The 57,671-nt window shown below is 44.4% G+C and carries 52 protein-coding genes and 1 pseudogene (1 of these 53 running past the window's edge); 30 read left to right on the top strand and 23 right to left on the bottom strand.

The window, feature by feature from the left end:
• A protein-coding gene (locus tag AM228_RS11415) for a helix-turn-helix domain-containing protein (protein ID WP_054466237.1) crosses the window boundary here: on the top strand, positions 1 to 187 show its 3' portion. It extends 452 nt beyond the left edge of the window; only the last 187 of its 639 coding nucleotides appear in the window; the start codon falls outside the window, past its left edge; it ends in the stop codon at positions 185 to 187.
• Between the two features lie 73 nt (positions 188 to 260).
• On the opposite strand, the gene AM228_RS11410 is transcribed toward AM228_RS11415, so the two are convergent.
• The 3 genes from AM228_RS11410 to AM228_RS11400 all read right to left on the bottom strand — a co-directional run bounded on the left by AM228_RS11410 (position 261) and on the right by AM228_RS11400 (position 3,172).
• Positions 261 to 1,031: a DUF1350 family protein gene (locus AM228_RS11410; RefSeq protein WP_054466236.1), complete on the bottom strand. Its 771-nt coding sequence runs from the start codon at positions 1,029 to 1,031 to the stop codon at positions 261 to 263.
• 163 nt (positions 1,032 to 1,194) lie between these two features.
• On the bottom strand, positions 1,195 to 1,671 hold the full coding sequence (tadA, locus tag AM228_RS11405; RefSeq protein ID WP_054466235.1) for a tRNA adenosine(34) deaminase TadA: 477 nt from the start codon (positions 1,669 to 1,671) through the stop codon (positions 1,195 to 1,197).
• A gap of 160 nt (positions 1,672 to 1,831) precedes the next feature.
• A complete protein-coding gene (locus tag AM228_RS11400) occupies positions 1,832 to 3,172 on the bottom strand; it encodes a CCA tRNA nucleotidyltransferase (RefSeq protein WP_054466234.1) in 1,341 nt (446 codons plus the stop codon).
• Between the two features lie 102 nt (positions 3,173 to 3,274).
• Here AM228_RS11400 and AM228_RS11395 point away from each other — a divergent pair, with 102 nt between their 5' ends.
• Entirely contained in the window at positions 3,275 to 3,523 is a 249-nt protein-coding gene (locus AM228_RS11395) for a Ycf34 family protein (RefSeq protein ID WP_054466253.1), read from the top strand.
• Between the two features lie 121 nt (positions 3,524 to 3,644).
• Positions 3,645 to 4,426, top strand: a pseudogene (locus AM228_RS11390) (Uma2 family endonuclease).
• An 85-nt stretch (positions 4,427 to 4,511) separates the two neighbouring features.
• Here AM228_RS11390 and AM228_RS11385 read toward each other — a convergent pair.
• Complete coding sequence (locus AM228_RS11385; RefSeq protein ID WP_197285278.1) at positions 4,512 to 5,315, bottom strand: IS110 family transposase; 804 nt, start codon at positions 5,313 to 5,315, stop codon at positions 4,512 to 4,514.
• Positions 5,316 to 5,796: 481 nt separating this feature from the next.
• Positions 5,797 to 7,206 (bottom strand): NB-ARC domain-containing protein, encoded by a 1,410-nt coding sequence (locus AM228_RS11380; RefSeq protein WP_054466233.1) that lies wholly within the window; start codon positions 7,204 to 7,206, stop codon positions 5,797 to 5,799.
• 227 nt (positions 7,207 to 7,433) lie between these two features.
• Here AM228_RS11380 and AM228_RS11375 point away from each other — a divergent pair, with 227 nt between their 5' ends.
• The 3 genes from AM228_RS11375 to AM228_RS11365 all read left to right on the top strand — a co-directional run bounded on the left by AM228_RS11375 (position 7,434) and on the right by AM228_RS11365 (position 9,434).
• A complete protein-coding gene (locus AM228_RS11375) occupies positions 7,434 to 8,057 on the top strand; it encodes a hypothetical protein (RefSeq protein ID WP_156331704.1) in 624 nt (207 codons plus the stop codon).
• Complete coding sequence (locus AM228_RS11370; RefSeq protein WP_054466231.1) at positions 8,047 to 8,895, top strand: AAA family ATPase; 849 nt, start codon at positions 8,047 to 8,049, stop codon at positions 8,893 to 8,895. Before AM228_RS11375 ends, AM228_RS11370 begins: the two co-directional genes overlap by 11 nt.
• An 83-nt stretch (positions 8,896 to 8,978) precedes the next feature.
• Entirely contained in the window at positions 8,979 to 9,434 is a 456-nt protein-coding gene (locus AM228_RS11365) for a hypothetical protein (protein ID WP_156331703.1), read from the top strand.
• 291 nt (positions 9,435 to 9,725) lie between these two features.
• Here AM228_RS11365 and AM228_RS11360 read toward each other — a convergent pair whose 3' ends face one another.
• Positions 9,726 to 10,157, bottom strand: a complete 432-nt coding sequence (locus tag AM228_RS11360) for a low molecular weight phosphatase family protein (protein WP_054466229.1) — start codon at positions 10,155 to 10,157, stop codon at positions 9,726 to 9,728.
• A gap of 77 nt (positions 10,158 to 10,234) precedes the next feature.
• Between AM228_RS11360 and AM228_RS11355 the strand changes: the two genes are divergently transcribed.
• The 6 genes from AM228_RS11355 to AM228_RS11330 all read left to right on the top strand — a co-directional run bounded on the left by AM228_RS11355 (position 10,235) and on the right by AM228_RS11330 (position 16,387).
• Positions 10,235 to 12,664: an ATP-dependent helicase gene (locus tag AM228_RS11355; RefSeq protein WP_082348841.1), complete on the top strand. Its 2,430-nt coding sequence runs from the start codon at positions 10,235 to 10,237 to the stop codon at positions 12,662 to 12,664.
• Between the two features lie 135 nt (positions 12,665 to 12,799).
• Positions 12,800 to 12,997, top strand: a complete 198-nt coding sequence (gene rpmI / locus AM228_RS11350; RefSeq protein ID WP_054466228.1) for a 50S ribosomal protein L35 — start codon at positions 12,800 to 12,802, stop codon at positions 12,995 to 12,997.
• Positions 12,998 to 13,135: 138 nt separating this feature from the next.
• Positions 13,136 to 13,492, top strand: coding sequence for a 50S ribosomal protein L20 (rplT, locus tag AM228_RS11345; protein WP_054466227.1), 357 nt, complete (start codon positions 13,136 to 13,138; stop codon positions 13,490 to 13,492).
• Between the two features lie 22 nt (positions 13,493 to 13,514).
• Complete coding sequence (locus AM228_RS11340) at positions 13,515 to 14,549, top strand: transporter substrate-binding domain-containing protein (RefSeq protein ID WP_313890672.1); 1,035 nt, start codon at positions 13,515 to 13,517, stop codon at positions 14,547 to 14,549.
• Positions 14,550 to 14,748: 199 nt separating this feature from the next.
• Entirely contained in the window at positions 14,749 to 15,264 is a 516-nt protein-coding gene (locus AM228_RS11335) for a tetratricopeptide repeat protein (protein WP_054466226.1), read from the top strand.
• A gap of 331 nt (positions 15,265 to 15,595) precedes the next feature.
• Complete coding sequence (locus AM228_RS11330) at positions 15,596 to 16,387, top strand: HAD family hydrolase (protein ID WP_054466225.1); 792 nt, start codon at positions 15,596 to 15,598, stop codon at positions 16,385 to 16,387.
• Between the two features lie 124 nt (positions 16,388 to 16,511).
• Here the strand turns inward: AM228_RS11330 and mreD are convergent, their stop codons facing one another.
• The 3 genes from mreD to AM228_RS11315 form a co-directional block, all read right to left on the bottom strand.
• Positions 16,512 to 17,078, bottom strand: coding sequence for a rod shape-determining protein MreD (mreD, locus tag AM228_RS11325; RefSeq protein ID WP_054466224.1), 567 nt, complete (start codon positions 17,076 to 17,078; stop codon positions 16,512 to 16,514).
• The gene (gene mreC / locus AM228_RS11320) at positions 17,075 to 17,869 is read right to left on the bottom strand and encodes a rod shape-determining protein MreC (RefSeq protein ID WP_054466223.1); all 795 of its coding nucleotides are present in this window, start codon (positions 17,867 to 17,869) and stop codon (positions 17,075 to 17,077) included. The genes mreD and mreC overlap by 4 nt, the downstream gene beginning before the upstream one ends.
• Before the next feature lie 99 nt (positions 17,870 to 17,968).
• Entirely contained in the window at positions 17,969 to 18,976 is a 1,008-nt protein-coding gene (locus tag AM228_RS11315) for a rod shape-determining protein (protein WP_054466222.1), read from the bottom strand.
• Positions 18,977 to 19,207: 231 nt separating this feature from the next.
• Between AM228_RS11315 and AM228_RS11310 the strand changes: the two genes are divergently transcribed.
• The 3 genes from AM228_RS11310 to AM228_RS11300 all read left to right on the top strand — a co-directional run bounded on the left by AM228_RS11310 (position 19,208) and on the right by AM228_RS11300 (position 20,816).
• Positions 19,208 to 19,582 carry a single-stranded DNA-binding protein gene (locus AM228_RS11310; RefSeq protein WP_054466221.1) on the top strand — a complete coding sequence of 125 codons (375 nt, stop codon included), beginning with the start codon at positions 19,208 to 19,210 and terminating at the stop codon, positions 19,580 to 19,582.
• A gap of 60 nt (positions 19,583 to 19,642) precedes the next feature.
• A complete protein-coding gene (locus AM228_RS11305; RefSeq protein ID WP_054466220.1) occupies positions 19,643 to 20,074 on the top strand; it encodes an EVE domain-containing protein in 432 nt (143 codons plus the stop codon).
• 121 nt (positions 20,075 to 20,195) lie between these two features.
• Complete coding sequence (locus AM228_RS11300; RefSeq protein WP_054466219.1) at positions 20,196 to 20,816, top strand: SRPBCC family protein; 621 nt, start codon at positions 20,196 to 20,198, stop codon at positions 20,814 to 20,816.
• A 327-nt stretch (positions 20,817 to 21,143) separates the two neighbouring features.
• Here AM228_RS11300 and AM228_RS11295 read toward each other — a convergent pair whose 3' ends face one another.
• A complete protein-coding gene (locus AM228_RS11295) occupies positions 21,144 to 21,428 on the bottom strand; it encodes a DUF3288 family protein (RefSeq protein WP_054466218.1) in 285 nt (94 codons plus the stop codon).
• Positions 21,425 to 24,037: a tetratricopeptide repeat protein gene (locus tag AM228_RS11290; RefSeq protein WP_054466217.1), complete on the bottom strand. Its 2,613-nt coding sequence runs from the start codon at positions 24,035 to 24,037 to the stop codon at positions 21,425 to 21,427. The genes AM228_RS11295 and AM228_RS11290 overlap by 4 nt, the downstream gene beginning before the upstream one ends.
• A gap of 781 nt (positions 24,038 to 24,818) precedes the next feature.
• Here AM228_RS11290 and AM228_RS11280 point away from each other — a divergent pair.
• On the top strand, positions 24,819 to 26,855 hold the full coding sequence (locus AM228_RS11280; RefSeq protein WP_054466215.1) for a calcium-binding protein: 2,037 nt from the start codon (positions 24,819 to 24,821) through the stop codon (positions 26,853 to 26,855).
• A gap of 188 nt (positions 26,856 to 27,043) precedes the next feature.
• Here AM228_RS11280 and aspS read toward each other — a convergent pair whose 3' ends face one another.
• Both aspS and AM228_RS11270 read right to left on the bottom strand, forming a co-directional pair.
• The gene (gene aspS / locus AM228_RS11275; protein WP_054466214.1) at positions 27,044 to 28,831 is read right to left on the bottom strand and encodes an aspartate--tRNA ligase; all 1,788 of its coding nucleotides are present in this window, start codon (positions 28,829 to 28,831) and stop codon (positions 27,044 to 27,046) included.
• 217 nt (positions 28,832 to 29,048) lie between these two features.
• Complete coding sequence (locus AM228_RS11270; RefSeq protein ID WP_054466213.1) at positions 29,049 to 29,471, bottom strand: hypothetical protein; 423 nt, start codon at positions 29,469 to 29,471, stop codon at positions 29,049 to 29,051.
• Positions 29,472 to 29,561: 90 nt separating this feature from the next.
• On the opposite strand from AM228_RS11270, the gene AM228_RS32405 reads away from it, so the two are divergent.
• Both AM228_RS32405 and AM228_RS11260 read left to right on the top strand, forming a co-directional pair.
• The gene (locus AM228_RS32405; protein WP_156331702.1) at positions 29,562 to 29,876 is read left to right on the top strand and encodes a hypothetical protein; all 315 of its coding nucleotides are present in this window, start codon (positions 29,562 to 29,564) and stop codon (positions 29,874 to 29,876) included.
• The gene (locus tag AM228_RS11260) at positions 29,866 to 30,321 is read left to right on the top strand and encodes a Dps family protein (RefSeq protein WP_054466211.1); all 456 of its coding nucleotides are present in this window, start codon (positions 29,866 to 29,868) and stop codon (positions 30,319 to 30,321) included. Before AM228_RS32405 ends, AM228_RS11260 begins: the two co-directional genes overlap by 11 nt.
• A 603-nt stretch (positions 30,322 to 30,924) precedes the next feature.
• Here the strand turns inward: AM228_RS11260 and AM228_RS11255 are convergent.
• Positions 30,925 to 32,289, bottom strand: a complete 1,365-nt coding sequence (locus AM228_RS11255; RefSeq protein WP_054466210.1) for a TrpB-like pyridoxal phosphate-dependent enzyme — start codon at positions 32,287 to 32,289, stop codon at positions 30,925 to 30,927.
• Between the two features lie 872 nt (positions 32,290 to 33,161).
• On the opposite strand from AM228_RS11255, the gene AM228_RS11250 reads away from it, so the two are divergent.
• From AM228_RS11250 to AM228_RS11235, 4 genes are all read left to right on the top strand, one after another.
• Entirely contained in the window at positions 33,162 to 36,884 is a 3,723-nt protein-coding gene (locus tag AM228_RS11250) for a chemotaxis protein CheB (protein ID WP_054466209.1), read from the top strand.
• Positions 36,881 to 37,306, top strand: coding sequence for a response regulator (locus AM228_RS11245; RefSeq protein ID WP_054466208.1), 426 nt, complete (start codon positions 36,881 to 36,883; stop codon positions 37,304 to 37,306). The genes AM228_RS11250 and AM228_RS11245 overlap by 4 nt, the downstream gene beginning before the upstream one ends.
• Positions 37,307 to 37,694: 388 nt before the next feature.
• Positions 37,695 to 39,515, top strand: coding sequence for a M3 family oligoendopeptidase (locus AM228_RS11240; protein ID WP_054466250.1), 1,821 nt, complete (start codon positions 37,695 to 37,697; stop codon positions 39,513 to 39,515).
• Between the two features lie 277 nt (positions 39,516 to 39,792).
• Entirely contained in the window at positions 39,793 to 40,221 is a 429-nt protein-coding gene (locus tag AM228_RS11235) for an HHL1-like protein (protein WP_054466207.1), read from the top strand.
• A 170-nt stretch (positions 40,222 to 40,391) separates the two neighbouring features.
• On the opposite strand, the gene AM228_RS11230 is transcribed toward AM228_RS11235, so the two are convergent.
• The 4 genes from AM228_RS11230 to AM228_RS11215 form a co-directional block, all read right to left on the bottom strand.
• Positions 40,392 to 40,838, bottom strand: a complete 447-nt coding sequence (locus tag AM228_RS11230) for a thiol-disulfide oxidoreductase DCC family protein (RefSeq protein WP_054466206.1) — start codon at positions 40,836 to 40,838, stop codon at positions 40,392 to 40,394.
• 150 nt (positions 40,839 to 40,988) lie between these two features.
• Entirely contained in the window at positions 40,989 to 41,297 is a 309-nt protein-coding gene (gene grxC, locus AM228_RS11225; protein WP_054466249.1) for a glutaredoxin 3, read from the bottom strand.
• 239 nt (positions 41,298 to 41,536) lie between these two features.
• Complete coding sequence (locus tag AM228_RS11220) at positions 41,537 to 43,420, bottom strand: ShlB/FhaC/HecB family hemolysin secretion/activation protein (RefSeq protein WP_231636755.1); 1,884 nt, start codon at positions 43,418 to 43,420, stop codon at positions 41,537 to 41,539.
• 553 nt (positions 43,421 to 43,973) lie between these two features.
• Positions 43,974 to 45,506, bottom strand: coding sequence for an MBOAT family protein (locus tag AM228_RS11215; protein ID WP_054466205.1), 1,533 nt, complete (start codon positions 45,504 to 45,506; stop codon positions 43,974 to 43,976).
• A gap of 172 nt (positions 45,507 to 45,678) precedes the next feature.
• On the opposite strand from AM228_RS11215, the gene AM228_RS32400 reads away from it, so the two are divergent.
• Positions 45,679 to 45,861, top strand: coding sequence for a hypothetical protein (locus tag AM228_RS32400; RefSeq protein ID WP_156331701.1), 183 nt, complete (start codon positions 45,679 to 45,681; stop codon positions 45,859 to 45,861).
• Here the strand turns inward: AM228_RS32400 and AM228_RS11210 are convergent.
• The 4 genes from AM228_RS11210 to glyA form a co-directional block, all read right to left on the bottom strand.
• The gene (locus AM228_RS11210) at positions 45,835 to 48,630 is read right to left on the bottom strand and encodes a zinc-dependent metalloprotease (RefSeq protein WP_054466204.1); all 2,796 of its coding nucleotides are present in this window, start codon (positions 48,628 to 48,630) and stop codon (positions 45,835 to 45,837) included. The two genes, AM228_RS32400 and AM228_RS11210, sit on opposite strands and share 27 nt — an antisense overlap.
• Before the next feature lie 302 nt (positions 48,631 to 48,932).
• A complete protein-coding gene (locus AM228_RS35145) occupies positions 48,933 to 49,112 on the bottom strand; it encodes a hypothetical protein (protein WP_206756760.1) in 180 nt (59 codons plus the stop codon).
• Positions 49,113 to 49,425: 313 nt separating this feature from the next.
• Positions 49,426 to 50,469, bottom strand: a complete 1,044-nt coding sequence (locus tag AM228_RS11205; protein WP_054466203.1) for a glycosyltransferase family 4 protein — start codon at positions 50,467 to 50,469, stop codon at positions 49,426 to 49,428.
• A gap of 459 nt (positions 50,470 to 50,928) precedes the next feature.
• Positions 50,929 to 52,212, bottom strand: coding sequence for a serine hydroxymethyltransferase (glyA, locus tag AM228_RS11200; RefSeq protein ID WP_054466247.1), 1,284 nt, complete (start codon positions 52,210 to 52,212; stop codon positions 50,929 to 50,931).
• Positions 52,213 to 52,557: 345 nt separating this feature from the next.
• On the opposite strand from glyA, the gene AM228_RS11195 reads away from it, so the two are divergent.
• From AM228_RS11195 to AM228_RS11180, 4 genes are all read left to right on the top strand, one after another.
• Positions 52,558 to 52,755: a hypothetical protein gene (locus tag AM228_RS11195; protein ID WP_054466202.1), complete on the top strand. Its 198-nt coding sequence runs from the start codon at positions 52,558 to 52,560 to the stop codon at positions 52,753 to 52,755.
• Between the two features lie 392 nt (positions 52,756 to 53,147).
• Positions 53,148 to 53,660, top strand: a complete 513-nt coding sequence (locus tag AM228_RS11190; protein WP_054466201.1) for a Tic20 family protein — start codon at positions 53,148 to 53,150, stop codon at positions 53,658 to 53,660.
• 58 nt (positions 53,661 to 53,718) lie between these two features.
• The gene (locus AM228_RS11185) at positions 53,719 to 53,907 is read left to right on the top strand and encodes a hypothetical protein (RefSeq protein ID WP_054466200.1); all 189 of its coding nucleotides are present in this window, start codon (positions 53,719 to 53,721) and stop codon (positions 53,905 to 53,907) included.
• Positions 53,908 to 54,089: 182 nt separating this feature from the next.
• Positions 54,090 to 54,566, top strand: coding sequence for a Tic20 family protein (locus tag AM228_RS11180; RefSeq protein ID WP_054466199.1), 477 nt, complete (start codon positions 54,090 to 54,092; stop codon positions 54,564 to 54,566).
• A gap of 126 nt (positions 54,567 to 54,692) precedes the next feature.
• On the opposite strand, the gene AM228_RS11175 is transcribed toward AM228_RS11180, so the two are convergent.
• On the bottom strand, positions 54,693 to 55,478 hold the full coding sequence (locus AM228_RS11175; RefSeq protein WP_054466198.1) for a fumarylacetoacetate hydrolase family protein: 786 nt from the start codon (positions 55,476 to 55,478) through the stop codon (positions 54,693 to 54,695).
• A gap of 614 nt (positions 55,479 to 56,092) precedes the next feature.
• Here AM228_RS11175 and rpsF point away from each other — a divergent pair.
• From rpsF to rpmA, 3 genes are all read left to right on the top strand, one after another.
• Positions 56,093 to 56,422, top strand: a complete 330-nt coding sequence (gene rpsF / locus AM228_RS11170; protein WP_054466197.1) for a 30S ribosomal protein S6 — start codon at positions 56,093 to 56,095, stop codon at positions 56,420 to 56,422.
• A 252-nt stretch (positions 56,423 to 56,674) separates the two neighbouring features.
• On the top strand, positions 56,675 to 57,040 hold the full coding sequence (rplU, locus tag AM228_RS11165; protein WP_054466196.1) for a 50S ribosomal protein L21: 366 nt from the start codon (positions 56,675 to 56,677) through the stop codon (positions 57,038 to 57,040).
• A 206-nt stretch (positions 57,041 to 57,246) separates the two neighbouring features.
• Positions 57,247 to 57,516: a 50S ribosomal protein L27 gene (gene rpmA / locus AM228_RS11160; protein ID WP_054466195.1), complete on the top strand. Its 270-nt coding sequence runs from the start codon at positions 57,247 to 57,249 to the stop codon at positions 57,514 to 57,516.
• The last annotated feature ends 155 nt before the right edge of the window (positions 57,517 to 57,671 follow it).

Genomic DNA, 57,671 nt, shown 5'->3' with positions numbered 1-57,671 from the left:
CGTGGAAGAGTTGGTGAAACAATGGGGAGTAGAGGCGATCGCGGAGGTTGGTTCCCAGGTGGCTTACGATCCCCGCTGGCATCAACTCACCCAAGGAACGGCGGAACCGGGAGCAATGGTTACAGTAAAAAGTCCCGGTTATCGTCAAGGCGATCGACTGCTTTATCGCACAGAAGTTAGCCCATAGTTAGTCAATCAAAAGGGTTTTGAAAAGGGTTTTTACCTGGGAAAAATTTAGGAATTTATTGCTGATTTGCGATTTAGCTATTCACACCGAGAGGATTGAGCCAGCGGAAAATCTCTTGTTTAAGCAGATCCGGTTCTCGATGAATTTCTTGCTTCACCCATTGGGCGATCGCATCGATGGGCGAAAACTCTTTTCCCGGTTTCCATTGCACATTTTGACTCAACGGAGTCAGGTGATTTCCCGGCAGGATTTTCACCGTCACCATATTAGAAAATAGTTCTTGTAAAATAGGATTTAAACTGAGAGTTTGATCCAAATCATCCTGCTTAAACTTAATTAACAAATTCCTCCTAACTTGGTATTTACGAGCAATAATATCATTAGTTTGCTTGGGATTTGGGCTAAAGTCAAAATCAAAATCATCGGGTAAATTGTCCGCAAAAGGAATCGATCGCCGCGCCGGAAAATTATTAAAAGAAATCAGAATATTCCCCGCCCGTTCCACGGAAAATAAACTACCAATTAATAAATGTAGCTTGCAGCCCATACTATGCCCTAATCCGTAAACGGGCAAATAGCGATTCGGTAATTTTCCCGCCATTTGCAATTGTTCCACACACCACTCGAAGCTTTCCAAAACATTCCGGGCAATCTCGCGATGATCGAAAGTATTAATAAACGGTGTAGCGACGATCGCATAACCTTTTTTACTGGTGTCTTCTAATAAAGAACGATAGGTTAAATGGGGCGCTGCACCGATAAAAGCACCGCCAATAAAATGCACTATTCCCTTGGGACGAGAAGGAATATAAACCCAGTTACCAGAAAATTCTTGCCAGTCCATATTTGTTATTAGTTATTTGTTGGTTGTTGTTTGTTCGTGAAGAAAAAACCACAGAGACACAGAGGACACAGAGAACAAATTACCTTTGTGTCCTCTGTGCCTTTGTGGTTCAATTAATATGTCTAATATTACCACAAGTTAACTAAATTATCTCACAAATTTTTTACCGATTACGACGTTGGGCAAACCAAGATTGTAACTGTTGCCGACAAGGAGTTTCAAGAATGCCACCCAGCACCGATAATTTATGAAAAGAACAAGCACTATCTGGAATATTCGCTACAGTACGAATTGCCCCGGTTTTGGGGTCATCAGCGCCATAAACTAATAACTTTAAACGGGATTGCGTGATCGCACCTGCACACATGGGACAAGGTTCTAAAGTTACATATAAAGTACAATCATTCAGGTGCCAATTTTGTAACCGTTTCCCTGCTAATCGTAGAGCGATAATTTCTGCATGGGCGGTGGGGTCGTTATCTCGTTCTCTGCGGTTTTCTCCTTCAGCAATTAATTCATTTTGACTATTAATAATCACCGCTCCTACGGGAATTTCCGCTGCTTTTCCGGCATTTTCTGCCAGTTCTAAAGCACGATTCATCCATTTTTTATGGTTAATATAAATTGGATTTTCTAGCATACGGCTGTTTTCGATTGATTGAATAGACTACAGATATTGGTCGGTTTGGGGCTTGTAGGGGCGAAGCATTCCCGGAAAAAATTCCGGGAATGCTTCGCCATCACCCAAGCAAATAAAGGTGTAGGGTGTAGGGGCAGGTAATAGTGAACAATGACAACTATTAATTAACCTTTTCTTGCAATTTGGCAAAGGCGATCGCCTCTTCTGGAGTAGAGATTTGATCCGTGGCACGAGCCAGGGCAATTTCCGTCAGTAATTTGCCTATTTCTGGACTACTGGGTAGTTCTAAAGCTGCCATTAATTGTTGCCCTGTGACTAAAGGCGTGGGATGAGCAATTTGATTTTCGGGGTTAAGATATTTTTCTATCAATTGGTTCAAAACACCGGTTTCTTTAAAAAACAGGGTTTCTTCGGTTACTTCTATTTTTTCCGCTATTATTTTAACAGCCAATGCCGGAAACATTTCTTTGACTTCCTGAAAGATAAAATATTGCGATCGCACCAAATTAGTTTCAGAATCATGCTCTAAATTATGCCGATCAAGAGTTTGATATCGCTGCCAACTATGCAGCACTCGCGTCACAGCGCTAATTTCCGATCGACTAAACTTTAACCGGACTAATTGGCTTTCCGCTTGCTTCGGTTCAGGAGATACCAAAATCGCAAATTTAGCCACCGCTAAATAACCAGAACTTCGCCTACTTTTCGGCCAAGAAGCAAACAGTTGCCGTCCCAAATCTGGCCAAGTTTCTGCTAACTTAATCGCCGCTGCATCAATTCTTTCTAGCACAGCGAAACTTTCCTTCGTTGCATTGGGAAACCACATACCCAGTAACCCATCTTCCCACGCGGTAGTCAAGGGATTTGCCCCCTGGGGAGAATCCAGAATATAATTCAACTCTGTTCTAATTCGTTCCGCTGCCACCTGTTTCAGAAATGGTGCTAATTGACGGATGGCTTTTTGGGTTTCTGGATCGATGGTAAAACCCAATTGGGCTGCCTGACGATAAGCCCGCAATAACCGCAATGGATCATCTGCCAAATTAGTAGGAGAAACCATGCGAATGATGCCACTTTTAATATCTGCTTCACCATTAAAAGGGTCAACAAATTCACCAGTCCGGGGATGATAGGCGATCGCATTCATGGTATAGTCTCGTCGCCCTAAATCTGTAATTAAAGTAGACCCTTCCTGCTTGGCAAAATCTACAGTTGCATTCTGAAAAACCACCCTAGCAATCTTACGTTTCTCATCAAGTACCACAAAACCAGCCTTATATTCTTTGGCAATTTTACTGGCAATGCTCACCGCTTGACCGGGCAAAACAAAATCCAAATCAAGATAGCCTAATGCAGTGGACTGGATTTTCCCTTGCTGTTGCAGCAGGGCATTTCGCACCGCCCCTCCGACCAAATAAGCATCATTCGGCAACCATTCCAAACTAAATGGCCAAGTTTCCGGGGATAAAATAGCGATATTTTCAACATTTTTGCTGTTCATAGGTATTCGGGTAGGTATCTAGACTGAGGGACTAGACAAATTTAGGACTGTATAAGCTAGATTAACAAAAAGGTCGTGGAGTTTGTTATGGAGTTTGTCGAGATGTGTATTTGTATTAACTGCCATTATGTAGACCGCTGCATCACCTATCACGCGGTGGAAACCCAACACCAACAACCCCATTTAACTGATATTCCAGATTTTGATCCCATTGAACCATCGATTAATGTGAATATTCGCTCTCAAGCAGATGCGATCGAAATGGAATGGGATGTAGTGGGTTGTAACAGTTTTCAAGCAGAAATGGGTAAATGGGCTCGGTTGCGTCCGGGAGAAGCCATTCCCACATAACCGAGGGTCGGGGAAGGTAGGGACTGGGGGTAAAAACAATTCTCTCGTCCCGAAATCCCCTCTGATTTATCATTAAAATCATCAAAAAAATCATCAAAATTCTCAATGAGAGGATAAAATCATGGTTGTTCAAATCGAGGCAAAAACCAGTAAAAACACCAATATTATTTATCCCGATAGTGATGGAAAAACCATTACAGATAATACCAAACAATTTCGCTGGATTACAGTGATTTATTACAATCTAGAATGGCTATTTGCTCAGGATGAGAATGTATTTGTGGCGGGGGATTTGCTCTGGTATCCAGTGGAAGGAAATAATCAGCTACGTCAAGCCCCAGATGTGATGGTTGTATTTGGGGCGAAAAAAGGCGATCGCGTAAGCGGTGCGGAGCACTATCGCGGCTCTTATATGCAATGGAAAGAACAAGGAATTAGCCCGCAAGTAGTATTTGAAATTCTCTCTCCCGGTAATACCTTAACCGAAATGAATCGCAAACAGGTTTTTTATAACCGTTATGGGGTAGAAGAATACTATGTCTATGACCCGGATAAAAATGATTTAAGTGGATGGTTGAGAGGCGAACATGGACTAGATATTATTGAGACCATGACAGTCCTCGTTTAGGCATTCGCTTTGACTTATCCGAGGAGCAATTACAACTTTTCCGTCCTGATGGTACACCTTTTGTCAGCTATGGAGATATTTATCAACGGTTGGAAGTGGCACTAGAGGAGGTAGAACAAGAACGCCAAAATGCTGAACGAGAAAGCCAACGGGCTGAACGAGAAAGCCAACGGGCTGAACGAGAAAGCCAACGGGCTGAACGAGAAAGCCAACGGGCTGAAAGATTGGCTGAACGCTTGAAGGCAATGGGCATCGATCCAGAGGCGATTGATTGAAATCGGGGGATGAGAAACCGGATTTTTTGAGATATTAATTGGTGGGCAATGCCCACCCTACACCCGTAGATACTGTATTGATTTGTCAAGGGGTTGTGGATAAAAAGTTTGGGTCAAAGGGTTTTTGGGACTTTAAAATCCCGAATACCTGATGTAATAACTTCCGCATTACCGCCCCAATTACTTGCATCTTGGCCTTACCGCGCTCAAGCAATCGATCGCTGAAAACTTTGAGTAAGGGATTGTGTCGCATAGCCACAATCGCTGGCCAATACAAGGCATTACGCAACCGGGCGTTACCCATGCGCGACAGCCGTGGCTTACCATGTACGGAAGAGCCACTCGATCGCTCAACCGGCGTCAAGCCTGCATGAGCCGCTAGTTGACGCGCATTTTTATATGCTTGTACATTGCCCATCTCTCCCAAAAGTACGCTGGCACTTTGTTGACCAATTCCCGGAATCGTGGTCAGTAAGTCGCGTTGTGCTTTGAGGTGAGGATGGTTGTCAATGTGCTCGTCAATCAGTTGTTTAGTTTGCGAAATCGCCTCGTCAAGATATTCCAGATGGCTTTCAATGGATTGTGCGATCGCGTCAGTTGAAGTACCTAGGCGGTTTTTTTCCTGCTGCTGCATCTCCATCAATGACTCCAGGCGTCTTAAAAGTGCCTGTAGTTGCTTTATCTCTGGAGGCAACGGAATCCAAGCCGGTGGCTCGATAGCAGCACAGAAGCGGGCAATCAGCGCCGCATCCACCTTGTCAGTCTTCGTTCGGAGTAGTTCCCCTTTGGCGAAACCTTTAATTCGGGCTGGATTAACAATACTGACTATATGGCCTGCTTCGTACAGGAATTCAGCCAATGCCTCACCATAGATGCTGGTCGCTTCCATGCAAGCATGAATGCGGGTGACATGATGTCGTGAAAGCCACGCTTAGTAGATCATTGAAGCCTTCGGGGTCATTTGAGAACACTTTCGGTTTACTTTTCCCGTTATCGAGCATCAACGCGGCATGAAATGTTTTCTTGCTAATATCAATGCCGAGAACTGTTGGTGTCATAGCGCTGTACCTCAAAACTTCAGTGGTCTTTGGATTGGATTCGGACTCGGATTCAGACTGGTCAATACAACTAACCTTGTCAATACAGGCTGCACTGATGATTCAGTGGCCTAAGATACTGTCCAGTTTCAGGAAAAAACCAGTCACCATTCGGATGCAGGGAACTTATCTACGTCACAGACTCATAAATGGTCTCAGGGACACGCCAGCTTCACCCGACCGAAGTAGAGAGACTGCTTTATGCTCTTCTACCAGACTACGAATAACATACAAGGGACACGGCTGGCCCAAGTCCCTACATTTAATGTTAATTTAATGTTGAAGATTTTTGACATATTGCTGAAAAGCAGGAATCACTTGAAACACAGTTTCCTGGTTGTGAATCTTTTGTGCGATTAAACCGCGTCTGACTAAAGATTGAATGGCGGAAAATACATCGGTTGGCAAACCTTGATAGCTTTTCAATAATTGAGGAAAATTAGCCGGGGCTGCTTGGACTGTTAAGGCATTTAGCACCTTTTTTTCTATTTCTGACAGTCTCTCATACTGTTGCTGGAAAATCAAGCTTAATTCATCTCCTAATATCGATAATTCTGATTGATAAATTAGATATTCAGCGACTCTCCCAGCAAATAAATTATTGATAGTCCGAGCGGTCAATTTTAAGTATAGGGGATTGGCTTGAAATAAGTTGATTAATTCGGCCCATTTATCTTGGTCTAATAAATCATTTTGTTGGAGAATTTCTCTGGCAGCGGCTTCACTGACCCCGGTGAGATATAAAACCTGTACTCCCTGATAATCCGGTGGAAAAGTGAGCATTTCTAAAGCCGGTTCCGAACTGGTGAAAATTAGACAACTATTATGCTCCATTTCTCCCAGGATTTTAAAAAAAGTTCCGTAATTTTCATAACCTGTTTTATAAGTGCCTGAAAGTTGCTCACTCTGAAAAAGTTGTTGCCCGTCGTCGCAAATTATTAGACACCGAGAATTGCGTAAATATTCCAGCAATATTGCCAGTTGAGCCTCTATGCGATCGGGCAAGTCTGTGACTGGGCGATCGCAAATAAATTCAATTATTTTTTTCAGGGTGGTTTCTAGGGTTGGAAAAGTGCGGAGGCTATGCCAGAAAATGCAATCAAATTGAGTCTGAATTTGGGTAATTAAATGACGGGCGATCGCGCTTTTGCCAGTACCACTAATTCCCAAAATAGCTACGAGGCGACATTGTTTTTGGCTAATCCAGTTTTCCAGGGTAGTGAGTTCACAAGTGCGATGATAAAATTTGGCGATCGCTGGTGCATCTCTTAAATTTAATCTGGGTTTGTCTTGAGGACTTTCTTCAGTTGATGGTGGAGGAGGGGGTGAGTTTTGTTTAGCTTTTGAATGATGTATGGGTTCGGTACAAACGTTGATGCTACCTCTTTGGACAAAGTTAAAACTCAGGAAATTAGAAGATTGAGAAATATGATATCTTTCAATGGCGGATCTAAAACTAGACTTGGTGACATTTTCCTCTAATATTTCTGAAATCATTTGCCATAACTTTGAAGCCACATTACCCACATGGCGATCGCCACATTTAAATTCCTTAGCAATCTGGGAATATTTTTTGCCTTGCCAACTTCCCCGCAAGATTTCTTGTTGCAGATTATCTAAATGCTTGCCGGTTTTGGCTAAAACTAGCTCGTCAGCGACCCTTAAGGCTTCGTTAATATCCATATCCAAGTAAATACAGAGATTGCGGGTATTATAGCAAATTTTTGTGATATTTTGTGAGATTTTCTTAAATTTGCTGATTTTTTCTGATATTTTTTGCTGAAAAGTGATGTTTTTTAGGCAAAAAATTTAGCTAAAAATCATGATAAAAAATGACACTTTTTTTTGACAAATATGATTTTTTGTCGTTAGCATAGAATAAATGAGTCATGGAAAAAGGGCTAAAACAAATGGATCCTTTAGCAGCATCTTTCATCTTTAACACGGCTAGTGCTGCCCTGTCTGGCATCATAGTTAATATGGTGAATGGTCAGACCACAGCAGTCAATAAGGAAGAATTAAAAAGAGAAGTAACTCGTATAGTGACGGTGGAGGTTAAAAAGCATCAACTAAACCGTCAAGAGCAAGAATTACAGGCTATGATCGCTGAAATTCTTACTGAAATTAAAATTTTAGCCGCCAGAGACAAAGACATAAAATTAACAAATGAAACAATCGAGTTAAAACCATTGTCAGGGCCTAGCTTGCCATTCCTCAAAGATCCCAAGGACGCTCGCCTGGAACGGTTACATAAAATTATAGCCCAAAGGCGTCAAGAATTGCGTTTGCCGGAGTCGAACGATATTCCTGATGGCTGGAAACCAGTCGATCCGAATAAATATCCACATAAACAACCTGAACCCCCAGTTCCTGAGAATCCACAACAAGAAATTAACCAGAACGCGGAAGCATGGCAACAAACTCCCAAAGAACCAGAAAAAAGTTATTGGCAAAAACGAATTGAAGACGCAACTCGGAGAATTCAAATTATTCGCGCTGGCGGTGAGGTAATCGATGAACAAGATGAATCATAAAATTTTTATACCAGAAAGATTTAAACGAGTCTTAGAGCTTCACATCGTCAAAAATTTAATGAAAAGCGTTGCCGGTCGGGTGCCACTTTTGTTGGGGATTCATGGAGCATCAGGAGATGGAAAAACCTACCAATGCGAACAAATTTTAACTGAAATTGGGGTTCAGGCATTCTTAATATCTGGCGGACAGCTAGAAAGTCCTGATTCGGGAAAACCGGCTCAACTGGTTAGAGACACTTATCTGCAAGCAAGTGATTGTATTGAAAAGGGTAAGTGTAAAGCCGCCGTTGTGCTAATCAATGACGTAGATACAGGATTAGGCAATTGGGGAGATATGGTTCAGTACACCGTGAACACACAAACCGTTTTTGGTGAACTGATGCACCTTGTCGATTACCCAAATTTAGTAGCAGGAATCCCGACTAAACGCATTCCAATTGTTATCACGGGTAATGATTTCACCAAGTTGTATGAACCTCTGGTTCGTGCTGGCCGAATGACGGCATTTGAGTGGAAGCCAACTTTAGAAGAGAAAGCAGAAATAGTTCAGGGCATTTTTTCAGAACTTAGTTTTTCAGAATGCCAAGCCCTGGTGAGAGAATTTTCATCTCAACCCATTGCTTTCTTTTCCCATCTGAAATCTAGTCTGATAGATGATGAGCTTTGGAAATCAATTCAAAAAGTAGGGGTAAGTCGCAGATCTATAGAATATATTACGGATCGTTATGATGCGAGAGAGCCAGATTTAAATCAACATTTTCAGTTTTCCGACCTAGTAAAAGCTGGTAAACATTTGCTTCAATCCGGTCAACTCATCAATCATTTGAGGTTTAACTAAAAATGGCCAGGACAGTTACTTATACCAAGTCAATAACTTGCACCAGAATCGAGATAATCAAATCACAGGTCAAGATAGCACTTGTGAGAACAACAGACCTTTCTGATTATGCAATAGAAAATTCCATTTTGAAAGGGATAGAATATCAGTGGATTCGTGAAGTCAATGTTTACGGGTTAGATAGTTCCAACCTGTGTAAAGCACAGTTAATTATGACAATTGACTGGGAGCAGCATAATCTACAGATCGCTAATGGCAAAGCGACTGTTGTCATCACGGAAGATGGCCGAACTTGGAAAGATAATACAGCGCTTGAGTTAAGGGAAGCGATCAAATTATTTATGGACTATGCGAAGGCAAATAACCTGAAAGCAAAATGTCACACACGCTATGCACCAGGGGTAAATCACGAAGAAGCTGACCGCGTTCTGGGAATGGTTGATGCTGAACCGATTCAATGGAACGCTAAAGCCAGGGGATTTGACTGTTATATCCAAGAAGTTGAAGAACTTCGAGTGGGTTTTTATTGTGTGGATTGATGCTGATAAATTAAAATAATTGGGTCGATCTCATATTGGCAATAGCGAAGCATTCGGGCAACAATGTTGACTTATATCGCTAATATTTTGCCCGAATGCTTCGCCTTTAAGAAATTTACGACCTTCAGAACGCGGCATTGCTATGTCTTTAAGCCCGTCGGTTTATTATTAAAAATTATTGGAATAGAACCAAAAAAATATGATGGGGATGTATGTCCTCCAAGTAATTGTGAATTTTTACGCCTAATTTAAATTATTTTTTACTCAGATAAATTGATTTTTTCGGCTTTTTTAGTTAAGTTCTGCCACTAATTGCCGAATCCGTTTGGCAATTTCTGGCAAGGCAGTAGTTGCCGGAGTAATTTCTACATCGTGAACTAGCCAATATTCTACGGCGGCTTCCCACTGAGGAAAGCGATCGCGCATTAAAGGACGATGTTCTAATTCATCCAAGGCAATCACCCGATCGCAGGTGGCAAAATCCGCATCACTTGCGGGCAGGGGAAATCGTTCTGTTGCTGATACCGTCAAACCTAATTCAGCTAATTGGGCGATCGCATAACGAGAAATTGGCCCAACATTATTAACTCCCCGTTCTAACGCCAACCCGCGAGAATCTGCTTGCCAATCTAATCCAGCTTTGACGGCTAAATGATTAAACAAATGTTCCGCAAAGCGACTACGATAGTAATTGCCGGTACAAAGAAACAGTAATTTTTTCATAAATTTCCTCACAGCCCAGATAAAACCCAATAGCATTATAATTTGAGCCAGCTAATGGTGGTGAAAATGATTAACCCATGACCAAAACACCCATAATCTCACCCATAATCTCAGAGGGCGCTTCGGGAAGCACCCCTAGAATCGAAATCGACAGAGAAAACATCATACAAAGTATTTACAATGGATTGCGACCCGGACAAAGGTCTATGGCGGACTGGAAAGGGGGGACATTGGCCGTATCAGCGGTTCCCGGAGCAGGTAAGACCAAAGGAATGGCTGATGCAGCGGCACTGGCGATCGCACGTCATCAACTCCATCAGCGAAATTACCTGATTATCGTCACTTTTACCCGATCGGCGGCTGCCAACATAAAAGCCAAAATCCAGCAAACCCTGGAAAAATTACGCTTACCTCAAATTGGCTTTTATGTTTATACCTTGCATGGATTAGCTTTAAATATTGCCAGTCATCATCCCGACTTATCCGGGCTAAACTTAGACAATTCTGCCTTAATCACACCCAACAAAAGTCACCGATTAATTCGGACAGCGGTAGAACGGTGGTTAATTGCCCATCCCCGGCAATATCAAAAACTGCTCGAAGGAAAACAATTTGACGGAGAAGAAACCGAACGGTTACGGCGTCAGTCCGTGTTGCGAACTGAGGTATTGCCGGAATTAGCTGATACCGTAATTCACGAAGCCAAATCTTCTGGTTTATTACCTGAAGACTTGCGCCAACTCGCCGCAGAAATTCCCGGAGATCATTATGAAATCCTCTCCATTGCCGCCGGACTTTATGAAGAATACGATGCCCTACTGCGATCGCAAGAACTAATCAGCTATGACGACATGATCATTGCGGCCAAACGAGTCCTAGAAAACGAAGCCGCCCGCCGACACTGGCAACAGCAAGTATTTGCCGTCTTTGAAGACGAAGCCCAAGACTCGACCCCTCTACAAACGGAAATTCTAGAAATTTTGGCGTCCGATCCTGACGCCCCAGAAAAACCCCCCAACTTAATCCGAGTCGGAGATACTAATCAAGCCATTAACAGCACCTTCACCCCCGCCGATCCGATTTATTTTCGCCGCTTTTGCGCCGAATGTGAAGCCCAGGGCACAAGGGCGAGAATGGATCAAGCCGGTCGCAGCACCCAGAAAATTATCGACTGGGCCAACTTAATGGTGGAATGGGTCAATCAAAATTACACAGAGGCGCCCGCATTGGGGGCGCAAGCATTGGGGGCGCAACCATTGCGCCCCTACCAAAACATGAACCACAGAGGCACAGAGGTAACAGAGGCAGAACCAGAAGCCCAAGCCGAAAACCCCTTTAGTCCCCTGGAAATTAAACCAGTGGGAGCGGACGATCCGCAACGGTCAGCCAACCCGCCAGCCACGGGTGGGGGAGTGGAAATTTACACCCCAGAAGATATTTACCAAACCATCGAATTAATCGGTCAACGGATTATACGTTTATATTCTCAAGATCGAGATAAGACAGCGGCAATCTTAGTCCGAGAAAACCGCCAAGGAGAATTTATCGCCAAAGTGCTCAGAAATCCTCAAAGTTATGGCATTGATGTAGATTTGGTCGCCAATGGCATCGAACTGTATGAAGTGGCTTCAGCCCATCGCCTCTCCCATATCCCCGTAGAAATCCTGGCATTAATGAAATTTGTTCACCGACCCCATTCACAGGACTACCTAAAAAATGCCTTGCGAGTCTTAGTAGACCGCCGGATCATTCCCGTCCAAGATATCAACACCCTGGCCAGCCGCCCCGAACAATTCCTCTATCCTGGGCCATTGACCCCACCACAAACCCCACAAGTCCAAAAAGTGCGGCAATTTTGTCTCAACCTACTGCAAGCCAAAACCGAACTCCCCTCATCTCAGCTAATTTCCTACTTAGCCTTAGAGTTAGGATACAATCAGGCCGAACTCGCCACCGCTGACAAATTAGCCGAACGAGTCGCCCTCCAAAGCTACCAAGACAACTCAATTGCCACCCGCATCGAAGTCCTTAACGAAATTGTCAGCACCGAAAGCTTTGAGTCCGTGGATTCTGCTGAGGGCGAAGCAGAATCTTTATATACCCAACCGGGCAAGCTCACCATCATTACCATGCATAAAGCGAAAGGTTTGGATTGGGACTATGTATTTATCCCGTTTTTGCATGAAAACATGATTCCTGGTCGTTTGCGGGTGCAACCTCAAGCCCAGTTTCTGGGGGATTTTTCTTTATCTGAGGTCGCCCGATCGCAAATTCGCGCTCAATTACACGGCGTCCCCATCCCTGATGTCATGGATGCCTGGAAACAAGCGGCAACTTTGAAAATCAGTGAAGAATTTCGCTTACTTTATGTAGCGATGACCAGAGCCAAGCGATTGCTGTGGATGTCCGCCGCCGTCAATGCCCCTTTGACTTGGAGCAAAACCGAAGCACTCAGCCCGCAAAAACCTTGTCCGCTAATCCCCGCTCTTGGTTCAATACTTTCTTAGGGCGGGGAAAGAAGCGGCGGTTCACGAAGCGTTCGTCCATCAGCGATCGCAACTTCTCGATTATCCTCTTGTTAAATAGGGAACGATCATCGTATAATTATCGATTGTGCCGAATTAATCAATTAAAACAAGTTCATGCCTAAACTCAAAACCCGCAAATCAGCGGCCAAGCGCTTTAGAGCAACTGGCAGTGGCAAGATTATGCGTCGCAAAGCTTTCAAGAGCCACTTACTGCAACACAAACCCACCAAACGGAAAAATCATCTGTCTAAAGTCGTCGTCGTCGATGAGCGCGATGCCGAAAACGTGCGTTTGATGCTGCCTTATTTGTAAAAAATCATGGTTGAGTGTTGATGGTGAACTATCAACGACTAACCGTTAACCAATAACCGTTAACCAATAACCGTCAATCAATAACCGTCAACCATTAACCGTTAACCCTTGCAATAACTAACTAACAACTAAAAAACAATGACTAGAGTAAAACGCGGTAATGTGGCTCGTAAACGCCGCAACAAAATTCTTAAACTCGCTAAAGGATTTCGGGGTTCTCACTCGAAATTGTTCCGCACCGCTAATCAGCAGGTGATGAAGGCTCTCCGAAGTGCCTATCGCGATCGCCGCAAGCGGAAACGCGATTTTCGTCGTCTTTGGATTGCTCGGATCAACGCCGCATCCAGACAAAATGGTATGAGCTACAGCCAACTGATTGGCAACATGAAAAAAGCCAATATTCAAATCAATCGCAAGATGTTAGCGAACCTGGCTGTATTGGATCCGGAAACCTTTGCCAAAGTGGTCGAACTGGCTGGTCAAGGTCGCGCTTAGGAATCGCTGGCAGGGAGAGTGTTTGCCCACAAGACATTGCATCCAACGTCAAACGAACAGTCAAACGAACAAGATTTCCGCCCGGATCGGAAATTTTAGATTTTGGCACCAATGGCACCTAGTTGTCCACCTAGTTGTCCAGCTAGTTGTCCAGCTAGTTGTCCACCTAGTTGTCCACCTAGTTGTCACCGAGAATTTGGCAGAGCAAATCTCAAATTCTCTGAAATCTAAAATCACTCAGTTTTTTGGTTGGGGACTCTGCTTAAGTCTGGTATTGTCGCCAATTTTCGCAGGGTTCCCATTACCAGGGCATACAGCCCAGTGGCCGGAAATATTGCAGCGTGGAACTCTGATTGTGGCGGTCAAAGATAATTTAAGACCCCTAGGTTTTCGCAGCCCTGACGGAACCTTACAAGGATTAGAAATTGATTTGGCTCGTCGCTTGGCAGCCGAACTTTTGGGAGACTCCAATGCGGTGAAATTAGAGCCGGTATCTAATGTGAATCGGCTATCAGTGGTTTTTAACCATCAAGTCGATCTGGCGATCGCCTCTGTGACGGCAAACCGAGTCCGCTCTCGGTTGGTCGATTTTAGTCTTCCTTATTATCTAGATGGCACGGCGTTGGTCAGTAAGACAAAGGTTTCTGATGTACTTAACCGAGTCCCAAGCTTGTCCAGTCCCTTGTCCGGTCAAAAGATTGCGGTACTCAATGGTTCCAGCACGATCTCGATCATCCGCTATCACTTTCCTGCCGCACAACTGGTTGGCGTTGATTCTTATCAACAAGGGTATTCCCTCCTAGAAGCGGGTCAAGCCACTGCTTTTGCAGGCGATGCCAGCGTTCTCACGGGTTGGGTGCAAGAATATCCAGAATATTCTTTGCTCCCGGTGCAACTCGGCACCCAACCACTAGCCGTGGTGATGCCCAAAGGACAACAGTATGCCGACTTGCGGGCAAAAGTGAATCAGGCGATCGCGGCACTGCAAGCAGACGGCTGGCTTTTAGCACGCACGAAATCCTGGGGCTTACCGCTTCCGCCTGCAAGCGAAAAATAACATATCATTAACTTTTAATTAATTCTTGATATTTGATAGTTGATTGTTGATAGTTAATTATTAATTATCAATTATTGCTTCTCCCCCGCTTCCCCGCTCCTCTGCCCCCCCCGCTCCTCTGCCCCCCCGCTCCCCCGCACAAGAACCCCGGCTCCAACAACCCGATATTGCACACATACATCAGCTATTTTGCACCGTTATGGATAACTCTTTAGGGATTCTCTACCTCTCAGTTTTGCTAGGATTTCTGGCGATCGTTGCCGGATTTGTGATCCGACAAATCTTTAAAACCCGCCAGTTAGAAAATCAACTATCTAAATTACAAAAAAAAATCAATAGTGATAAAGCCAGCCCACAAGATTATTATGAATTGGGCAGCATTTATTTAGATAAAAAACTATATTCTCAATCGGTACAAATGTTTCAAAGAGCATTGAAATTCAAAGATTTAGAAAATGAAAATTTAGCTTTAATTTACAATGCTTTGGGCTTTGCTTATGCTGCTTTGGAACAGTATGATATAGCCATTCGCCAATATAAACAAGCTTTAAAATTTCAAGAAGACTATGTAGTTGCTTGGAATAACTTGGGCTATTCTTATGAACGAAAAACTTTAACGGTTCAGGCATTAGAAGCTTATGAAAATGCTTTGAAATATGAGCCGAATAACGAAACGGCTAAAATTCGTAGCAGTTCACTGCGTAAGCGGGTATGAGCTTATGCTTAGGTAGAATACGCAGAATAATCTTTTGATTTTCATAACTTTTAGATGACATAAATTTTCTTAATTTAAAGGGGGCAGGTGATTAAACTTGTTCCTTTTTTATTTATTGATTTTTATTTATTTTTATTTATTAGACTGATAATGCTACCACCCTTGGCTGTTCGGGAATGACCGAAATTAGGAACAAATGAACCCAGAGATTTGGTCTGAAAAATTACCGATGAAAAATTACCGATGACACATGAAAAATTAGGGATGACAATTGTGCAGTTTTTCGTTAGTGTAAAGATATGTAAAAATTTGGGCAGAAGGACGTTAAGTTATGAAAGGTTATCCCGCCTTTGACTACCAGAGACAAAAGTGGAGTAGTCAACAAGCATCTGGTTGTAAGTACACTATGACGGTGTTTTGTGACTTTGACGGTCCGATTGTTGATGTTTCCGAACGGTACTACACCACTTATCAACAAGGGTTAAAGAGTATTGAAGCGATCGCACAATCAAGAGGCGATCGCTTAGACCTCTTTGTTCTCAGTCAAGCCCAATTCTGGCAAATGAAGCGCGATCGGATTCCCGATGCAGAAATTGCCAGCCAATCCGGTTTAACTGAACCATATATTCCCCTGTTTTTGCAGCAAGTTAAAGAGATTGTCAATCAGCCGGACTTACTGGAGAAAGACACCCTGCAACCGGGGGTGAGATGGGCTCTGGCTTTGCTGCATACTCGCGGATATCGGTTAGTGCTGGTGACGTTGCGGCATCAATCACAAGTGAAAGAAATTTTGCACAACACGGGATTAGCCAAATTATTTACGGATATTTACGGCACACGCGATCGCCATGCCGCCTATCAAAACTACGCCCAACTCAAAACCGACCTCTTAGCCGAAGCAATGGCCAAATATAGTCAGCCTGACGTTTCTCTCTGCTGGATGGTGGGAGATACCGAAGCCGATATTCTTGCGGGTCAAGCCCTAAAAATTCCCACCATTGGCCTAACTTGTGGCATTCGGAGTGCCTGGTATTTGCAGCAATTTCATCCCGACAAAATTAAAACGGATTTACTCAGTGCCGTCCAATCGATCATTGGATGTGCCGAGCTAGTATCCGCCTAACATGAATGATTCCGATCAACCATTCCGCTTAATATTGCGGTTAATATTGCGGTTAATATTGCGGTTAATATTGCGGTTAATATTGCGGTTAATATTGCGGTTAATATTGCGGTTAATATTGCGGTTAATTATTTGGGTTGATTAACTTCCACCAATGACTCAGAGGCAAATAGATGGCTGGAGCCCAAAGACTACTCAAAATCGCTGAAGCCAGAGCAATTCGTTGGTGATCGATCCAAATATCATTCAAGGGGCGATCGCCAATTATCCCAAATTGTAAAGCCAGCACCGTTTCAGCCACAATTGCCATGCCGAACACCACCAGGGCTACCGAGACAAAATCATCTAGAATCAAGCGCTGTTTTTGTAAATAACTACTGAGCAATCCCACCAATGCCAAACTCAGGGCATGAGTCGGCCAAGGTGCCGTCATCCCATCTTGTAGTAAACCCAGAATAACTCCCATAAAACAAGCTTGGGTGGGAGTTCGCTGAATACTCCAAGTCACCATCCAAATCAACAGCCAGTCAGGCGCAATATGCAACAGTTCCATTCCGGGCAAACGAGTCGGCAACAAAAATAAACACAAAAACACCGAGGCAATCGTCACCCCAGTGTTGAGCATCGTCCGTTGCTCTGTTGGCAAATAAGACACCCAATCCAGCCATGAAATTTTTAATGACCTTTTCATTGGATCTCCTCTGAAGTTGAAGGGGCATCATTCACCAAATCAGGAGATTTCTGCACATATGGGGAAACAACCACCCACTCTAGGGCATTCATCGGTGCGGATAAATTAATCACCGCTTCAGGGGCTGGACTGGCATTTAAGTTCAGCGATTCCACAACGCCGACGGGTAAACCCACCGGAAATAGTTGACTCAGAGAAGAAGTCGAAATCACATCTCCTGGTTTCACATCGGGTAACTTATCAAAAAACTCCATCACCGCCTTGGAGCCTCTCGATCCGCGCATTAAGCCCAGATTGCGACTCCGTGTAACCGCCACACCTACCTTAAAACTTGGATCGCTAATCAAAAGAACCTGACTGCTATTTGGGGTAACGCTCTCAATTAATCCCACCACGACGCCCGGTTCCGTGGTCACCACATCATTTTTGCGAATCCCATGTTTGCTCCCACGACCTAATGTCACCTGTTGCCACCAGCGATCGGCGCTGCGACCAATTACAGGGGCAACAATTGAGCTTTTCGCGTCTTGGGAAACATAACCCAATAGCTTTTCTAGCTTGTTGTTTTCTTTTTCTAAAACGGCGACTCTTTGCTCTAATTGCACAATTTTGGCATTTGTTAGCTGCGATCGCTCAGTTTCACTCAGTTGAAACGGACGAGACAGCCACTCATAAACTTGATAAACGGGGCTTGCCTCGGTATAGCGAATAAACAAAGCAATACCAAGAGCAACACTAGCCCAAACCAGTTGGGAACTATACCGGCCCCACCAACGACGCATTGTGTACATTTAAAATATTTAAAGGCTTATATTGCAGTTTTGATCCCAGCAGATTTTCATCAATGATTAATCGGTTGACGTTGATTCCTCCAAAGTTTAGCCTATAGGCTACACAGAAGTGGAGCGAGCACTAAAGACTCGTCCGAGTTCTTGGAAATTTTCTAGGACACGACCGGTGCCCAACACCACGCAGCATAAGGGATCCGCCGCGACATGAGTCACAATACCCGTTTCATGGCTAATTAAAGTATCCAGTCCTTTTAATAAAGCACCGCCTCCAGCCAACATAATGCCGCGATCGATAATATCCGATGCCAGTTCCGGGGGAGTTCGTTCTAACGTCCGTTTAACTGCTTCCACAATCACCACCAGGGGTTCTGCCATGCTTTCCCGGATTTCGGGACCTTTGATGGTGACAGTTCGTGGTAAACCAGACAACAGGTGCAAACCTCTGACTTCCATCATCGCATCATCATCATCATCGGTAGGATAAGCCGAGGCTAACTGAATTTTAATGTCTTCAGCAGTGCGCTCTCCAATCACCAGGTTATGCACCTTTTTCATATATTGAATAATCGCTTCCGTCAGTTCATCCCCAGCAATTCTAACGGATTCACTCAGAACCGTCCCTTGCAAACTCAGAACTGCCACTTCCGTGGTGCCACCACCAATGTCAACAATCATATTACCCGTGGGATCGGCAACGGGTAAACCTGCACCGATCGCCGCCGCCACAGGTTCATCAATCAGAAAAACTTCTTTAGCACCGGCGTGAATGGCTGCGTCCATCACTGCCCGACGCTCAACTCCCGTGACTCCACTGGGAATGCCAATCACAATCCGAGGACGTCCTAGGGAACTGCCTTCACTGACACGCTTGATGAAATATTTCAGCATTAGTTCAGCGGTATCAAAGTCAGCAATCACCCCATCGCGCAAGGGACGTAAGGCGATAACGTTTTCCGGGGTTCGACCCAGCATTTTTTTAGCATCTTCCCCGACAGATAATGGCTCCTTGGTTAGCTTGTCGATCGCCACTACCGAAGGTTCCTGGAGAACAATCCCCTTACCGGACACATAGACCAATGTATTTGCTGTTCCCAGGTCGATGCCCATGTCCCTGGATAAAGAAAAGCGATTGAAAAAACCCACTCTCTTCTACGCCCCCATTTAGATGATGCTTGTGCGAGTATAATGTAACAAAAATTTAACTGAGGTGGATTCTATTACGTTTTTTATTCTGAGTCTAGTCAGAGACAGTAATTTTTTTGCCTCAGTATGAATTGTTGTTTGTCAGTATAATCCCAATAATCCCAAGAACACTCAATCTTATCCGGAAGCTAATATATGAGTCTAAATCTTGTCACCCTGGTAGGCCGTGCGGGGAGAGACCCCGAAGTAAAATATTTTGAGTCTGGTAAGGTCGTATGCAATTTCGCCCTGGCGGTGAATCGCCCAACTCGCAACAGTGATGAACCGGATTGGTTTAATTTGGAAATGTGGGACAAAACCGCAGAAGTTGCCGGTAGTTATGTCCGCAAAGGCAGTTTAATCGGAGTTCAAGGTTCATTAAAATTTGAATATTGGCAAGATCGGGCATCAGGGGTTTCTCGTTCCAAACCTGTGATCCGCGTAGAGCGTCTGGAGCTTCTCGGTTCCAAGCAAGATGCCGAGCAAGCTAGAGGTGATTTGAGCCATCAATATGATGATGGCGAGTTCTAATTTTCGGTCTTGTGGAATATCTTGTGGAATACTTGCCTTTCTGAAGCAGGAGTAAAACTGGTGGCCTATTGGTTGTTAAAAACTGAACCGGAACAGTATTCTTATCAAGATTTGCTACGAGAAGGTTGCACCATTTGGGATGGGGTAAAAAATAACCTGGCGCTGAAATATATGGCCACCATGAACGTGGGCGATTTAGGTTTCATTTATCACACAGGTGGTGAGCGTCGGGTAACCGCCATCGTGGCCGAAGTCGTCAGTCAACCCTACCCCGATCCAAATTTCCATCAACCAAAATGGCTGGTCGTGGATCTGCGATCGCGTTTTCCCATGCCCCAAACCGTAACCCTGGCACAAATTAAAGCACAACCAGAATTATCCAATTGTGACTTAATTCGCCTTCCTCGACTCTCAATTGTGCCATTGTCCCTAGAACATTGGCAGAAAATCCTCACCTTGGGTCATGTAGAGGGATCTGAAACCCAACCCTAAAAACCCAACCATGATTTTCTCAGTTTTCCTGGGTAACTTCTGGCAATTATCGGTTGATCATAAATAAAACAAACGTTCGTTGAGTTTTTATTAAAAAACCAAACACACCAAACACATAAAAATGATGAAAATCTCCTCTGTTGCAATTATTATTGGGTACTTGACTTGCTTTTCCTTACTTGCCAATCCCCTAAAAAATCCAGCCCGGGCAGAGCAGATTACAGAAAATCAGCCTTTAATTCTCGCCCAAAAAGCTAATCATCAGAAAAATGCCACAAAAGTCACTGGGGCAAATGGTCAGTATGTCGCCCAAATGAGGATCAATGCTTCACCTGCCGAAGTTTGGCGGGTTTTAACGGATTACAATAATTTTAATCAATTCATTCCCAATGTGATTTCTAGTCGATTGATTTCCGCCGATGGCAACGTCAAAATTATTGAACAAATCTCTGAACGGGTGTTATTTGGGGTTCCTATCCAAACTCGGATGCGGACACAAAATCGCGAAACTTATCAACAACAAATTAACTTTAACTTAATTAGTGGCGATTTATCCAAGTTACAAGGATACTGGAAAATTGAACCCGTTGGCAGTGGTAATGGTAGTGCCAATCAAGTCTTATTGACCTACCAAGTAGAAGCTCAACCGCCATCAGGGGTTCCAGCCGCGTTTTTTTATGATATTTTTAAGAATTCTTTAGAACCTACCCTGAATGCAATTCGGCAAGCAGCAGAAAATTAAGTAAATCTCAAAAAATTGTTTTTTTCACCAACAATTTTCCGATTGATTGCTAATTCATTGGTAATTGCTGTCGGCATGATTTTTTCTTTTTGCTGGGGTAAAGAAACCGGGTTTCAGGAAAATCTCTTCTAGGGAAATCTATTCTCTTGAATCCAGAGATTCACCCTTGATTCCCGGTTTTGCATCTAAAACTCCAGAGGCAAAATTCCTGATCTAACAGGTGTTGCTTGACTACATATAATCCACCCGCGATCGCCGTAAATTTATTAAAAAAACATAAGATTTTCCTTCAATTCAACTCCTGTTAGCGTTGATATTTCCCAGATATTATATCCAATCTTCCTCATCGCTTTTAGGGCGATAAATATGGCCAAGACCATGAATTTTTCGCGTATATTCAAACAGTTCTTCTTCGGTTAAATTCCACTTAGCCAGCAATTTTTCTAAATCTGCTTGGATATCTTTAGCTCCGGGGAAGCCCCGATACCGAATTCTTAATCTAGCTAACTCTGCTAAATTATAATCCGTAGGTTCTCCATCAAGCAGACTCTCAACAATCGCCCGATCTTTAGCAGCTAAAGGATGTAGCTGATCCTGATTTCCTTGGCTCATTTGATTTCACTCCCACGTAGTTGCTGAAATATTCTATACATATCCTGGGCAAACTTTTGGGGATTCCATAATGGGGATAAATTTTCTGGATATTGGGATTTTTTCAACTGTTCCCGAATGCTATTTCTTAAATTCAAATCCTGTCCTAATTTGATCCCCCATGCCACATATTCTTCCCAACTCGAAGCCAACCCTGCGGAAATGCCCAAAGTTTTTAAGCATGAATACCCCATTCTTGCCAAAAATTGCTCCCCAAAGCGTGTCACTACGGGTAAGTGAAACCACAAAGCCTCTAGGTTATGCGTCCCCCCATTATAAGGATAAGAATCTAAGCAGATATCCGCAATTTGGTAGATGGTGCGATGTTCTTCTTCTGTCCGATTTCTGGGCAAAAATTTCACCCGCTCAAAACTCACATTTTCTGCGGCACAAGCAGCTTGATAAACTGACTGAATGACCTGGATATCGCCTATTCCTTTATAAATTAAAATACTCTGAGATACTTGTTTGACTATCTTGATTTGGGCTAAGGCTAATTCGGGATTAAGTTTAGTGGCTGGTGCAGCGCATAGATACACCACCTGACTTGAATCAATTCCCATTTCTTGCCGTTTTGATTGACGATCCACAGGTTCGCTGGCAAAGCCACTTACTGCCACAAAAGAGTCAGGCATTCTTAACAGTTGTTCCCGATAATAGGGTTCGACTCCCGAAGGGTGGCAATGCCGATCGCTCAAAAAGTAATTTTTATCGGAAATAAATGGGGCATCAAATCCTAACCAGGAAATACATACGGGCGCCGGTTGGCAATGAAGAATTTCGGCGTGACGGGGAATTGTCAGGGAATCTAAATCTATTAAAATGTCTAATTCATCCTCCTCTATTTGTTTGATTATTTGTCTCCATTGGGTTTCTGTGTTTAATTGAGATGGTTGATAAAATTTAGCCGAAATTTGTTTAAATTTATCCGTGATATCATCGCTATTAGTCTTTTCTGTTTGATATAAGTAAATATTGGGAGTGATTTGGGATAATTCGGTAATAATGTCAGCGCTACACCAGCCTACTGAATGTCTCCGAAAATGGGCAGAAATGAAGCCAATTTTTACCATTTCATTGTTGTAGGGGCGAAGCATTCTGGCTGAGGAGCGATCGCTAACAGGCGAAAGTTGATTTTCCGACGGAGAAGGGCGAAGCATTCGGGCTGAGGAGCGATCGCTAACAGGCGAAAGTTGATTTTCCGACGGAGAAGGGCGAAGCATTCGGGCTGAGGAGCGATCGCTAACAGGCGAAAGTTGATTTTCCGAATGCTTCGCCCCTACTTGCGATAAATACTGAGAAAACTGAGCGCCAATTAATTGAGAAATTTGAGAATTACCCGCTAAATCATCGCGTAACCGATTTCGACAAAATAAAAGCGAGGAATAGAGTAGATCGATGATTTCTGATAGCCAAGGATGCCACTGTTCTGGAGATAATTGTGGTTCAATTTCTTGTAATAATTTGGTGGCGATATCAGCATTTCCTGATTTGAGATAAGCGATCGCCCCTGCGGTAGCCGCCACAACTTTGGCGGGTTCATTTTGGCCTAACTGACGGCAAAATGCATAATATTGATCCGCTGCTTGTCTGACCGAGGATAAATCCCAGTTGCCTGGTTGAAAGGTGCGGATCAATTCAAATAAACCGCGATGGGTTTCTATCAGTCTGGGCTTTAATTCCAGCGATCGCACAAAATAACTCACGGCGGCTTGAAAGCGATCGCTTGCTAACAATAGATCCTCCGATGTTGCCGCCAGTCGTCCCGTGGCTAGTCCCAAGTTGCAATGTAACTCCGCCAAGTCTGGCTGAATTTCTAAGGCTTGCTTAAATGCCGCGATCGCCCCCTCCACCTGACCGTCATATAATCGCGCCGTCCCTAAATTAGAATAGAGTTTGGCCAACTCATCGGGCTGCTTTCGCTTCTCATCCAGAGATATCAGCTTTTCATAACAATCAATCGCCTCACCATACCGCCCCAAACTCAACAGTAAATTTCCTAACTTCCAATCCAGCCCACTGCCAAACCGGGCATCGATCGCCAAAGCCTGCTGCCAACAAGCAACCGCCTCCTCTAACAGACCTTGCTGCTGTCGCACATTCCCCAAATTGGCATAAATTCCCGCCAGCAAGGGAGCAGAGGGGATAAGGGGCAGAGGAGAGAGAAGAGAGAAGAGAGAATTTTCCTCTTTGCTCTTTCCTCTTTCCTCTTTCCTCTTTTCTCCCCTGCTCCCCCGCTCCCCTGCTCCCCTGCTCCCCTGTTCCCCGTTCCCCGTTCCCTGATAAATAATCGCGATCGCCCTTTCATAAAATTCAACCGCTGACGCCAATTCCCCTTGTAGATAATAAATATTGCCAATATTGGCATGAGCCGCCGCAAAATCTGGCTGAATTTCCACCGCCAGGGAATAAGCCCGTTTCGCCTCATGCAGTTTTCCTAGGGCTTGTAGGGCATTCCCCAAATCCTTATAAGCCTCGGCATCATCGGGTTTTAACTGGATCAGGCGCTGCAACTGAGCGATCGCCGCCAAAAACTTCTGTGGCTGTAAATTGTTATGGTTATTTATCATTAAAAAACGTTATTTGTTATTTGTTATTGGTGTTTGGTGAGATATCTCCGGCTGGGGAAAAGAAGCTCTTGCAAAATACCGGCTTCGATCCCCCCCCACCCCCCCTAGATCCCCCCTATATCCCCCCGATCCAAGAGGGGTGGGGACTTTTTAGAATTTTGCCAGAGGTCTATCCTATTTATGCTAATATTGAGCGATCATTCAAAGATTAGTTAAAATTGGCAAAGATTAGCAAAGATTAGCAAAGATTAACCAAGATTGGCAAAACCACTCAACTAATAAGCAAAGAAAATCAAAGATTCGATGGATTGTCAAAGGTTCCTGAAATCGGAACTTTATCCAGATCCACGATGTCTGACAGTGAATAAAGAACAAAACAAACAGAACCTACGCACTTACTCCAATAATAAGGGCAACCACCCTTCGACCCTTCGACCTCGCTCAGGGCTCAGGGGCAACCGGGGTGATTGCCCCGTGCATTACCCTAAAGATCGACCGAAGTGCGTAAGTCCTAACAAAGTTGGGCATTTGCCAACTTAGTCACCGATCGGCTATAAATCAGCTATAAATCATCTCTAACCAATAAAGAACGATGTAATGGGTAAACTGGCCAAAACAGGCCGATCGCCTATAAAATCAAAGCGTATTGTCAAATCTTTGCCAAAGAGGAGGCAATATTGTTAGCGGAGATGCTAAATTAACATTCAAGGTTTTCTACCAGGTCTGCCTCGGCAGCATAAACCAGGAAAACACGAACACGGATGAGGAGTGAAATACGTTCATGGTTCAAATACTTGGTCAATTTAACGATACTCTGACTCTTGGGAGTGATACGATTCCAGCCCAGGACACAGTAATAGGTCTAGACGGGAGTGATATTCTCACTACATCGACTCTCGGCGGCAGCCTCCTTTACGGAAATAGAGACAACGACTCTCTAACCTCACGGGCTGCGGGAAACATTCTTTATGGAGGTCAAGAGAATGACCGCCTGCTCAGTTTAGCCGGTGGTAGCCTCTTCTTTGGGGATTTAGGGGACGATCTGTTTGAAGCCTTCGGTGGCACAGGCAAAGATACGGTCTATGGTGGCCCCCGTGACGGCGACCAAACCGATGGTAATGATGTCTTCAACTTTGGTAATGCTGGCGGTGGTGGCAACCTAGGCTATGGCAACACTGGGAATGACTTCCTGAGTGGATCTGGATTGGGCAGCGACACTCTCTACGGTGGTAAAGGCGACGACACCATCCAGGTTGTCGAACTCTCATCCTCTGGAACCGCTGGTGGTGGTACTGGCGGGTTTGTACCCTTAAATACTCAGATCAGCAATATCGGCATCCGTACCGGCAATATCTCTGGTGGTACTGTCTCTTCAACCACTGGTGCGGTCGGTGTTGTCACCACATCTGGGGCAAATCCACCCAATAACCTCGGTAAAAACTATCTCTCTGGCGACCTCGGTAAGGACTTGGTAATTGGTCTGGGCGATCGCGACAGCCTCTTTGGTGGAGAAGAAAACGATACCCTGATGCTGTTGGGTAATATCGCGACGACGGCTAATAATAATAGCAACACCTCCTTGCAAGGTGCTACTGTTAATTTGAATGGTGTACCGCAAAATGCTCTCCTAGATGGCGGCAATGGCAACGACAGCTTGATTGCCTTCGGTGGCTTACGCGGCAGAAATACCCTGCTGGGGGGTGAAGGCAGCGACACCATCCGCAACTATGGCGTCCAAAGTTATGTTGACGGCGGCGATGGAAACGACACCCTCGTGATGGATAATTCTTTCGGTGTCTTTGGTGGCAGCACCCTGATGGGTGGTGCTGGCGATGACTCCATTAACGTCGCTACTACTGGTGGCACCAACCTGCTCTACGGTGGTGTCGGCGCTGACACCTTGGTGGGTAGTAACCCAACAGGCAACTTTGGCGATACCTTATATGGTGGAGGTATGGTAAACACCGCCGACACGAGTAATGACTCATTGACTGCGGGAGCTCGCAGCTTGATGTTTGGTCAACAAGGTAATGACACTTTGGTGGGCACTGGAGCAAATGCCAGCCTCTATGGTGGTCAAGGAACCGATAGCTTATTAGCGACTGCTAATTCCTACCTGTCCGGAGATTTGGGCAATGACACCTTGAATGTTACTGGATCTGCCAATACCTTACTCGGTGGTGAAGGCAACGACTCTCTATTTGGTCTAAATGCCACTGGAAACATCCTGAACGGTGGTGCCGGAAATGATGTTCTGGTTGCTGGTAGCGAGACCGATACTCTGATTGGTGGCGAAGGAAATGACTTCTTCATCGGTAGCGGAAATGCTGACACCCTTGGTGGTGAAGCCGGTCGCGCTGGTTCTGACACCCTGTATGGTGGTGTCGGTGCTGATAGTCTGATTGGTCATGCTGGTTTCGATGGCTTCTACTATGCAGGCAACGGCGATATCCGCGATACCATAACTGCTTTTGAGTCGGGCACCGATAAGATTTACCTGCGCTCTACTGCATTCGGTAATACTGATGCATCTGGTGCCACAGTAGCTAACCTAGCTGCACCTGGACAAAACCTGCGTACTGGCTTAGACTTCTTCTCAGTTGGAGCCAACCAAAATTACAGCAGTCTCGGCGGTACATTCTCTGGCGGTTCGACTACTCTGCCAGCGATTGTCTTTGACTCCAATGCCGGTGGCGGTGGTACTCTCTACTGGGATTTCAACGGTGGTGGTAACGCGAATACTGGTTTAACTGGCTTGTCGGTGATCGCAACCATTCAAACTGGTTCTGTCAACGTCAACGACATCGTGATCTTCTAATTCTCAAAGTCCGTTTTTGAGTCGGCAAAAGAAGCACCCAGGTTATTCAAAAAGCCTGGGTGCTTTTTAAGTGAGATCGCGGATAATTTCACCAGAAAGACACAAAGAACACAAAGAGATTTTTTATATCTTCTCTGTGTCCTTTGTGCCTCTGTGGTTTTAGTTTAGTTAAAGCTAGTTAAAGCTACTTAACTTTTTGGTTTATAAGTAGAAGCAACGTGCAATTCTTTTAATTGCTTGGTGTCTACAGAAGCGGGAGCACCTGTTAACAAGCAGCGGGCTTGTTGGGTTTTGGGGAAGGCGATGACATCCCGAATTGATTCTTCGCCTGCTAATAACATGACGAAGCGATCTAAGCCGTAGGCAATGCCCGCATGAGGGGGTGTGCCGAAGTCAAAGGCATCCAGTAAAAAGCCAAATTTGTTGTAGGCTTCTTCCGGGGATAATCCGATCGCCTCAAAGACTTTTTCTTGAATTTCCCGTTGGTAAATCCGCATACTACCGCCACCAATTTCTAGGCCGTTGTAGACGACATCATATGCTAGGGCTCTGGCGTTTTTGATATCAGCCAAATCATCAGGATTGGGGCAAGTAAAGGGGTGGTGCAATGCTTCGAGGCGTTTCTCATCGGCATTCCACTCAAACATGGGGAAATCTGTCACCCAAAGTAGGTTAATTTTATTTTGGTCAACCATTCCCAGTTGACGGGCAATCACTTGGCGCAGGCGATCTAGGGTTTTATTGACGATCGCTGTTTGACCAGCCCCAAATAATAATAAATGGCCGGGTTTTGCTTGGGTACGCGCCAGCAATTCCGCTTTTTGTTCCGGGGTTAAGTTATCTTTAATTGCGCCAATTGTGTCAATTTCCCCATCTTCTTTCACCCGGATATAGGCTAACCCTTGGCCACCGGCTTCAACGGCTTCTTGGAATAAGTCGCCTTTGGGTTTAATCCGCACATTAGAAATCGCCGCATTGCCTTCAGGAATTGGCAAAATTTTCACAATCCCCCCGGATGCTACAGCCCCAGAAAAGACTTTGAAACCAGAGTCTTTTACTAAGTCAGAAACATCGACTAATTCCAAACCATAACGGGTATCCGGTCGGTCGGTTCCATACCGATCCATCGCGTCTTTATAGGTAATACGCGGGAAAGGTCGGGGGATGTCGATATCTTTAATGGTTTTGAAGATATGGCAAATTAAAGATTCGTTGAGTTCTAGGATTTCTTCCAAGGACATGAAACTCATTTCCATGTCCAATTGGGTAAATTCTGGTTGGCGATCGGCGCGGAGGTCTTCGTCCCGGAAGCAACGCGCAATCTGATAATAGCGATCGCACCCGGCTACCATCAACAACTGTTTAAATAATTGCGGTGATTGTGGTAAAGCATACCATTCCCCGGAGTTTACTCGTGAAGGAACTAAATAATCCCTAGCCCCTTCGGGAGTGGAACGAGTTAAAATCGGAGTTTCCACCTCCATAAAATGCTGCTGGTCTTCTAAAAACCGGCGGATACTTTTAATCACCTGGTGACGTAGCTGCATATTCCGCGCCATCCGTTCCCGGCGCAAATCCAAATAGCGATACTTTAAGCGCAACTCTTCGCGCACCGACTCATTATCAGCACTGGAAACTTGGAACGGCAAAGGCTTGTGAACCGCATTGAGGACTTCAATTCGATCGGCGTAAATTTCTATTTCGCCGCTGGGTAATCTGGGATTTCGGGATTCTTCGGGGCGTTGGCTGACTCGACCTGTAATTTTCACCACATACTCGTTGCGAAGGCGATCGCAATCGGCGTATGAAGCTGGGGTGCGTTCGGGGTCGCTGACGATCTGAACGACGCCGCTGCGATCGCGCAAATCGATAAAAATAACGCCTCCATGATCGCGGCGACGGTCTACCCATCCACAGAGGGTGACAGTTTCTCCGATATGTTCGCTATGGAGTTGGCCGCAATAGTGGGTTCTCATGGTTGTGGATCTGGGTTAGTGAACGGTAAACGGTAGGCTTTTTTTGCCAATTAACACTTATCTGATCTACCGATCAGGCATAAGCTTAATCATTATCTAGCATTCATGGCTACAATCAACAGAAAAAATCGGGGCAATTTCAGAATCGCCCCGATCGCGCGATCGGCAAATTTTAACTCAGGATTGGCGAGACACTGCCTAAAATTCCCCCAAAGGTCTATTCCTTGGGCGCTCGATCGTCTTTGTCATCTTTTTTCGGCGCGGTCAGCACCTCCCAAGCCGCTTGGGCAGCTTTGGTGAAGCGATCGGCAAGGTCTTGCATTTCTTTTAACACGCCATTCCAGTTTTTCTCCCCTTCGCTCTGCACTTGGAGAAACGCTTTCTCAAATCTGTCTGGGTCAATCAGTTTAATCTGTTCGATATTTTTCCTAGCTTGACTTACTGCTTTGAGATAAGCTTCCCGACTGAAATCGCCAGCCGCTTGCATTTCTGCCTTGGCCAAATTCTTAATCGCCTCAATTAGCGCCTCTGTCGCCTCTTTCAGTTCATCCGCCGTCTTCGGTTCGGGTTCAGTAGTCGCGGTGACCTCTTTGGCTTCTACGCTCACTTCCACAATTGCGGAATCTTTATCGGTAGTCATGGTTTTGTTTCCTGAAATCAATCAATTTACTTATTTTACTTATGAGTAAGCGCCCAGGGGCGCTTCTGACTTGATTGTAGCGTGATTTTTTTGTGGGCGAAAAAATCGCGCTTCCAGACAAAAACCGGGCTGCTTTCAGAAATCGCGTTTTTCAGGCGATCGCCTTTCCTTTCCGTACCTCTAGCCACCTCTAAGCAATTGATCGGACTTTCTATATCTGCCACTTTTTGCGTCAATATTTTTGGGAAAATCTTGGGAAAATCTTGGGAAAATCTTGGGAAAATCTTGGTAAAATTACCCGTAGGAGCGTCAAAAAAGCGCCCAACAAGTTTTTTAGTAGGGGCGCAATGCTTGCGCCCGGAGGAATTATGGCTGAAACACAAAGCCAGTCAATATCGGCATTAATGAACAAGACCGACAGGCGATCGCTGATGGACTGTCGAGACTTTTAGCAGACACTTACACCCTATACCTAAAAACCCACAATTTCCACTGGAACGTCACTGGGCCAATGTTCCAGACCCTACATTTGATGTTTGAAGCCCAGTACAACGAACTGGCTTTAGCGGTAGACTTAATCGCCGAACGAATTCGCGCCTTGGGTTTCCCCGCCCCTGGTACTTACAGCGAATATGCCAAACTCTCCTCGATCCCGGAAACCCCAGGAGTACCCAACGCCCAAGAAATGATTAAACTCCTGGTGGAAGGACAAGAAGCGGTGGTGCGAACAGCCCGTTCCCTGTTTCCCCTTGTGGAAGCGGTCAGCGACGAACCCACCGCTGATTTACTTACCCAGCGGATGCAGGTTCACGAAAAAACCGCCTGGATGTTGAGAAGTCTTTTAGGATAACTCAAAAACCGGGTTTTTCAGGGTAGGGTGCCGTTCGCGGCAGTTTAAGGGAAAAACAATTAACCTTTATTCCAGCCTTAACGCACCTTCTAGTTAACCGGATGAAAAACCGGGTTTCTGGATTAAATTTATTTCAGATAGTAAAAGTTACGACAGAAACCCGGTTTTGTTGTGCGAAGGCTGGGTGCGATCGCTGTTTTCGGATTAATCAAACCTTTGCTAATTATTAAAATTATCCAGGATCAATGCATGATAAAATGATCGTGATTTATTGACCAATCTGAGGGATATTCAATTTTTCCTGACCAAGCTTTTAATACATCCCAAGCATTTTCTTTTCAATCGGGGCTATCTTCGTTTTCAATGGTAATCAAATAGCGTCGATCCGGTGCTAATTTTAGGGTAATTTCTGATATTAATTCATCGGTTAAATTTTGGCAATAATTGACCGATATATTCTAGATTTTACATCATTTATTTGAAAAATGGAATTTACCAATTCAGGTGTTCCCTGTTGTCCCGGTTTCTCTGGTCTAAGCAGCAAGTAAAAGCGATCGCCGACAGTCAGAAACCCGGTTTTTCCCAGAAACCGGGTTTCTAATTCTACCCAGCAACCACCGGCAAACCAGCTAACGCCATCGCTATTTCTTCAGGACTATATTCATAGTCTTGTAACTTACCGGCTTGATAATCTATATAAGCCTGCATATCAAAATTACCATGACCACAGAGATTAAATAAAATAGTCTTACTCACCCCCTCTTCCTTACAACGTAAAGCTTCATCGATCGCCCCTTTTACTGCGTGATTTGCTTCGGGCGCCGGTAGAATTCCTTCCGCTTGGGCAAAAGTAATTCCGGCAGCAAAACAACCCAATTGAGCATAAGCTTTTGGTTCAATAAAACCTAACTCCAGAATATGACTTAATAACGGTGCCATCCCGTGATAACGTAAACCCCCCGCATGAATTCCTAGGGGGACAAAGCCACTGCCCAAAGTATGCATTTTCACCAGAGGAGTTAACTGGGCTGTATCCCCAAAATCATAAGCATATTTTCCCTTAGTTAAAGTGGGGCAAGCTGCCGGTTCCACCGCCACAAATTTAATCGCTTTTTCTTCCCCCCGCAGTTGTTTACCCAGGAAAGGAAAGGCAATCCCCGCGAAGTTACTGCCGCCCCCGGTACAGCCCACAATAATATCAGGATAATCCCCAGCCATTTCTAACTGAGTTAGGGCTTCTAAACCGATAACTGTTTGATGCAATAATACATGATTCAGCACGCTACCTAAAGCATATTTGGTATCAGGGGATTGCACCGCTTTTTCTACCGCTTCACTAATGGCAATGCCCAAACTGCCGGTACTTTCCGGGTGTTTCTCTAAAATCGATCTTCCGGCATTCGTTTCGCCACTGGGACTGGGGAAAACTTTCGCCCCAAACGATTCCATAAATGCCCGTCGATAGGGTTTTTGGTGATAGCTAACTTTGACCATATAGACTTCAATGTCTAGGTCAAAGAAAGAACCGGCTAAAGCTAAAGAAGAACCCCATTGTCCGGCGCCGGTTTCCGTGGTCAGGCGCTTAATGCCGCTGATTTTATTATAGTAAGCTTGGGGAATGGCGGTGTTGGGTTTGTGACTTCCCGCAGGGCTGACTCCTTCATATTTATAATAGATTTTCGCGGGAGTATCCAGGGCTTTTTCTAATCGTCGCGCCCGATAAAGGGGGCTGGGTCGCCACTGTTGATAAATGGCTTGAACCGCGCTAGGAATTTCTAGCCAACGTTCCTGGCTGACTTCTTGTTCAATTAATGGCATTGGGAAAATTGGTTCGAGGTCAGCAGGTGTAATTGGCTGCCCGGTTCCTGGGTTGATAACTGGAGGAACGGGGACTGGAATATCCGCCTGAATGTTATACCAAGCCGGAGGCATAAGGTTTTCGGGAATAATGTATTTGCTCTTGTCCATAATGTTGTTCAGAAATTAAACTGATTCTAAAATGATTTAACGCTTATAGCATTTTCCAATAGAGTACCCCTGTAGGGGCGAAGCATTCCGGCAGATATTTGTGGTTAAAATCAAGCATTTACGACCGGAATGCTTCGCCCCCCCCCGCATTCCCCTACATGAAATAACGATTTTTCCTGGGGGCGCGGAGGCGCAAGCCGCGCCCCTAAAAGATTAACGCGGAAAGTTGCTGTAATCTGCTTTTATTCTGGTGCTATGTTTCAGAACTTTTTTACTTTAAATCTTTTCATGGGGCTAAATTTTAGCTGTGAGGGAATAGACCGGAGATCGACCAGCCCCGCATCAGGCCAAAATATCTAGCATTTCCTAATCGCCTCTTTGTTGATGCCTGCCTTACTTGGCAAGAGCGAAAACCGCGAAATCTCAAAATTGCTCTAATGATCTAATAAATGATCTAATAAATTGGGGATTGCTACGGAAAAAAATTTCTGAGCATCTGGCTTTTTTCAGCAGATAGTTAACTTTTTCCCTGAAAAATTACCCAAAATATATATAATTGGTTTAATATATAATTAGTTTAAGGTTCAACAATCTATATAATTGCTTATAATTGCTTGCTTCCAGGGAACTTGCTTATGAGATGGCGGCCAATCCATCAACACCAATGAAATCCGGGGATTTTCCCCAATTATCAGAGCCAAACCAGGCTCAAACCATTGTAGCAAAAGAAGTTCAATAGTTTGCTTGGGCTAGGTTCACGGTTCATTTAACATGGATCGGCGGGCATAGCCTTTGTCGGGGCCTGTGGCCATTCGTCCTGATTTCCTTCATGTCATCATTTACTGACAAACTGGAGCCAGACCTGAAAAATTATGTCAATAAAAGCAGATAATACCCCCCCATCTAATTCCGATAATTCCCACTCATCTGCGGATGCTGATGGTTTTGTGGTGGTGGGAATTGGCACTTCTGCCGGAGGACTTTCGGCGTTAGAAGAATTTTTCCAATACATCCCTGTGGGCATTCAAGCGGCATTTGTGGTTATTCAACATTTATCGCCGAATTTTAAGAGTCTGATGAAAGAATTGCTGGAGCGAAAAACCCAGCTACCTGTTTATGAAATTGCCGACGGAATTACCCTAGAAGCGGGGGCAATTTATGTGATGCCGGGGAAGATAAATGTCACCATTGAAGATGGAAAATTTTCTTTGGTAAATCTTGGTTTAAAACGGGATACATTTCCGATTAATTTATGCTTTAAATCTATTGCCAAAAGTTATAAAAGTAAAGCGATCGCTGTTCTCTTATCGGGGACCGGCAGCGATGGGACGGAAGGATTAGAAGCCATTTCCCAGGCAGGAGGAATCGCGATGATCCAGTCCCCGGAAAGCGCCGAATTTACCGGGATGAGTCAAAATGCTTTGCCCACAGGTTTAGTTGATGAGATTTTATCTGCCGAAGATTTAGCCCAGACGATCGCAGAAATCGTGAGAATTGCCAACCAGATTACTTTAGCTAATTACCAAAAACATAGCATTGAATCTGTCCAACTTAATAAACTGATTCGGGTTTTGGAAATTCAGGAGAAAATCGATTTTTCTCTGTACAAAACTGGCACCTTAACCCGACGGATTTACCATCGCTGTTCTTTAAACGGGTATTCATCAGTTGAGGATTATATTGCATATCTGGAAAATTCCGAGGATGAGCGCCAGCTATTGATCCAAGATTTATTGATTAATTCGACGCAATTTTTCCGCGACCCGGAAGCCTGGACATTTATCGAAAATCAGGTGTTGCCGTCGATGATCGAAAATTTGCCACCGCAGCGAGAATTAAGAATCTGGGTGGCGGGTTGTGCGACGGGAGAGGAAGCCTATACGATCGCCATGTTGGTGGATGAAGCGATCACCAAAAGCAAGAAACCGATCATGTCTAAGATTTTTGCCACGGATATCGACACCAACGCTTTAGAATTTGCGTCTGAAGGAATCTATCCTCATTCGATTGTCAGGGAAATTTCCCCAGAGCGACTGGAAAAATATTTTATCGAAAAGTCCGATCATTTCGTGGTTAAACCGCACCTCCGCAAGCGCTTGATTATTGCGCCCCAGAATTTAATCAAAAATGCTGGATTTTTCGGCATGAACTTAATTTTGTGCCGGAATGTGTTGATTTATATGCAGACACCCTTGCAAATGCAGGTGCTGCGGATGCTGCATTTTTCCTTAGGCAGTCAAGGAATCTTATTCCTCGGTAGTGCGGAAATTCTCGGCAGCCTGGAATCGGAGTTTATTTCGATTCATCCCAAGTGGAAAATCTATCAAAAGCGCCGAGACATTCAACTCTCGATTTTGCCGATTGTGAAGACGCCGATTTTAATGCCAGAAACCGTGCCTCAAAGGTTGAAACCAAGCCCAAATAGATTTGATCCAATCCTAGAAGATATTTTTCAATTCTGTTTTGGCGATCACCGCACCACCTGTCTGTTGGTAGATATGGATAACTATTTGATTCATACCTTTTATGATGGGTTTCAACTGCTCAAGTTTCCCGTCGGCAAACCAAGTTTAGAGATTAGCTCCCTCTTACCCCAGCCTTTACAATTACCACTGACCACCGCTTTACACCGGGCAAAAAGAGAAAAAAATCCGGTGCTGTACACGGGCATTAAAATTAATCAAGAGGATGATCAGATCCGCATGATTAGACTCAAAGTCGCATATCACCAAAAAAACCCCAAAAGCGAAGCATTTTTGATGGTGGTGTTTGAAGAGGAAGTGCCATTTCCGGCAGGGGAAGCATATGATTTAGATTTTGAGTTAGATGCGGATGCGATTCAGCATATTCAGGAATTGCAATATGAACTTCAGCAAACTCGCGAAAATCTTCAGGTGATTATTGAAGAGTTGGAAACCACCAACGAAGAACAGCAAGCCGCCAATGAAGAACAAATCGTCTCTAATGAGGAACTGCAAAGCACTAACGAAGAACTGCATTCGGTGAATGAAGAACTTTATACGGTAAACATCGAGTATCAGTCAAAGATTCAGGCATTAACCGAACTGAACAATGATATGGATAATCTGCTGCAAACCACGAATATTGGCGTGGTCTTCTTGGATCAAAACCTAAAAATTCGTAAATTTACTCCCCCTGCCACCAAAGCGATTAATCTGCTGGAGTCGGATCTGCAACGCCAGATCGCCCACTTGTCCTGTAATTTCTCCTCGGTCAAACTAATAGATATTCTGAACGAAGCATTGACCAATGAACAAACCGTTAACCAGGAGGTGACTCTTGATGGGACTGGGGAGCATTTACTGATGCGAATTCATCCCTATTTGAGTGAGCGCGATGAATGCGAAGGCTTGGTGATCACCTTTATCGACATCACCGAGATTAAGCAAGCCCAAGCTAATTTAGAACATCTCTATGCGGAACTCCAACAAGCTGAAGCAAAATTGCGCCAAAGTTCCCAACAAATACAACTGATTACTAATGCGTTGCCTGTTTGGATTTCTTATGTAGATGATTTGGGCTGCTATCGCTTTAATAATGCGACTTATGAACTCTGGTTCGGGCGATCGGCGGCGGAAACTGAGGGACTGCATCTGCAAGAGGTACTCGGTGAAGAGATTTATCACCAAATTCAGGGTTATATTCAAGCAGCCCTGGCCGGTGAAACTATCAACTTTGATATGGAATGGCCGATTCCCAATTTGGGCAAGCGTTGGGTACAAGTGAGTTATATTCCTCATCTATTGAACGCGAATCAAGCCCAAGGGTTTTTTGCCTTGATTGGGGATATTAGCGATCGCAAAGGTATGGAAAAAATCAAAGATGAATTCGTTTCAGTGATCAGCCATGAACTGCGTACCCCATTGACAGCAATTCAAGGATCTTTGAAGCTGTTATCCAGTAAAATGGTAGCTCTGGACTCGGAGCGGGGTCAGCATTTAATTAATATGGCCAGTGAGAATACCCAACGTTTAGTCAACTTTATTAACGATGTTCTCGACTTAGAGCGGCTGCAATCGTTCAGAACTCGTTTAAACAAAGAAATGGTACAAGCTGCTGAACTGATGCGCCAATCAGTTCAGCAGATTCAGCCTCTGGCCGATGCTGCGGCAATTTCCCTCACTGTAGTTCCCCAAGATATAGAATTTTATGCCGATGGCGATCGCTTAATTCGGGTAATGGTCAACCTGCTCAGTAATGCCATCAAATTTTCCGATCCTGGCACCTCAATTAATTTTGTGGTAGAACAGATTCAGTCCAATCACCCAAGTGAAGCAATCGCTGATATGGCGCCTACTGCGGGCAATTATGCCTGGGTTTTATTCAAAGTTCAAGATCGTGGACGAGGAATTCCCATTGACAAAATTAATACAATTTTTGAATCTTTTTATCAAGTCGATTCTTCCGATGCTCGACAAAAAGACGGTTCTGGTTTAGGATTAGCGATTTGTCGGCATATTGTCGAACTACATGGCGGCAAAATCTCGGTAGAAAGCCAAATCAATGTGGGCAGCACTTTTTACTTCTCAATTCCTTTAATTCAAAATAACCAGAAACACCCAGAAACACGATGAGTAATCAAATTGTAACATCTAGACGGATTTTAAGCATTGAAGATGAAAGTTCAATTCAAGAGCTGATTACCATCTATTTAGAGGAAATGGCCGGATGGGAAGTCTTACAAGCGAGTAACGGCCTAGATGGTTTAGCCTTGGCTAAAAACGAAAAACCCGATGCTATTTTGCTCGATGTGATGATACCCGAACTTGATGGCATTGAAATTTTCCGCCGCTTACAAGCGGATCCAAAAACCCAGGATATTCCCGTCTTGTTTGTCACGTCCAAACTCAAGCTTAAAGATCCGAAAAATTTGCTCGATTTGAGTCAAGTCAAAATTGTTTCCAAGCCTTTTGATTTTGAACATTTAGCGAATCAGATTGAAGAAGAATTAGAAAAAATTAATCAAAATAATCAGGCGAATGTTGGCGTAACGTGAAAGCTACCACCCGACAGGGAATAAATTCCCTGTCTAATGGCGATCTGCCTTTAAAAAGAACCCTTTGGGAGAATAAATTCCCGACTGGATTCGCTACAAAAACTTTTGTGGCAATAGTAGAGAGTCGGTTTCAACTGAAATCTTGCACCAGTTGCAACAACCGGCGGAGATTAAAACCAATTCCTAACATTTCAGTCGGCTTTAACCGCCTGTAGGGGTCAACGGCCGTTGACCCCTACAGGCGGGGATTAAAATCCCCGCCGGATCTTTCGCTATTAGGTAGGGATTTTAACCCCAGGCGGACTTACGAAAGAATTTTTGCGTCTGAGTCGGTGCGATCGCTTTACAATACAAACATTTAGGCTAATTACTGACCAGGAGATTGATTTTGGTACAGACAACTATTTCAGACGCGATCGCCCAACTAGACAGTCCCCAAGAGTGGGACTTATCCGACCTTTACCAAGGGTTTGATGACCCGCAACTCAGCCAAGACTTAGAAGCGTTGCAGCAACAAGCGGCCCAATTTCGGGAAACCTATCGCGGTAAAGTCAGCGACCTCACCCCCGCAGAAATTGCCAATTGCTTACAAACTTTAGAGGCGATCGGGCAAAAATCCGGTTATCTTTACGCTTTTCCATCCCTAATTTTTTCTGCGGATACCCGCAACACTGAGGCTAAACAATTCTTAGACAAAGTAATGGAAGCCCTCACGGGAATTGAAAATCAGCTTCTATTTTTTGACCTAGAATTGAAACAAATCGATACCGAAAAATTTGCTCAGTTAGAGTCATCCACCGATTTATCTCAATATCGCCATTATCTGGATAGAATTGCGGAATTTCGCCCCCATAAACTAGCAGAAGAAGTCGAACAAACCCGCAACCAAGATAGTTTAACTGGACGCCAAGCATTTATTCAATTGCGGGCGGTACATTTGGGGGAACAAGAATATGAACCTGTCACCACCCCAGAAGGTCAAACTGCCAGTACCGATGCCGAATTAAGTGCCCTATTGTTTAACCCTTCTCCCGAAGTGCGTCAGCAAGCTTATAACTCGGTGCGAAATGTCCTGAAACAGCATAATTCTCTTTATGCTTATATTCTCAATATTGTCGCCCAAGACCATCGCATTGAGAACCAAATGCGGGGCTACAAATCCACCTTACATAAACAATTATTAGCCGATGAAGTGTCCGAACCTGTGTTTCGGGCAATCATGGAAGGAACCGGCAGCCGCTTTGATTTATTCCAGCGTTACTATCGCCTCAAAGGAGAAGCATTAGGGCAAAAAGTCCGCATTTGTGATATTTATGCTCCTTGGACGAAAGGTGATGAGAAACCTTTGCCCAGTGTTGACTATAAAACTGGGGTGAAAACTCTCTTAGAAGCCCTGGATCAATTTGATATTAATTATGCCCGTCGTGCGGAAGAATTTTTTATCAAAAATTGGATTGATGCCAAAGTGCGATCGGGCAAACGAGGCGGCGCTTTTTGTGCCTATTCCCACGGCAAACATAGTTATTTATTGTTGTCCTACACCAACGATTACAACTCAGTGTTTACCCTAGCCCATGAAATGGGTCATGCCTTACATTTTGCTTGGATCGATGGGGCGCAATCTTACTTTAATAGTAACCCGCCGTTAGTATTAGCAGAAGTTGCCTCAACTTTTAATGAGTTATTATTGCTGGATTACCTGCTGAAAGATGCGGGAGATGATAAATTTTTGCGTAAATCCCTGCTGACTCGGCAGTTAGAAGACCAGCTAAATTTACTATTCCGCCAAAGTACCATTAGCCGGTTAGAATTAGCGATTCACGATCGCGCTGAGTCGGGCAGTTTTGACCAGAAATTCGTCAATGCAAAATGGATGAAACTATACGGTAATCTCTGCGGTGATACCATAGAACTGTTGCCGGAACATCAATATGATTGGTCACGAATTGGGCATATTTTCTTTAAACCTTTCTATTGTTACCAGTACACCGCTTCTAATATTGTCAGCCTTGCTTGTTATCAAAAATATCGGCAAGTAGGCAAAGACTTTATCCCTGGATATTTGGAGTTATTAGCGGCAGGGGGTAGTCTGAATCAAGTAGAAGCTTTGCGGCAATATGTGGATGTGGATATTGAAGATACCGCCACCATTCGCAGTGCTTTAGATTATATTCAAGGACTGTTAGACCAACTGCAAGCGACTTTGTAGGTCTTTCTAACTCAGAAACCGGGCTTATAATTCCCCAGTGGTGCTACTGAGAAGCCCGGTTTCTTTTTAGGATATTAAAGTTATCTGTGGGATAGATAAGAGAAACCTGGTTTCTGATTCCCCACACCCTACATTTACTGCACCCCTGCACCCCTGCACCCCTGCACCTCCGCACCCCTGCACTCTTATGCTCCAGAAGTTCCCCGAAAAAGGGGGTGCAATTTTCTGAGAATTATGTTAAGTTTTATAACAGATAATTTAACGAAACTTAACAACGATGCCTACTCAGCAAGTCGGATTTGGTAAAGCACCAGCACGGAAACAGCCCTCCCAAGGCGCGAACGCCCGAAAGCAAGCGGAAAAGCAGTTTGAGCAGATGAAATCGTCCGGGAATCCAGAGTTTGAAATTTATATTCGGATTAAAGGCAAAAGAAATTGGTATCCCGTGGGGGCGATCGCGGTGAAACGGTCGAATCAAATCAATCAAGCGATCTTTGGCAGTTTGAATGATTTACATCAAGGGGCGTTTCGGATTTATCCAATTTTAAGAAAAAATCAACAGAACCTAGAGTATGGCTATCGGTTGAAAGAATTTAAGGATGAACCGATCCAACTGGCAGTCCCTCCCCAAGCGAAAACTAACGCTTTGCGGAGTGCGATCGCCCAAGTGAGCGATCGGTTTTCTACTTTATTTAAACGTGGTTAGTAGAGTGACCGCTTTTAGTCTCCCTATTTTAGTCTTCCTCCCCGATTTTTTCGGGGAGGTTTTCGTGGGGTTGTGAGGCTGAAAATTCCACATTTCCAGCGGTTTCCTCCATCAAGCCCTGTCTAAATACCCGACTACTTAGCAGATTACTTAGCAGACTACTTAGCAGATTACTTAGCAGCCGCATTAGAGGCACAATTTTCGGGAAATTGACAACAAGCGGCATATTTGGCGGCATATTTTTCCGAATGATAAGTTTCAGTTCTTTTGCCAAATAAAATATAGCGACGATCCCGAATTTGCTCATAGAAGCGATCGCCCATCCACTTCATACCTGGTAAAACGCGATAAAAGGCTACAAAACCATTGCCTCCGGGCAACAATCGGCCAATTTCTTCAGCGGCATCACTGCCTTGCCAGCGGTTTTCTGGGGCATTAGCATCAATCAAAATCATCCCCAACTCACAATCTTTCGGCGTAATCTGAAACTGACTCAGGGTGGCATTATCCTGCATAGGAATATAAGAAAATAGTTGACCCTGGTCTAACTTTTCCAAAAACTGCACCAAGGTGACACAAAGATTGCAGTTGCCATCATAAATTACATAATATTTCATCATTATTCCTCGGCTCTAATTCCTTTGTGTTCTTCGTGTCTTTGTGGTGAAAATTAAGCAAAATGGATTCCCGCATTCGCGGGAATGACAGGGCTAATAGCGGGTAGGGTGGGCATTGCCCACCTGACTAACGCGGGAATGACAGGGCTACTAACTTTCTGCCAACAACGGATCTAATTTGCCTTCACTATCTAATTGATAAAGGTCATTACAACCGCCAATATGTTGGTCATTAATAAAGATTTGGGGCACCGTGCGACCGCCATTCGCTCGATCGCTCATTTTGGCTCTGGCGGCATCATCCCCATCAATTTTATACTCAATATAATTCACCCCTTTCCAACCCAGCAACATTTTAGCCCGAATACAATAGGGGCAAGTTTGCCAAGTGTATATTTCCACTTTGGCTTTAATATTTTCCGGGTGACGACCCAATAGACGATTGATAAATCCAAACATAATTTTAATTTTGGTTGTTAATTGTTGGTTGTTGATTGTTGATTGTTGTTTGTTGGTTGTTGATGGTTGATTTTTGATTGTTGGTTCGGGAAAGTGATGCATTCGTAGGGGCGAATGGCCATATAGCCTGACGGCATGGGCTTCGCAAGGACGCCCCTACAAACGAAATATCACTATTCACTATTCACTATTCACTATTCACTATTCACTCTCTCCTCGAACAAATCACCAATAACCCATTAAAAAGGATTGGCAATGAGAGAGAAATAAAAGCCATTTTCTTGCCAGGTGCGATCGCGGGACTTGAAATCAATTAAAGGATAACCCCAATCAACTCTAGCGGTGAGGCGATCGCTCCACTGAAACTGTAAACCCAAACCCACAGAGGCCAAATTCTTATCTTCTGGATCAGGCCCATCACTATTCCAACTGGTGCCCACATCCAAAAATGGCGCCACCTGCACCACAATACTGCGATCTTCCGTCTTAAATATAGGCAGGCGCACCTCTGCGGAAGCGAAGATGGCATTATCGGTCAGTAAAGCATCCTGACGATATCCCCGGACACTTTGCTGACCCCCCAAACCAAACTGCTCCAGAGGCACCAGGGCATTGGGGGTTAGCTGCAAATCCGATCGCAGCAACAACACCGTATCTGGGGCTAACAAGCGTAACAACTGCATTTGACCGCGCCAGCCAAAAAACTGGCTATCCGGTTCATCATCATTCACCGTGGCATCAAACCAACCCACTCCCACACTAAATTGAGAGCGAGCGGCAAACACCTGTCGGGCATCACGAGCGGTCACTTCTTGGAAGAAACGCAAAATCGAGAGTCTGGTTTCCCCGTTGTCATTCGCCCCCGGAGACAGGGGGTAATTCACCCCTAATATAGATGTATCACTTTCGCGGCGAACCCCAGTAATCCCCAAAGAAAATTCTCTCGTCGGGGTTTCAATTAATGGTTGGCGCAAACTCACTTCATAGTTGCGAGATTTGGCTTCAATATCTACCCGATCAAAGGGCGGCTCAATAATTTCACTATCGGTATTACTGTAGTTAAAACTTAAGCGACCGTTACGAGCATTGATCGGCACACTATAACCAAACTCCCATTGATCGCTGCCTTCGGTGCGAATGTAGTTCAAGCTTACCGCATCACCATAACCGAGGAGGTTGGCGTGACCAATGCCGGCTTGTTGGCGAAAAGTCCCCACACTCGGAGCTCGACCATTATCAATGGTGAAAGAACCGCGATAAGGGGATGCTTCTCGGATGGTGACATCAAGTAAACTTTGCCCGGGACGAGAACCCGCTGAAAGTTCCGCTGAGAGGGTGTCAATTAAAGGATCGAGTTGCAGCATTTGCAGACCCGTCAGCAGACGATCCACATTTAAAGCTCCTTCGGTTGCCACTTCTAAACGCTTTTTCACATAACTGGGTTTTAAATGACCAGTCCCATTGACGGTGATTTCTTCGAGCGCCCCTTCCAGGACTTGAATATTCACCACCCCTTGAGAGAGTTCTTGGGGTGGAATAAATGCCCCAGAGGTGATATATCCATTACTTGTATATAATTCCGTTACTTTAGAACGGGCTTGCAGCAGTTCCGCAAACGATAACGGGCGATTGGTAAAGTCTACTAAAAGTTCCTCAAACCGAGACGGATCAAAGACCGTACTGCCGTTGACGACAAATCTTTGCACTTCAATACTTCTGGGAATGGGGGCGGTGGAGTCTGGTGTGCGGTTGGGGGCGCTGGGTTCTGCCTGGTTGGTGGGTTTTAACAGTTCTTCAGGGGGCGGCAGTAAGGTGGGAGACGGCAGTTCAGGGGGATTAGAAGGCAAAGGATTGGGGATATTGCTGGGGGCAGTGGGTTGGGCAGTGGGTTGAGCAGTGGGTTGAGCAGTGGGTTGAGCGATCGCCCCTGGGGTGACAAAACTGCTACTGAAGACTAACAATGGTAATAGCCAATAAGATCCCAGTGAACCCATAAGTTTTGTCCACAGACTACTTGTCCGCAGATGATTTGGTTCAGCCAGTTTGCCGCCTGCAAATTTCTTGGCTTTCGCACCGGATCCCGGAGAGAATCGCTCATTAACCGAAAAGACTCGGCTAGGCATATCACCAAAACGATTAGTCAGGTATAAAGATAGATCTGAAACTTGTGTAGTTGGTCGCATCTCAAATATCAAGAAAAGTTTAAATGGTCAAAGAGGAACTCGGCATCTGTAACCTTGACAACCCCAGCATGGGATGTTCCGTGAGTTTAACCGTTTCCTGGGGTGAGATGCACCTTTGCCGCTATTTTTGATCTCCCCTAGAGTCAGATCGTCACGGGCTTTGCCTGGGTGTAGAAACCTGGTTTGTTAAAGAACCCGGGTTTCTGGACATTAACATTAATTATCTAATTCAGACAAGCTAAATCCGTCACAATTTAGGTGACAATTTAGGTGACAAAATTTATCAATCTGGATTTACGGTCGATTTACTAAGAATTAAATACTAGGTGTCTCCAGATTCATCAGGGATGCAATGGCTCTGGTTTGCCGGAAAAGAACAGCGGTTCACTGGATATGTTAGTCATAAGCATTTTTACTAAAAAATGAATCGAGAGCACCAGACTTGCAATTTTCGCCGAATGATTAGCAGACTTAATTCATCGGACTCACCGGACTAAAAATCAAAATAAATATAAGATTGTCCGGTTTCTGGTGCAAATAGCCAAACCACATAAAGTAATAGGGGAACTAATAGGATTTTTACCGGCCAATTAATTTGCACTTTCAATGTTTTATATAAAACATAATAAACTGCCATGAAAAACCATAAAAATCCTAACAATAAAGCCAAATCTAATCGCTCAATTCCCAAATTTTCGCCATAAACTTTCTGGACAAATTGAATATCCCCAGAATTTCCCCACAAATGGGAAAATACCCAAGTAAAATCTTTGAACACGGGTAGTCTAAAGACCACCCAAGACATAAATACCATGCTTTGAGTCAAAAACCAAGCCAGCACCACACCGGGAATACTTTCCCACCAAAGTTTAAAAACATTCACTCGTTCAGAAATGGCATCGGTGATCCGGTGAATCACCAAAGCTAAACCATGTAGTCCTCCCCAAATAATAAATCCCCACGCCGCCCCATGCCAAATTCCGGCAATCAGCATGACCATTAACAAATTCAAGCAAGTTCTAATCAAGCCTTTGCGGGAACCCCCCAAGGGAAAGTAAAGATAATTCCGCAGCCAATCCCCTAAACTAATATGCCAACGTCGCCAAAAGTCCGCAATATTGGTACTAAAATAAGGAAAATCAAAGTTTTCTGGTAAATTAAATCCTAGTAATAAGGCGGTGCCTCGGGCGAGATCCACATAGCCACTAAAATCTAAATAAAGTTGAAACCCATAAGCAAAAATTGCCAGCCATAAATCTCCACTGCCAGCCCTTTGTAAATTGTCAAAAGTCAAATTGACAAAAGTCCCAAGGCGATCGGCGATCAGTCCTTTTTTCACCGCACCGCCAGCAATTAACCACAGCCCTTCAATGATTTGATGAGATGCTGGAAAATGAAGGGTTTTCAGTTGTCTAATAAAGTTATGATATCGGGTAATTGGCCCAGAAATTAGTTTAGGAAAGAAAAATTTATAAGCCGCAAATCGGAGTAATTGACGACTCGGCGGGGCGCCCCGATAAACATCGACTAAATAAGCAATACATTCAAAACTAAAAAAGCTAATCCCTAGGGGTGGGGTGATATTTTCGGCGTACCAGGTGGCAATTTCTCCCGCTATTGGCCAATTGAACAAAGTTTCGGCGGTGGTGCAGAAAAATGCCACATATTTAAAGCCAAATAAGAGTAAGACATTGGACAGAATGCCAATCGACAAAATTAGATATTGGAAATTTACCAGGGTGACAGAGGCGATTTTTCCGGTGATTGTTTCATGGGGGCTATCGACTTGTGCGGAGTTTAGTTTTCCGACCCGCACGCTGTTACTCCAGCCCAATACTCGGCCAAAGCTATAGTTAATTAAGATGCTGAATAAGAGCAGGGGAATGTACTTAACTTGCAGGGATGCGTAAAATATCAAACTGGCAATCAGCAGCAACCACAGGCGCGATCGCTGTTTTTGCACCGTCCAGTAAATCACTAGAAGACTTAGCAGGAACAGGAAGTAAAAAATCGAGATAAATGTCATTGAAGGTCTTGATGATAAAAAATTAACGATGCCAACCCATACCTATAATAAGGGATGAACGCATTCCCGCATCTATGTTATCGGTTCGCGATCGAATATTTCTACGCTATGGCAACCCGCATCTATGTTATCGGTTTATTCCGAATATTTCTATGCTATGGCAAAGTAAGGGATGAACGCATTCCCGCATCTATGTTATCGGTTTATTCCGAATATTTCTATGCTCTGGCAAAGCAAGGGCGAAGCATTCCCGCATCTATGTTATCGGTTTATTCCGAATACTTCTACGGGAATGCTTCGCCCCTACAGCCCTACAGCCTTACAGCCCTTAGTTAGATTGCAACTGGGCATTTAAGATTTGGCTAATGCGTGTACGAGTTTCTTGTAAATGAGCCACCGTTGCCAAGTCCAAATCATTTTTGCGCTTTTTCAGGGTGCTTTCTAGGGCTTTCTCTAGCTGATGCAAATTGTACCAAGCTAAGGTGCGGGCATCTTCGGGGACTCGGGTTTGCCGCAAGACCATCGCCCCTAAAAGATTTAAATGTTCCCGTTGCAACGATCGCCGGATGGTGGAAATTTGGGTTAATTGGTTGCTAGACCCGAGCACTTCGGTCCAAATTCCTTGCTTGAGGGTATCAAACAATTCGGGAATGGTCAAAGACTCAGTCCCTGAAGTTTTCAGTTCCAGGTCACGCAGACGCATGAGACGGGGGGGGGATAGCAGGGAACTGAGGGCAACTTGTTGCAGGTAGAGAATGCGATCGCCGATGGGATAATCCAAGGGAAAGACTAGGGTTCGAGTCCCCCAGTGCGCCCAGCGTTCCGGGGCTAATTTATTCAGCAGTTCTGGGGAAAACTGAAAGGCATTTTCATCAAAAACATAAGACTGAATCAGTTGCAGGGCTTCTCGTTGTTGTTCCACGGGAATGGGTTCAAAGGGCAACCGACGATGAACGCTTCCTGGTCGGATCCGTTGAAAAGACTGCCCACCCACATAGAGGGTAATATTTCTCACCTGACGAAGATAGTAAAAATAAAGACTATCAAAGCGATCGCGCACTTCACTATAACTATCCCCACTGACTAAGTAGCGGCGATCCAACCGTTCCCATAAAGTGCGGGCATTTTCCAACTGCCATTGGGAATATTGCAACATATCGCTGCTTAAATCAAAGGCATTGGCGAATGGATCGAGAATATCAAAGGCATCCTCATCCGTAGAATAAGCTAACTCTGGTTCCACCGAAGATCGCTGGGCAATTTGTTCTATTACACGCCATTCGGCGTCTGGGGAAAAGGCATCTGTCGGTTGATAGCCATAAGTAATCGCCCATTGATCGTAAGGCCCAACCACTTGAGAAAAATAGTCACCCTGTGCAATCCCAGGGGGGGCTAAATTCACTGGCAAATAGTCCATCACTGATGATGCCAAACCTTTTTCCTGGGTAATAGTGCGATCGTGTAACTCTTCCGGGGTTAACATCGTACTGGCATGAAAATTATGGCGCAATCCCAGGGTATGTCCGACTTCATGGGCGGTGAGAAATCGCAAATATTGATGAATAAACTCTTCCATTTCCTGACTGCTGGGCAATACATTATTCACCATTGACAAAGACATGGCCGCGATCGCGAAATTTTGGGCGGATTCCATACCATAACAGAGGTCATGTTTATCCCGCAATTGAGAAAACAATCCCCCAACATTTGACCCATTTTTAAATATGGCTTGACCGGGGGACAAATCCTGTAAAATATCAGAAAATTCTTGCCCCATACAGTTGGATAAATTGGCCAAATTGTTGATTCCCTGCTGTTGGCTGCTGGGAGTTCCGATATAGTTGCGATATTCTCCTTTCATAATTCTAATTACATTGGCATCCAAGATGATATCCGCATCTAAAATTTGTCCTGTCATGGGGTTGACTCGTGATGGGCCTAAACCCAAAAACCAAGGTTGAAATGAACTCGACCAGCGAATCGTGTTGTAGCGCACATCGGCGGGATCCCATGTGGCATCGTCCGGCATTTGTTTGACAGCGATCGCATCAATAAAACCGGCTGCTTCAAAAGCTTTATTCCACATTAAAACCCCTTCCCGAATGGCATCCCGATATTCCAGAGGCACCGTATTTTCGATCCAGAAAACAATCGGTTCTTTCGGCGGAGATAAGGGGGCATTCGGGTCTTGTTTTTCCAAATGCCAGCGGTTAATATATCGGACAAAGGGTTCTTTTCTCTTTTCCGAAAAATCCCGATAAGCGGTGACAAAATAGCCCACTCGTTCATCCGCTAACCGAGGACGATAGCCATTGTTCATCGGCATTTCTGAAAAACTATAACGCACTTGTAGGGTAAAGCCCCGGCTATCCGGCAGACTAGGAATTGAAACTAAAGGATTATCACTTTTAAAGCCATAAACCGACTCAATTTCTACGTTTAAAGGAAAAGCTTTGGTTTCCCCAAAATAAGACTGATTGTTATCTTTTTTATAGCTAGGATCTAATAAAATCGGCAAATAATCACTCAGTTGACTCAGATCCTTTTCTGTCATTAGCAAGTCATTCAGGCTAATTAACAGGGTTTGTCGCGTGGGATGAATACTTTTAATCGGCAGGGAGTACAGCACCGAGTCACTAAAAGAACTATCCAGCGATCGCTGCAAGGGGTCGCCCACTTCCGTCCTAAAGTTCACATTTCTGACCACAAAATTGACTTTATTTTGGACTTGTTGGAAATAAAACATGATATCTTGCAACGGCATTCCTCTTAACAGAGGCGCTTGGCCAATTCCTGAATTTAAGGTGATAATACAGAGAAAATTTTGATTAAGTTGCTCTGGCTTAACTTCTAAGTAAATTGCTGAAAAATCTTTCTTTCTATATAGATTGAATAAACCCTCTAATTTTTCCGTATTTTTAATGACTTGATCAAAAGGAAGTAGTTGTTCAGACCCGGCCAAGGTGGAGTCTGAATTAGCATTTACTGACGCTGGAGATGCTTGATTTAATGAGGTTTGAGCCGTGACTGCCCCAGCCCAAATTGCCGCCAAACCCAAACTAAGTCCTAAGCATAACAAGGACTTGAAAGGGTTGATATTTTTTGGTTCTTTTTGCTTCTTCATGGGTTTCTATCAGGCCAGCTACGCCAAATAATCGAAGATTAATTTTGCGAGAAATATCACACATAGAAACACCCTGAAATTAGAATAGATGAACGGTCATCCCTTTAACCCTGAGCCGTTAAACTCAGAATTTTTTAGACAGTTATCGTCTGATTTTTTAATGGAAAAAACGATTTACTTGATTGGAAAATATAGTAGATACCAGGCTTTGAGGAAAATGCGGGGATCTCCAGATGTCGGTTAGCTGATAATTTTTCCGTTAGATGATCCCCTTTCCTTTGTTCATATTTTATCTTAAGCATTCAAAAGTCTGCCGGGAACTTCAGGATAAATCCGCAGGAATTTATTTTTTCAAAGAAAAATTGCCCCAAAGAACTGTAGAGACTGATGGGTCTTCGCGATATTGCTCCGTAACGCGATCGCTGTCCGTAGGGGCAATTCCAAGGCGCGGTGGTTGCCCAGCCCTGGGTATTTGCTGTCACCCTGCACAACCTTCACCCCCTTGCCCCTAGTTAGCCAAGTTATTAAAAAAACTCGTGGCCAGCCTCCAGCAGGGGAACGAGAATCATCAAAAAAATTATCAAAAAAATCATCAAAAAATCATCAAAAAAATCATAAAAAAACCGCTCCCTAAATTTCCGGGATGGTTTCGTCAAAATACAATTAACCGCTCACTTTCGCTGATGGGTCAGTGAGTTGATCTATTTAACAAAAAGAAAGTATCCAGAATTTTGGGGTAATTCTGGATATCTAGCTTGACATCTTTTAGGGATTTGATCTTTAAAGTTCTAAATATCATCGAGACTGCTGACTTGCTTTCCAGGTGGTATAGCTGAGGATTCCCGTAGCCCCTAGGGCGAACCCCATCCCCGTGGGAACTCCGGCAACGGCGATCGCCAAACTGCCCACCCAAAGAGTTAAGGAGTAAATAAACAACACCGTTAATCGGTGAGACAACCCCGCGTCCAGTAAGCGGTGGTGCAAATGACGTTTATCGGCCACAAAGGGTGATTTGCCATTGCGTAAGCGGTCAACAATCACCGCAGACATATCTAAAATTGGCACGGCCAAAATCAGATAAGGCAAAATCACTGCGGTCACAGCCGTAGTTTTCACCAACCCAATCACTCCGACCCCAGCTAAGGTAAAGCCCAGATAATAAGAACCGCCATCCCCCATAAAAATTTGCGCTGGATTGAAGTTATAGCGTAAAAATGCTAGGGTCGCACCGGCCAACGCCGCCGCAATTAACGCCGCTGCCGGTTGATGCATGGATAGGCTGACGATCATCATCACCATTGCCGCAATGCTACAAACGCCAGCGGCCAAACCATCTAACCCATCAATCCAGTTAATCGCATTGGTTAAACCAACTAACCACAAAATCGTGATGGGAAAACTAATCCAGTCTGGTAAATTCACCAAGCCTACATAAGGAATGGTAATAAAGGCAATTTGAACCCCAACTTGCCAAGCAGCCCCAGCGACAATGGTTTGTAAGAACAAACGCATAAAAGCCGATAACCCAAATAAGTCATCGGCTAAACCAATTAGGAAAAATAGTAACCCCCCGATGGTTACTCCCCAAATTTCATAGTCTTTTTCTGGAGGTAAGACCCCGAAGCCACCAAGCCACCAAACGATTAATAGCGCCGATAAGCTGCCCAAAAATATGGAAACTCCGCCAAGGCGCACCATTGGTTTACTGTGCAACTTACGGCCTCCAGGAAGGTCGAACCTTCCACTTTTGAGACCAATTTTTTTAACAATTGGGGTTGTCCCGAGGACAACCAGAGAAGAAACTAAAAAGGCAACCAGGTGGTAAAGCTGGTAAGGCATATCAAAAGTAGTTAGGGTGCAAATGTCAAACGTCTTATTTTAACGTTTACCTACAATTACTATATTTTAGACAATACTCCGCAAATAAACTTAAATTTATTTTTTAAATTTTATCTGTTATGTATTATGTATTGTTTGCTATTTGTTATGTGCTACTTCTTATTTGGTGTTTGTTGTTTGTGGGTGGGAGCGTTAGGTGGCTGGAGATGAACCTTTGACTTGAAGTCAACCGATAAAAGAAAAAATTGCCCACTGCCCCCCATTGCCCCCATTGCCCCAGAGGTAGGGTGTGTTAGGCGCTGCCTTTAGCCTAAAAATCATCCAACCGATAACTATTTTTCCGCGCCGTAACGCACCAAAGAAGCACCCCTCATTGTGGCCAGCGGCTGAGATATCTTTACAGCCAAATTAGTACAGCCAAATCACTGGTGCGTTACTGCACGGAACGGCACCCTACACCTATGCTAAAGCCCCCACAGGAATTTTCAGATGAGGATACAAGGGGAAGCGATCGCACAAGGTACTCACCCGACGACGACAATCGGCGGCCACGGATCCATTTTCGGGATTTTGCAGGCGATCGGCAATAATATTGGCAATCTCCTTAAATTCTTCCTGTCCCATGCCGCGACTGGTGACAGCGGGAGAACCCAAGCGCAGACCACTGGTGACAAACGGGGATTCTGGGTCAAACGGCACCGTATTCTTATTGGCGGTAATATTCACCTCGCCCAATAATTTATCCGCTTGTTTCCCGGTCATGCCAATACTGCGTAAATCCACCAGCATCACATGATTATCCGTACCACCGGACACCATCTTCAAGCCGCGATCGCTCAATTGATTCGCCAATGCCCGGGCATTCGCAATCACCTGACCGGAATAAATTTTAAATTCCGGTTTCAAGGCTTCCCCAAATGCCACCGCTTTAGCGGCAATCACGTGCTCTAAAGGACCGCCTTGACTGCCTGGGAAAACCGCCTTATCCAATTTTTTACCCAATTCCACATCATTACTGAGGATTAAACCACCACGAGGGCCGCGCAAGGTTTTGTGGGTCGTTGTCGTCACCACATGACAATGGGGCACCGGGTTGGGGTGATGACCTGTAGCCACCAAACCGGCGATATGAGCCATATCTGCCAACAGATAAGCCCCCACCTCATCCGCCACTTGGCGGAACTTGGCAAAATCAATGATCCGAGGATAAGCAGAATAGCCGCAAATAATTAATTTAGGCTTATGTTCCTTGGCAAGAGCCAAAATCAGGTCAAAATCCAACTGTTCTGTCTCTGGGGACACCCCGTACTGCTGAACCTTAAACCACTTACCGGATACATTCACCGGCGAACCGTGGGTTAAATGACCGCCGTGGGACAGATCCATCCCCATAATCGTGTCACCGGGTTCCAACAGCGCCAAAAACACGGCAAAATTGGCCTGGGCGCCAGAGTGGGGCTGCACGTTTGCCCATGCCGCGCCAAATAGCTGCTTTGCCCGGTCAATGGCTAACTGCTCAATTTGGTCGATATGCTCGCAACCGCCGTAATAGCGTTTTTTCGGCAAGCCTTCAGCATACTTATTGGTTAAGACTGACCCTTGGGCGGCCATCACTGCTGGAGAAGTAAAATTTTCACTGGCAATTAGTTCCAAGTGAGTTTGTTGGCGGTGCAGTTCTTGCTGAATCAAACCGGCAACAGCGGGATCTGTAGTGGCTAGGAAATCTAAGTTAGTCTGAGTCACCGAATCATTCCTCATCTAGAAATTAATTATTGTAGTAGGTTGGGTTGAGGCACGAAACCCAACGCAAGTATTTGTAGTTTTACGGTTGGGTAGAGGCTGTTACCCAACCAATCCGGAAAATGATCGAGGGCTTGTCCCCGTAAGCAATTTAAGCCCAGAATCTAGGCAAAATCGGCATGATGACAAATCAAAAGGACGCTTGCGGCAAGAGGAAGCCAAAATGAAGCAAAAGATACGACATCCTGGGTTTCAATTAAATTAAGCTATGTTTCAAATTGCCCGATATTCCCTGGGGTTTGACCTAAAATATATGTATGGTCATAAGGGATCAACTGGAGGTGTGCAATGCTGGTCATTGTGATGGACGATCAGATCCTAAGTCCGCAAGCCATTTGTCAAAACTGCTTACTTGCCGATCGCACAGGTCAACCTCGCTGGCGACATGGACAACTTAGCTGTGGTCATGCAGTGAGAAACTTTGCCGAGGGCAAACCAACCCAATATGAATGTGAGATGGGTTTTCGCGTCACCAATATTGATTAATAGGAATTACGCATCAACCGTTGACGTAGGGTGGGCATTGCCCACCAAAACCCGATCGCTAAGATTTTAATCGATTCTCGATTGAATAATTTCACTGAATCTTCAGCTTAAAATACCATATCCAACCCCATAAATCATCCCTTCTGATGATTATGTCTTGACAAGACCACTGATTCAGGACTGATTCACGACTGATTCAGGGTTGATTTTGCTTGGTCATCACTGGTTTACCAATGTTTCACCCATCCACATCGATCTCTGTACCGATCCTGATTGGCGCCACTGTTCTCACTGGCTGATCGGCAATTCGATGCTCAGTAAGTTATCCTGAATGATAGGTTCGACCAATTCGAGCCAACAATTCTTGATCCACGCACCCAGGAGATCCGAAAATGACTTGGCGCGGTTCCACCACCATCGGCGATCGCCTATTGGCTTGCTTGCCCTATATTTTACCCTTAGTTAATGTTTTAGGTTTTGGCTCTTATTTATTCGCCACTTTCCCGGTATTAATGACTTTGCTGATTCCTTTTTTCCCTTTGCTTTTTTTATATTTTAATATTGTAGGCACTATTCCTTATGGAGAGTTAATTCTTTTCTTTGCTTTATTTTTATTGGTAGTGAGAAACTACAAAATTAAGCATTTTATCCGCTACAATACGATGCAGTCGCTCTTATTATCAATTTTTCTCAGCTTATGCCAGTGGACATTGAGACTGCTAGGCTTTCCCCTGGCAGTCATTCCCGATGGTAGTTTTAATTCAAATTTATTGATTGATATCATTTCTACCACCATTTTCTTGGGAGTATTCGGAGCAATTGTGTATTCTATAGTCGAAACAATTAGAGGAAATTATGCTGAAATACCCGTTGTTTCCGAGGCAACTTATACGCAAATTCGTTAAGTTTTGATTGATAGATCGAAAATTCTATTTTCAAATATGATTATATGGAAGAAAAACGATGTGTCCACTGTGTTATCTGCTTAGTTTATTAATGATTATTGGCACTTATTTAAAAATAGATGCTTTCTGGAATAGTGAACAAGTACACCAAGTGAGAAGGTGGTTTGGCGATCGCGGCGCGAGTATATTTTATTATGCCATTGGCGGATCAATTATGGCCTTTGGCTTATTTCTCTCTACGCAATAAACCGAATTTGTGCTATATTCATTGAATATATCGTGGAAATATATCGTGGCATCACAAACGACAAAATCAAGGAAGCGATCGCCGGTTTGCTCCCCCCAGAAAACAATTGAATGCCTTGAATACGCTATCCTAAAATAATTAGTCAAATTAACCGTTTAACCCTAAAAAACAGGAGATTTCCGATGAATGGACGGGACACCGCCCCTGGTTTAGAGCGATTTTACGCCAGCCTGCTCTATCTGCTGCCCCTATTAGATGGCATTGTCTTTGGCGTTTTCTTATTCAAGCAAATTCCCCCATTACAACTGCTGTTTCTGCCGCTGCTACCACTGCTCCAGATTTATAACTCTTTCCCCTTTGCTGGACTGATTATTTTCTTTGCGCTTTTATTCGGAGTGGTGAGAAACGACAATATCAGTCATTTCATTCGGTTCAACACCATGCAAGCAATCTTATTAGACATCGTATTAATTTTATGTCGTCTAGTATTACAGCTTGTGCAAACAGCTATCCCCGTTGAGTTGGTAGTGGAAACTTTTTACAACACTGTTTTCTTGGGAATTATTGCCGCAGTAGTCTATGCAGTGGTTCAGTCTGCCAGAGGAATTTATGCGGAAATTCCCGCCATTTCTGATGCGGTCAAGATGCAGGTGCGTTAATCAGTCTGGTTTCTCCTCACGCGATCGGGAGAAATCAATTCGGACGATTTAATCAACCGCAAATGATTAGATCGGTAGTAGGGTGGGCTTGCCTAAAAGCCTACCCTACTTTTGTCTGTCTAATAATTATTGTTTTGATTGTCTAAGGGTGACGATATTTTCCAAGCTGCCGATCCCTTCGATTTCGACACGGACGCGATCGCCAACTTGCATCGGGCCGATCCCTTCTGGAGTCCCGGTCAAAATCACATCTCCCGGTAACAAAGTCATCACCTGAGAAATGTAAGCAACCAGGACATCAGGGGGAAACACCATGTCATCAATCAGAGACGATTGCACTGGTTGCTCCCGGTCATTCAGAAAGGTTTGCAAACGTCCCCCCGGACTCAGTTCACGGACAATCCAAGGGCCAAGGGGACAGAAAGTATCAAAACTTTTGGCTCTAGTCCATTGTCCATCCCGTTGTTGTAAATCTCTAGCGGTGACATCATTGGCGATCGTATAGCCCCAAATTTTTCCTTGGGCTTCTTCAGGGGTGCAGTCCACACAACGCTCCCCAATCACTAAAGCCAATTCCCCTTCATAATCGACCCTTTCTGACTGGGGCGGATAGCGAATCTCATCTCCATGTGCAATCACTGCGGTGGGTGGTTTCATAAACAGCAACGGTTCATCCGGTACAGGAGTCCCCATTTCCGCCGCGTGTTTACCATAATTTTTACCCACGGCGATAATTTTGGAGGGAGTCACCGGAGCCAGCAATTTGTAATTGTCCGGTTCCAAAAACTTGTCGCTCGGTTGACCCCCCAGCCAAGGTGGAGCATCCAACACCTGAACCCCACGGCTCAGTTGTAATAATCCGTAGTAAATCTTGCCCTCGGGGGTTTGAATGCGGACATAGCGCTGTGCCATAACGTTAAAATTCGAATAATAGTGGATTTTTGTTTTGTCGGATTAAAATCAAGGGTTAGTAGGACATTCTGATTCTGATGATTGCCTAGCCCTTAGCTAAATTCCAGTCTGAGAATTTTGGATTTTTACAGGCAAAAGTTCAACCGCACCCTGACATTGGCAAAATCATAAGGTTTAACCTAGTCAAAAATATCGATTTTGGCATCAGAATTTAGAAATAATCTGAAATAATTTGCCACACATTCGCTCCACGCTCTTGCCACTTAATCAAGAGATCGCCACAGATGGACAGGTTTTCGGCGATCATACCCCAGACTATCGCTACTGGCAGAACCAGGCCCAGAGTTAACCTAAATCCTCACAATTTGCGGAAATCCTGATTTTTTCGCAAACTCATCAAGTAACGCTGGACTTATCGCCTTAGATCCGATACAATAGTATATTTGGAGAGATTTTTCTAGAAAAATCTTGGCCGGGGTCACAAATCCCCAACAAAGTTAAACCTTACTTCTTCAGTGGTGATAGTTGGCGATCCATTTGGCTGACCTGCCACGGGCGGCAAACCAAGCCACAAAACCCAAAGAAGTCTTAATGTCCAAAAGGAGAATTGGAAGATGAAAAATTTCATGTACGAAACCATGTACATCCTGCGACCCGACCTCGGAGAAGAGCAAACTGAGTTGGCGATCGCCACCTATCAAAACCTCTTGCGGGAAAGTGGTGCAGAAATTATCGAAACTCAGCATCGTGGGAAGCGTCGTTTGGCCTACGAAATCGGCAAGTATCGCGAAGGCATTTATATCCAAATGAATTACCGCGCCGAAGGGAAAGTGATCGCCCTGCTCGAACGCACCATGCGGATTAGTGAAGATGTGATTCGTTACCTGACCATCAAACAACCATTAACCTTGAATCAAGCCGAAGCCGCAACCGCTCAAGCTTAATCTGGCTTTTGGATGGTCGATCAATGATGTTGACCAATGATGTTGGCGTCATCAAAAACCCAAAATCTTCCCATCCTCAAATCCCCGACCCATAAATACTTAGTGTTTGACACAAAAGCAACCACTAAGTAATAATTAAAGATTGGCTGTCTATTTTTGCTCGGATCAGGTTGAAAAAAACGCTGAAACATCGCCAGCATTCATAGAGCAACCAGCTACAGCTACCTGTACGGCAACTATCCAAACAATTCTATGACTTACGCAATTATCGAAATGAGCGGCACACAACTCCGAGTGGAGCCTGGTCGCTTTTATGATGTGAATCGGCTGCCGGTAGAAGCTGACGGCACCATGAGTATTGACCGGGTTTTACTGGTCAAGCACGAAGACAATATTCATGTGGGCCAACCCCTCGTAGAAGGGGCTACCATCGAAGCCACGGTCATGCAACATCTGCGTGGCCGTAAAGTGCTGGTGTACAAAATGAAGCCGAAAAAGAAAACTCGCAAAAAACGGGGACATCGGCAGGAACTCACCAGAGTTATGATTACTTCTATTAGTCTCAATGGTTCTGTGTTAGCCGCCGCCAATGTAGAGACAGAACAAGGCGATAGCTAAAATATTGAGTATGCGCGAAAATATGAGCGCCAAAATATGAGCGCCAAAATATGAGCGCAAACATCTTCCATTCCTATTCATGGTTGGTCGTGAAGGAGAAATCGTTCACTGCCAACCATCAAGGATAGAAGGTTAACCGATCGCAATTCAGGATTAACGGTTTACAAGGTTTACACTGAATTATTCACATACATTAGAGGGAAAAAATGGCTCATAAGAAAGGTACAGGTAGCACTCGTAACGGTCGTGACTCGAATGCCCAGCGCCTTGGAGTAAAACGTTACGGCGGTCAAGTCGTTAAAGCTGGCAATATTTTAGTCCGTCAGCGGGGAACTAAATTCCACCCAGGAGCAAATGTGGGTCTGGGCAAAGATGATACTCTGTTTGCCTTAATTGATGGTGTCGTGACTTTTGAGCATAAAACCAAATCCCGCAAAAAAATCAGTGTTTATCCCGTGGCTCAAGAGACGGCCTAAACACCAGATATTTTTGAAATCAAGGCAAAAATCTATGAAAAAAGCACACTCGGGTCGGGTGTGCTTTTTTTGGCCTATGGCCAGAGTATTTTTCCGGATCGGCGGCTTTGTAACGAATCGTTACCAAATTAATGATTAGTAAGTCAACCAGAAGT

The sequence above is a fragment of the Planktothricoides sp. SR001 genome, from assembly GCF_001276715.1.
Taxonomy (GTDB): domain Bacteria; phylum Cyanobacteriota; class Cyanobacteriia; order Cyanobacteriales; family Laspinemataceae; genus Planktothricoides; species Planktothricoides raciborskii.
This window is presented reverse-complemented; position numbering and strand designations above follow the sequence as displayed.

Coding starts and splice junctions, on each gene's coding strand:
- AM228_RS11380 (WP_054466233.1), bottom strand. CDS start 7,206: ATGGATATTAACGAAGCCTTAAGGGTCGCTGACGAGCTAGTTTTAGCC.
- AM228_RS11245 (WP_054466208.1), top strand. CDS start 36,881: ATGAGTAATCAAATTGTAACATCTAGACGGATTTTAAGCATTGAAGAT.
- AM228_RS11195 (WP_054466202.1), top strand. CDS start 52,558: ATGCTGGTCATTGTGATGGACGATCAGATCCTAAGTCCGCAAGCCATT.
- AM228_RS11310 (WP_054466221.1), top strand. CDS start 19,208: ATGAGTCTAAATCTTGTCACCCTGGTAGGCCGTGCGGGGAGAGACCCC.
- AM228_RS11215 (WP_054466205.1), bottom strand. CDS start 45,506: ATGACATTTATCTCGATTTTTTACTTCCTGTTCCTGCTAAGTCTTCTA.
- AM228_RS11270 (WP_054466213.1), bottom strand. CDS start 29,471: ATGACTACCGATAAAGATTCCGCAATTGTGGAAGTGAGCGTAGAAGCC.
- AM228_RS11220 (WP_231636755.1), bottom strand. CDS start 43,420: ATGCCTAGCCGAGTCTTTTCGGTTAATGAGCGATTCTCTCCGGGATCC.
- AM228_RS11295 (WP_054466218.1), bottom strand. CDS start 21,428: ATGAGCCAAGGAAATCAGGATCAGCTACATCCTTTAGCTGCTAAAGAT.
- AM228_RS11360 (WP_054466229.1), bottom strand. CDS start 10,157: ATGAAAAAATTACTGTTTCTTTGTACCGGCAATTACTATCGTAGTCGC.
- AM228_RS11255 (WP_054466210.1), bottom strand. CDS start 32,289: ATGGACAAGAGCAAATACATTATTCCCGAAAACCTTATGCCTCCGGCT.
- AM228_RS11385 (WP_197285278.1), bottom strand. CDS start 5,315: ATGGAAGCGACCAGCATCTATGGTGAGGCATTGGCTGAATTCCTGTAC.
- AM228_RS11205 (WP_054466203.1), bottom strand. CDS start 50,469: ATGCCTTACCAGCTTTACCACCTGGTTGCCTTTTTAGTTTCTTCTCTG.
- AM228_RS11335 (WP_054466226.1), top strand. CDS start 14,749: ATGGATAACTCTTTAGGGATTCTCTACCTCTCAGTTTTGCTAGGATTT.
- AM228_RS11210 (WP_054466204.1), bottom strand. CDS start 48,630: ATGAAGAAGCAAAAAGAACCAAAAAATATCAACCCTTTCAAGTCCTTG.
- AM228_RS11330 (WP_054466225.1), top strand. CDS start 15,596: ATGAAAGGTTATCCCGCCTTTGACTACCAGAGACAAAAGTGGAGTAGT.
- grxC (WP_054466249.1), bottom strand. CDS start 41,297: ATGTTTGGATTTATCAATCGTCTATTGGGTCGTCACCCGGAAAATATT.
- AM228_RS11250 (WP_054466209.1), top strand. CDS start 33,162: ATGTCAATAAAAGCAGATAATACCCCCCCATCTAATTCCGATAATTCC.
- AM228_RS11180 (WP_054466199.1), top strand. CDS start 54,090: ATGAATGGACGGGACACCGCCCCTGGTTTAGAGCGATTTTACGCCAGC.
- AM228_RS11300 (WP_054466219.1), top strand. CDS start 20,196: ATGATGAAAATCTCCTCTGTTGCAATTATTATTGGGTACTTGACTTGC.
- mreC (WP_054466223.1), bottom strand. CDS start 17,869: ATGTACACAATGCGTCGTTGGTGGGGCCGGTATAGTTCCCAACTGGTT.
- rplT (WP_054466227.1), top strand. CDS start 13,136: ATGACTAGAGTAAAACGCGGTAATGTGGCTCGTAAACGCCGCAACAAA.
- AM228_RS32400 (WP_156331701.1), top strand. CDS start 45,679: ATGAACGCATTCCCGCATCTATGTTATCGGTTTATTCCGAATATTTCT.
- AM228_RS11290 (WP_054466217.1), bottom strand. CDS start 24,037: ATGATAAATAACCATAACAATTTACAGCCACAGAAGTTTTTGGCGGCG.
- tadA (WP_054466235.1), bottom strand. CDS start 1,671: ATGCTAGAAAATCCAATTTATATTAACCATAAAAAATGGATGAATCGT.
- AM228_RS11370 (WP_054466231.1), top strand. CDS start 8,047: ATGAATCATAAAATTTTTATACCAGAAAGATTTAAACGAGTCTTAGAG.
- AM228_RS11230 (WP_054466206.1), bottom strand. CDS start 40,838: ATGAAATATTATGTAATTTATGATGGCAACTGCAATCTTTGTGTCACC.
- aspS (WP_054466214.1), bottom strand. CDS start 28,831: ATGAGAACCCACTATTGCGGCCAACTCCATAGCGAACATATCGGAGAA.
- AM228_RS11175 (WP_054466198.1), bottom strand. CDS start 55,478: ATGGCACAGCGCTATGTCCGCATTCAAACCCCCGAGGGCAAGATTTAC.
- rpmI (WP_054466228.1), top strand. CDS start 12,800: ATGCCTAAACTCAAAACCCGCAAATCAGCGGCCAAGCGCTTTAGAGCA.
- rplU (WP_054466196.1), top strand. CDS start 56,675: ATGACTTACGCAATTATCGAAATGAGCGGCACACAACTCCGAGTGGAG.
- AM228_RS11395 (WP_054466253.1), top strand. CDS start 3,275: ATGTGTATTTGTATTAACTGCCATTATGTAGACCGCTGCATCACCTAT.
- AM228_RS11280 (WP_054466215.1), top strand. CDS start 24,819: ATGGTTCAAATACTTGGTCAATTTAACGATACTCTGACTCTTGGGAGT.
- rpsF (WP_054466197.1), top strand. CDS start 56,093: ATGAAAAATTTCATGTACGAAACCATGTACATCCTGCGACCCGACCTC.
- rpmA (WP_054466195.1), top strand. CDS start 57,247: ATGGCTCATAAGAAAGGTACAGGTAGCACTCGTAACGGTCGTGACTCG.
- AM228_RS11355 (WP_082348841.1), top strand. CDS start 10,235: ATGACCAAAACACCCATAATCTCACCCATAATCTCAGAGGGCGCTTCG.
- AM228_RS11235 (WP_054466207.1), top strand. CDS start 39,793: ATGCCTACTCAGCAAGTCGGATTTGGTAAAGCACCAGCACGGAAACAG.
- mreD (WP_054466224.1), bottom strand. CDS start 17,078: ATGAAAAGGTCATTAAAAATTTCATGGCTGGATTGGGTGTCTTATTTG.
- AM228_RS11400 (WP_054466234.1), bottom strand. CDS start 3,172: ATGAACAGCAAAAATGTTGAAAATATCGCTATTTTATCCCCGGAAACT.
- AM228_RS11190 (WP_054466201.1), top strand. CDS start 53,148: ATGACTTGGCGCGGTTCCACCACCATCGGCGATCGCCTATTGGCTTGC.
- AM228_RS11410 (WP_054466236.1), bottom strand. CDS start 1,031: ATGGACTGGCAAGAATTTTCTGGTAACTGGGTTTATATTCCTTCTCGT.
- AM228_RS11315 (WP_054466222.1), bottom strand. CDS start 18,976: ATGGGCATCGACCTGGGAACAGCAAATACATTGGTCTATGTGTCCGGT.
- AM228_RS11185 (WP_054466200.1), top strand. CDS start 53,719: ATGTGTCCACTGTGTTATCTGCTTAGTTTATTAATGATTATTGGCACT.
- AM228_RS11375 (WP_156331704.1), top strand. CDS start 7,434: ATGGATCCTTTAGCAGCATCTTTCATCTTTAACACGGCTAGTGCTGCC.